The organism is Aeromonas eucrenophila, assembly GCF_000819865.1.
Lineage (GTDB): Bacteria > Pseudomonadota > Gammaproteobacteria > Enterobacterales > Aeromonadaceae > Aeromonas > Aeromonas eucrenophila.
Map to the genome: position 1 here is coordinate 1 of NZ_CDDF01000014.1, position 56954 is coordinate 56954.

52 protein-coding genes (1 of these 52 running past the window's edge) are annotated in these 56954 nt (G+C 62.6%); 36 read left to right on the top strand and 16 right to left on the bottom strand.

What is annotated here, in order from left to right; genetic code table 11:
- Nucleotides 1-1307: 1307 nt before the first annotated feature.
- From BN1124_RS13470 to kefF, 4 genes are all read right to left on the bottom strand, one after another.
- Nucleotides 1308-2294, bottom strand: coding sequence for a helix-turn-helix transcriptional regulator (locus tag BN1124_RS13470; RefSeq protein ID WP_042642737.1), 987 nt, complete (start codon nt 2292-2294; stop codon nt 1308-1310).
- Nucleotides 2295-2627: 333 nt separating this feature from the next.
- Complete coding sequence (locus BN1124_RS13475; RefSeq protein ID WP_042642738.1) at nt 2628-3014, bottom strand: SirB2 family protein; 387 nt, start codon at nt 3012-3014, stop codon at nt 2628-2630.
- The gene (locus tag BN1124_RS13480; RefSeq protein WP_042642739.1) at nt 3011-4867 is read right to left on the bottom strand and encodes a monovalent cation:proton antiporter-2 (CPA2) family protein; all 1857 of its coding nucleotides are present in this window, start codon (nt 4865-4867) and stop codon (nt 3011-3013) included. Before BN1124_RS13480 ends, BN1124_RS13475 begins: the two co-directional genes overlap by 4 nt.
- Before the next feature lie 58 nt (nt 4868-4925).
- Nucleotides 4926-5525 (bottom strand): glutathione-regulated potassium-efflux system oxidoreductase KefF, encoded by a 600-nt coding sequence (gene kefF, locus BN1124_RS13485; RefSeq protein ID WP_033131621.1) that lies wholly within the window; start codon nt 5523-5525, stop codon nt 4926-4928.
- Between the two features lie 269 nt (nt 5526-5794).
- Here kefF and BN1124_RS13490 point away from each other — a divergent pair, with 269 nt between their 5' ends.
- The 5 genes from BN1124_RS13490 to BN1124_RS13510 all read left to right on the top strand — a co-directional run bounded on the left by BN1124_RS13490 (nt 5795) and on the right by BN1124_RS13510 (nt 13376).
- Nucleotides 5795-6118 carry a hypothetical protein gene (locus BN1124_RS13490; protein WP_033131622.1) on the top strand — a complete coding sequence of 108 codons (324 nt, stop codon included), beginning with the start codon at nt 5795-5797 and terminating at the stop codon, nt 6116-6118.
- A gap of 49 nt (nt 6119-6167) precedes the next feature.
- Entirely contained in the window at nt 6168-6599 is a 432-nt protein-coding gene (locus BN1124_RS13495) for a DUF411 domain-containing protein (RefSeq protein WP_042642740.1), read from the top strand.
- 314 nt (nt 6600-6913) lie between these two features.
- Nucleotides 6914-9067 (top strand): S9 family peptidase, encoded by a 2154-nt coding sequence (locus BN1124_RS13500; protein ID WP_042642741.1) that lies wholly within the window; start codon nt 6914-6916, stop codon nt 9065-9067.
- Nucleotides 9068-9747: 680 nt separating this feature from the next.
- The gene (locus BN1124_RS13505) at nt 9748-10719 is read left to right on the top strand and encodes a TAXI family TRAP transporter solute-binding subunit (protein ID WP_042642742.1); all 972 of its coding nucleotides are present in this window, start codon (nt 9748-9750) and stop codon (nt 10717-10719) included.
- 104 nt (nt 10720-10823) lie between these two features.
- A complete protein-coding gene (locus BN1124_RS13510; protein ID WP_042642743.1) occupies nt 10824-13376 on the top strand; it encodes a TRAP transporter permease in 2553 nt (850 codons plus the stop codon).
- A gap of 191 nt (nt 13377-13567) precedes the next feature.
- Here BN1124_RS13510 and BN1124_RS21355 read toward each other — a convergent pair whose 3' ends face one another.
- Nucleotides 13568-13720 carry a hypothetical protein gene (locus BN1124_RS21355; protein WP_156128368.1) on the bottom strand — a complete coding sequence of 51 codons (153 nt, stop codon included), beginning with the start codon at nt 13718-13720 and terminating at the stop codon, nt 13568-13570.
- Nucleotides 13721-13894: 174 nt separating this feature from the next.
- Here BN1124_RS21355 and BN1124_RS13515 point away from each other — a divergent pair, with 174 nt between their 5' ends.
- Nucleotides 13895-14521 (top strand): lysoplasmalogenase, encoded by a 627-nt coding sequence (locus tag BN1124_RS13515; RefSeq protein ID WP_042642744.1) that lies wholly within the window; start codon nt 13895-13897, stop codon nt 14519-14521.
- A 64-nt stretch (nt 14522-14585) separates the two neighbouring features.
- On the opposite strand, the gene BN1124_RS13520 is transcribed toward BN1124_RS13515, so the two are convergent.
- On the bottom strand, nt 14586-16139 hold the full coding sequence (locus BN1124_RS13520; protein WP_042642745.1) for a DHA2 family efflux MFS transporter permease subunit: 1554 nt from the start codon (nt 16137-16139) through the stop codon (nt 14586-14588).
- Nucleotides 16139-17191 carry an HlyD family secretion protein gene (locus tag BN1124_RS13525; protein WP_042642748.1) on the bottom strand — a complete coding sequence of 351 codons (1053 nt, stop codon included), beginning with the start codon at nt 17189-17191 and terminating at the stop codon, nt 16139-16141. The genes BN1124_RS13520 and BN1124_RS13525 overlap by 1 nt, the downstream gene beginning before the upstream one ends.
- Nucleotides 17192-17289: 98 nt before the next feature.
- Here BN1124_RS13525 and BN1124_RS13530 point away from each other — a divergent pair, with 98 nt between their 5' ends.
- Both BN1124_RS13530 and BN1124_RS13535 read left to right on the top strand, forming a co-directional pair.
- Complete coding sequence (locus BN1124_RS13530; RefSeq protein WP_042642750.1) at nt 17290-18192, top strand: LysR family transcriptional regulator; 903 nt, start codon at nt 17290-17292, stop codon at nt 18190-18192.
- A gap of 169 nt (nt 18193-18361) precedes the next feature.
- Entirely contained in the window at nt 18362-18676 is a 315-nt protein-coding gene (locus BN1124_RS13535) for a putative signal transducing protein (protein WP_042642752.1), read from the top strand.
- Between the two features lie 64 nt (nt 18677-18740).
- On the opposite strand, the gene BN1124_RS13540 is transcribed toward BN1124_RS13535, so the two are convergent.
- Nucleotides 18741-20021 (bottom strand): dicarboxylate/amino acid:cation symporter, encoded by a 1281-nt coding sequence (locus tag BN1124_RS13540; protein ID WP_042642754.1) that lies wholly within the window; start codon nt 20019-20021, stop codon nt 18741-18743.
- Nucleotides 20022-20229: 208 nt separating this feature from the next.
- Here BN1124_RS13540 and BN1124_RS13545 point away from each other — a divergent pair, with 208 nt between their 5' ends.
- Both BN1124_RS13545 and BN1124_RS13550 read left to right on the top strand, forming a co-directional pair.
- Entirely contained in the window at nt 20230-20475 is a 246-nt protein-coding gene (locus BN1124_RS13545; RefSeq protein ID WP_042642756.1) for a YecH family metal-binding protein, read from the top strand.
- Nucleotides 20476-20585: 110 nt separating this feature from the next.
- Entirely contained in the window at nt 20586-21185 is a 600-nt protein-coding gene (locus tag BN1124_RS13550) for a YhgN family NAAT transporter (RefSeq protein WP_042642758.1), read from the top strand.
- A 192-nt stretch (nt 21186-21377) separates the two neighbouring features.
- On the opposite strand, the gene BN1124_RS13555 is transcribed toward BN1124_RS13550, so the two are convergent.
- Nucleotides 21378-22322: a LysR substrate-binding domain-containing protein gene (locus BN1124_RS13555; RefSeq protein WP_042642760.1), complete on the bottom strand. Its 945-nt coding sequence runs from the start codon at nt 22320-22322 to the stop codon at nt 21378-21380.
- 272 nt (nt 22323-22594) lie between these two features.
- Here BN1124_RS13555 and tatA point away from each other — a divergent pair, with 272 nt between their 5' ends.
- From tatA to BN1124_RS13570, 3 genes are all read left to right on the top strand, one after another.
- A complete protein-coding gene (gene tatA / locus BN1124_RS13560) occupies nt 22595-22756 on the top strand; it encodes a twin-arginine translocase TatA/TatE family subunit (RefSeq protein WP_042642762.1) in 162 nt (53 codons plus the stop codon).
- Nucleotides 22757-22767: 11 nt separating this feature from the next.
- Nucleotides 22768-23067, top strand: coding sequence for a YfcZ/YiiS family protein (locus BN1124_RS13565; protein ID WP_378052047.1), 300 nt, complete (start codon nt 22768-22770; stop codon nt 23065-23067).
- Between the two features lie 122 nt (nt 23068-23189).
- Entirely contained in the window at nt 23190-24662 is a 1473-nt protein-coding gene (locus BN1124_RS13570) for an MltF family protein (protein WP_042642766.1), read from the top strand.
- 3 nt (nt 24663-24665) lie between these two features.
- Here the strand turns inward: BN1124_RS13570 and BN1124_RS21585 are convergent, their stop codons facing one another.
- The gene (locus BN1124_RS21585) at nt 24666-24827 is read right to left on the bottom strand and encodes a hypothetical protein (protein WP_197066218.1); all 162 of its coding nucleotides are present in this window, start codon (nt 24825-24827) and stop codon (nt 24666-24668) included.
- Between the two features lie 75 nt (nt 24828-24902).
- Between BN1124_RS21585 and BN1124_RS13575 the strand changes: the two genes are divergently transcribed.
- Nucleotides 24903-26159, top strand: coding sequence for a phospholipase D family protein (locus BN1124_RS13575; protein WP_042642768.1), 1257 nt, complete (start codon nt 24903-24905; stop codon nt 26157-26159).
- A 473-nt stretch (nt 26160-26632) separates the two neighbouring features.
- On the opposite strand, the gene BN1124_RS13580 is transcribed toward BN1124_RS13575, so the two are convergent.
- The gene (locus tag BN1124_RS13580; RefSeq protein WP_042642770.1) at nt 26633-27751 is read right to left on the bottom strand and encodes a fatty acid desaturase; all 1119 of its coding nucleotides are present in this window, start codon (nt 27749-27751) and stop codon (nt 26633-26635) included.
- Between the two features lie 150 nt (nt 27752-27901).
- On the opposite strand from BN1124_RS13580, the gene fabR reads away from it, so the two are divergent.
- Nucleotides 27902-28522 (top strand): HTH-type transcriptional repressor FabR, encoded by a 621-nt coding sequence (fabR, locus tag BN1124_RS13585; protein ID WP_033131641.1) that lies wholly within the window; start codon nt 27902-27904, stop codon nt 28520-28522.
- Between the two features lie 19 nt (nt 28523-28541).
- Nucleotides 28542-28907 carry a YijD family membrane protein gene (locus tag BN1124_RS13590; RefSeq protein WP_156128372.1) on the top strand — a complete coding sequence of 122 codons (366 nt, stop codon included), beginning with the start codon at nt 28542-28544 and terminating at the stop codon, nt 28905-28907.
- Between the two features lie 43 nt (nt 28908-28950).
- On the opposite strand, the gene BN1124_RS13595 is transcribed toward BN1124_RS13590, so the two are convergent.
- Complete coding sequence (locus tag BN1124_RS13595; protein WP_042642774.1) at nt 28951-29265, bottom strand: DUF1145 domain-containing protein; 315 nt, start codon at nt 29263-29265, stop codon at nt 28951-28953.
- A gap of 121 nt (nt 29266-29386) precedes the next feature.
- Nucleotides 29387-30016 (bottom strand): 16S rRNA (guanine(966)-N(2))-methyltransferase RsmD, encoded by a 630-nt coding sequence (rsmD, locus tag BN1124_RS13600; RefSeq protein WP_042642776.1) that lies wholly within the window; start codon nt 30014-30016, stop codon nt 29387-29389.
- Nucleotides 30017-30127: 111 nt separating this feature from the next.
- Between rsmD and ftsY the strand changes: the two genes are divergently transcribed.
- From ftsY to hutH, 10 genes are all read left to right on the top strand, one after another.
- A complete protein-coding gene (ftsY, locus tag BN1124_RS13605) occupies nt 30128-31948 on the top strand; it encodes a signal recognition particle-docking protein FtsY (RefSeq protein ID WP_042642778.1) in 1821 nt (606 codons plus the stop codon).
- A 70-nt stretch (nt 31949-32018) separates the two neighbouring features.
- Nucleotides 32019-32693: a cell division ATP-binding protein FtsE gene (ftsE, locus tag BN1124_RS13610; protein ID WP_042642779.1), complete on the top strand. Its 675-nt coding sequence runs from the start codon at nt 32019-32021 to the stop codon at nt 32691-32693.
- A gap of 85 nt (nt 32694-32778) precedes the next feature.
- Entirely contained in the window at nt 32779-33732 is a 954-nt protein-coding gene (gene ftsX, locus BN1124_RS13615; RefSeq protein WP_042642781.1) for a permease-like cell division protein FtsX, read from the top strand.
- A 463-nt stretch (nt 33733-34195) separates the two neighbouring features.
- The gene (gene rpoH, locus BN1124_RS13620) at nt 34196-35050 is read left to right on the top strand and encodes an RNA polymerase sigma factor RpoH (protein WP_033131648.1); all 855 of its coding nucleotides are present in this window, start codon (nt 34196-34198) and stop codon (nt 35048-35050) included.
- A 140-nt stretch (nt 35051-35190) separates the two neighbouring features.
- Nucleotides 35191-35850 carry a carbonate dehydratase gene (can, locus tag BN1124_RS13625; RefSeq protein ID WP_042642783.1) on the top strand — a complete coding sequence of 220 codons (660 nt, stop codon included), beginning with the start codon at nt 35191-35193 and terminating at the stop codon, nt 35848-35850.
- 11 nt (nt 35851-35861) lie between these two features.
- Nucleotides 35862-36566 (top strand): histidine utilization repressor, encoded by a 705-nt coding sequence (gene hutC / locus BN1124_RS13630; protein ID WP_042642785.1) that lies wholly within the window; start codon nt 35862-35864, stop codon nt 36564-36566.
- A gap of 155 nt (nt 36567-36721) precedes the next feature.
- Complete coding sequence (gene hutI, locus BN1124_RS13635; RefSeq protein WP_042642787.1) at nt 36722-37957, top strand: imidazolonepropionase; 1236 nt, start codon at nt 36722-36724, stop codon at nt 37955-37957.
- The gene (gene hutG, locus BN1124_RS13640; RefSeq protein WP_042642789.1) at nt 37950-38888 is read left to right on the top strand and encodes a formimidoylglutamase; all 939 of its coding nucleotides are present in this window, start codon (nt 37950-37952) and stop codon (nt 38886-38888) included. The genes hutI and hutG overlap by 8 nt, the downstream gene beginning before the upstream one ends.
- A 55-nt stretch (nt 38889-38943) precedes the next feature.
- On the top strand, nt 38944-40647 hold the full coding sequence (gene hutU, locus BN1124_RS13645; RefSeq protein ID WP_042642791.1) for a urocanate hydratase: 1704 nt from the start codon (nt 38944-38946) through the stop codon (nt 40645-40647).
- A 1-nt stretch (nt 40648) separates the two neighbouring features.
- The gene (hutH, locus tag BN1124_RS13650; protein WP_042642792.1) at nt 40649-42181 is read left to right on the top strand and encodes a histidine ammonia-lyase; all 1533 of its coding nucleotides are present in this window, start codon (nt 40649-40651) and stop codon (nt 42179-42181) included.
- A gap of 77 nt (nt 42182-42258) precedes the next feature.
- Here the strand turns inward: hutH and BN1124_RS13655 are convergent, their stop codons facing one another.
- The gene (locus BN1124_RS13655; protein ID WP_042642793.1) at nt 42259-43356 is read right to left on the bottom strand and encodes a calcium:cation antiporter; all 1098 of its coding nucleotides are present in this window, start codon (nt 43354-43356) and stop codon (nt 42259-42261) included.
- Between the two features lie 141 nt (nt 43357-43497).
- Nucleotides 43498-45015, bottom strand: a complete 1518-nt coding sequence (locus BN1124_RS13660; protein ID WP_042642794.1) for an EAL domain-containing protein — start codon at nt 45013-45015, stop codon at nt 43498-43500.
- A 502-nt stretch (nt 45016-45517) separates the two neighbouring features.
- Here BN1124_RS13660 and BN1124_RS13665 point away from each other — a divergent pair.
- The gene (locus BN1124_RS13665; RefSeq protein WP_042642796.1) at nt 45518-47446 is read left to right on the top strand and encodes an EAL domain-containing protein; all 1929 of its coding nucleotides are present in this window, start codon (nt 45518-45520) and stop codon (nt 47444-47446) included.
- Between the two features lie 21 nt (nt 47447-47467).
- Here the strand turns inward: BN1124_RS13665 and BN1124_RS13670 are convergent, their stop codons facing one another.
- Nucleotides 47468-48388, bottom strand: a complete 921-nt coding sequence (locus tag BN1124_RS13670) for a 1-aminocyclopropane-1-carboxylate deaminase/D-cysteine desulfhydrase (RefSeq protein WP_231553653.1) — start codon at nt 48386-48388, stop codon at nt 47468-47470.
- 96 nt (nt 48389-48484) lie between these two features.
- Here BN1124_RS13670 and BN1124_RS13675 point away from each other — a divergent pair, with 96 nt between their 5' ends.
- The 9 genes from BN1124_RS13675 to BN1124_RS13715 form a co-directional block, all read left to right on the top strand.
- Entirely contained in the window at nt 48485-49348 is an 864-nt protein-coding gene (locus tag BN1124_RS13675; RefSeq protein ID WP_042642801.1) for a type IV pilus biogenesis protein PilM, read from the top strand.
- Nucleotides 49348-49941, top strand: coding sequence for a PilN domain-containing protein (locus tag BN1124_RS13680; protein WP_042642803.1), 594 nt, complete (start codon nt 49348-49350; stop codon nt 49939-49941). The genes BN1124_RS13675 and BN1124_RS13680 overlap by 1 nt, the downstream gene beginning before the upstream one ends.
- Complete coding sequence (locus BN1124_RS13685; protein ID WP_042642804.1) at nt 49941-50588, top strand: MSHA biogenesis protein MshJ; 648 nt, start codon at nt 49941-49943, stop codon at nt 50586-50588. The genes BN1124_RS13680 and BN1124_RS13685 overlap by 1 nt, the downstream gene beginning before the upstream one ends.
- 49 nt (nt 50589-50637) lie before the next feature.
- Nucleotides 50638-50949, top strand: coding sequence for a SctD/MshK family protein (locus BN1124_RS13690; protein ID WP_042643354.1), 312 nt, complete (start codon nt 50638-50640; stop codon nt 50947-50949).
- A 69-nt stretch (nt 50950-51018) separates the two neighbouring features.
- On the top strand, nt 51019-52701 hold the full coding sequence (gene mshL, locus BN1124_RS13695) for a pilus (MSHA type) biogenesis protein MshL (protein WP_042642806.1): 1683 nt from the start codon (nt 51019-51021) through the stop codon (nt 52699-52701).
- A 53-nt stretch (nt 52702-52754) separates the two neighbouring features.
- Nucleotides 52755-53645, top strand: a complete 891-nt coding sequence (locus tag BN1124_RS13700) for an ExeA family protein (RefSeq protein WP_042642810.1) — start codon at nt 52755-52757, stop codon at nt 53643-53645.
- Nucleotides 53642-54790 (top strand): tetratricopeptide repeat protein, encoded by a 1149-nt coding sequence (locus tag BN1124_RS13705; protein ID WP_042642812.1) that lies wholly within the window; start codon nt 53642-53644, stop codon nt 54788-54790. The genes BN1124_RS13700 and BN1124_RS13705 overlap by 4 nt, the downstream gene beginning before the upstream one ends.
- 93 nt (nt 54791-54883) lie before the next feature.
- Nucleotides 54884-56596: an MSHA fimbrial ATPase MshE gene (mshE, locus tag BN1124_RS13710; RefSeq protein WP_042642814.1), complete on the top strand. Its 1713-nt coding sequence runs from the start codon at nt 54884-54886 to the stop codon at nt 56594-56596.
- Between the two features lie 3 nt (nt 56597-56599).
- On the top strand, nt 56600-56954 hold the beginning of the coding sequence (locus BN1124_RS13715) for a type II secretion system F family protein (protein ID WP_042642816.1). The gene runs 866 nt beyond the window's last position; only the first 355 of its 1221 coding nucleotides appear in the window; it begins with the start codon at nt 56600-56602; the stop codon falls past the right edge of the window.

Consider the following 56954-nt stretch of genomic DNA (forward strand, 5'->3'; position numbering starts at 1 on the left):
CGATAGACTGGGCTTTTTTCGTTTCGGCTATCTGAAAACTCAGAGATCTGTACCCTCTCTAACGACCAGTGGCAAAAAAGTAACGACTTGATCCCTATGGCTTGCTCTCTGTGTTCCACTGAGGCCCTGCAGCCACTCGCACTCGTAAGAGGCTCTGCCCTCTTCGTCTCCGCTTTCCCTTTATCTCTTTAGCCTCACGCTCAGGTATGAGCTGCTACTCGCCCCATGTCTGAGAACAAGCTCAGGATGAGATGGCCACAGCGGCTATTCAACCCGTTGTTTCCCGAGGCAGGGATGCTTCAGGATCCCTGCATACCAGATGCCATTCCAGGCTCCTGGGTAGCTTTGTAGCGACAGCGATCGGATGAAACGCTACCTGATGATGCTTGTATGGTGGATTGATTAGGTATGGCTGGTTATGGGTAGTAGATATGGGGAGTTATTTTTATAAATAGCATATAAAAGAAAAGGGGACGGCGTCTGCCGTCCCCTCAAGTCATCTAGTCCAGTCCCTGAACTGCCATGCTCCCTGCAATCCCTGACTCTTTATCCTGTCCTTTGGAATTTCCCCTTCCCAATCCGTTGGGGTGTCCTGTGGCCATCCTAGCCTGGCAATCGTTCCTGATTGCTTCACCCTCTCCATCCTGGAGGTGTCCATTACCACATCCCGTGGTGTTCCTTGCGTCTTCCTGACAGATAACCATCCAAGTTATCTCGCTTCATCCTGAAGCTGTTCCTGTCGCCTCCGGCGAGGTTCCTTACATCCTGAAGAGCGATAATCCGTACCACTCTGCCTCGTCCTGAGGTGTCCACCACATCCTGTGGCTGTCCTGTCAATCCTTGGTGATAACCATCCGGGTCATCAGCCTCATCCTGAGGTGTCCTGCCACATCCTGTGGCCTTCCCTGTTTATGCGCCGTTTCTGCATCCTGCCGAACCAGCGCCGTCCTTGTGAGACCCATACTAAGGCAACCGGGAACGGGAACAAGGCGTGATTCGCCATTGAAAGCGGTGAGACGGTGAATGAATATTGAACTGTAAGAGTAATTTCCCTTTTATATTAATAGCTTATTTAGTTTCCTGGGAAAGCATAGCGACCATGGGATGGCTTCACGTACGGTTCAACGATGAGGGGTCTTACAGGGGGAATGGCGGATCTCTCACAACCAAAAATTGGCAGGAAAACGATGGTACAGAGGGTTCAATCAGGGGTGTAATAGTTAAAATTTTATTGAATGAATATGCCTGAAAAACAGGCAAAAAGCCGAGACTCATCTCGGCTTTTTGCGCTTTGTCGAAGGATCTGATCAGCTGACCCGGGTGCCAGGAGTCGGATATGCCTTGCGCAGGGATTCTGGCGCCAGCACTTCCAGGTTGCCACTCATGTTGTTCAGCCAGGAGCGGAACTCGGGGGTGTCCTGCACTTCCGTTTCTACCACCACGCTGCGCTTGTCGTAGCGAGTCATGCGCGGGTTGTGGCCAGGGATCTGCCCATCGATCAGGGTCGGGCAGTTGGCATCGATGCGACCAACGAAGCGGATGGGGCCGCTGACGTCCTGATAGCCTTGCTCGCGGATCAGCTTCTGGACATTGAACTCCTTCGGCTGGGTCGCGCTGAAGTTGGTCAGCTCCACGTTTTTGATGTGATCGAACGGGATGCCGTAGACCTTGGGATCCAGCTCGGACAGGGTGCAGAGCAGCACGGGGCCATCCGGCTGGTTCAGAATGCCGAGCGGGTTGATGCGGTCATAGCAGAGCCAAACGGTACGCTCCTTGATGACGCGCTGGATCTCGGCGCTGAACTTGCGACCACGCCACAGGGCATCGCGGATCAGGGTGCTGCGACGGATCTCCGGGTTGCCGGCGAAGGGGCGTGGCGACTGGTGCACGCTCTCGAGCCAGCGCTCAGCCAGTTCGCTCTGGCTGTCGCGGATGACCTGACCGGCCTTGTCGATCAGCGGGTTCAATTCGGTCAGCACGCTGGCCGGCAGCAGTTGGCTCGCCTGATCACTCCAGGTTTTCAGGGCCACTGCCAGGGAGAGCGGCATGATGTTGGCAAAGTCGTTGAGGCCATGGCGCTCGAAACACCAGCCATGGGGTTTGCTGCGCTCATCGGAGGTGAGGTCGAACAGTCCCATACCGGACATCTCTTCCAGGTCCCGTTGCACGGTACGCAGACTGACGTGAATGCCTTCCTCTTCCAGTTTTACCTGAAGTTGGCTGGCGGTCAGCTTGTAAGGGCGGTGCGGGATGCAACGCGCCAAGGTCAGTTGTCGTAACAGCTTCTTACTCATGGTGCATGCCTTCACTGGTTTAGCGTTGAGGTTATCCTAGCTAGCACTTGCGACAGTCTATGTCGCAAGTTTTGCTGCGACAACTGTCGCCATTTTCATACAGGATTCGATAACTCACTGATAGAAATAATAAAATACGCCACGGTAGGGGTTATTTGAAGCCTTTTTTATCTGAAAATAATCATAGGCCCGGAGTGGCTGTTGTCATTATCAGGAAAAAGTGATGGCAAGTGGCGCAATGGCTGGGAGCAGCGAATATGCGAAGCGGGGGTGAAAAGAAGAGGGCGGGAGGGGAAGTGCGGTGAGGGGCTGGTCCTCACCGCAGAGTAGTGATCAGGCCAGCCAGGACCAGGCCGACTTGGTCATGGCGGCACCCACCATGTAGCCAAACACGGCCAGAGCGGCGACGCCTGCGACCAGTTTCTGGCTGCGAGCGGGACGCTTGAGCGCCATGACGCCGAGGCCGATGTAGACCACCAGGGCGATCAGCTTGGCCATCAGCCAGGGTTGCTGGCCCGGGCTCATCTGCAGCGTCACCGCCAGCAGCACGCCAAACACCAGCAGCAGGGTGTCGTTGAGGTGGGGCAGGATCTTGAGCCACTTCTGTTGCAGCCGGTCGCTGCCGCCGAGGGCCAGCAGCCAGCGGTAGAGGAACAGCAGCACGCTGACCAGGGCCAGGGTCATGTGCAGGTGTTTGAGCAGGGGGTAATAGGCAATCATATTGCTTCCTTGTCGTTGTCGGGCAGACCGCTGTTCCAGTTGTGAGCGTGGGTACGCTCCTGTCCTTCCTGATCGTCTTGCAGCAGATCGGAGAGGATGTCTCTGTATTGCAGACTCTTGTTGATATAGGTGTGCTCGTCGTCCAGGTAGTTGACCTGCTCGCGCAGCAGCCGGTTATCGTACTGCTTGAACATCTGGCCGGCGCGCCAGGCCTGGTTGGCCCTGAAGCCCAGCTGGGTCAGGGCCTCGACCCCAAGATCCACCGCAGAGCCCAGGGTTTCCCGGTGCACGCTGTCGACGCCGAGGCGCAGGATCTCGTGGGCCGTGGGTCTGTCCTGGGCACGCGCCAGTATCTTAAGGTGCGGGAAGTGTTTCTTCACCATTTCAATCACCTCGAGTGAGGTGGCGGGATCGTTGATGGAGAGCACCAGCAGCTTGGCCTTGTGAGCGCCGGCGGCGTGCAGCAGATCGAGCCGGCTGGCATCCCCATAAAACACCTGATAACCATACTTGCGCAGCATCTCTATCTGGCTGGCGTCCTGTTCAAGGATGGTGGTGCCAATACCGTGGCCGTGCAGCAGACGACCCACTATCTGCCCGAAGCGGCCGAAGCCGGCGATGATGACCGGATGCTCCACCAGCTCCGGCTGCTCGTGCTGCGGCACGTCGTCCCGGTTGCGATAGTCGAACCAGGGCTGGATCACCTTGTCGTTCAGGATCAGCAGCAGCGGGGTCAGCGCCATGGACAGCGCCACCACCAGGGTCAGCAAGGAGATGGTCGTCCCCGGCAGCACCTTGTTCTGGGCGGCAAAGGAGAACAGCACGAAGGCGAACTCCCCCCCCTGGGCCAAGGCCAGGGCGAAGGTCCAGCGTTGACTGGGGGAGACCCGCAGGATGAGGCCGAGCACCATCAGCACCAGCCACTTGAGCACCATCAAGCCGATCACCAGGGAAGGAATGAGCAGCGGGTGATCGGCAAACAGGCCGAAGTCGATGCCGGCACCCACCGACATGAAGAAGAGGCCGAGCAGCAGCCCCTTGAACGGTTCTATGTCCGCCTCTAGCTCGTGACGATACTCGCTGTCCGCCAGTACCACGCCGGCGAGGAAGGAGCCGAGGGCGGGGGAGAGGCCCACCGAATCCATCAGCACGGCGATGGCGATCACCAGCAGCAGGGCGGCGGCGACGAAGATCTCCCGCATGTGGGACTGGGCGATGGCGCGAAACACCGGGCGCATCAGGTAATGACCGCCGAGCACTATGCCGGCGATGGCGGCGACCACCAGCAGGCCGTGCTGCCAGCCAGCCAGATCCGAATTGCCGTTGCTGACGACGGGGGCTATGGCCAGCAGGGGCAGCACCGCCAGTATGGGGATCACGGCGATGTCCTGGAACAGCAGCACCGCGAAGGCGGAGCGGCCGCTCTCGCTCTGCATCAGCTTGCGCTCCTGCAGGCTCTGCAGAACGATGGCGGTGGAGGAGAGCGCCAGGATGAGACCGATGGCCAGCCCCTGTTGCCAGGGCAGGCCGATGAGATAGCCCACGCCGGTCAGGGCGACGCTGGTGAGCAGCACCTGCAGGCCGCCGGTGCCGAGGATGGGGCCCTTCAACTGCCACAGCAGGGCGGGCCTGAGTTCCAGGCCGACCAGGAACAGCATCAGCACCACCCCGAACTCGGCGAAGTGCATCACGTCCTTCTGCTCCCCCACCAGGCCGAGCAGGAAGGGGCCTATGATGATGCCGGCCAGCAGGTAGCCGAGCACGGAGCCGAGCCCCCAGCGCTTGGCGAGCGGCACGGCGATGACCGCCGCCGACAGATAGATCAGGGCATCAAACAGCAATCCGTGTCCCATCAGCGGGCCCTCCGTTCGAACAGGTTCGGGGTGAGCCGAGGGGATATCCAGGTCAGTGTCATGACAGTCCCTCCAGCAGATCCCGCAGATAAGCGCTCTCATTGAGCTGGGCATGGCTCAGCTGGTCATCGCGCAGGGCGCAGATCAGCTGACGATAATCCTGGCCACAGCGGCGCAGGGCCGCCGGATCCTCCAGCTTGTGGAAGGAGTGCAGCACGAAGGGGGGCAGCCAGCGCATGCCGCACAGCTGGGCGGTCTGCTGGAACGGCAGCAGGAAGTCGAGCAGCGGCCGCTGGTTGTAGCCCGCGCTGCAATAAGACTCGGGCGCCCCGCCGGTGGTGATGGCGCTGAGCCACTGCTTGCCCTTGAGGGAATGGGCCTCGGGGCCATAGGCGTAACCGTACTCCAGCACCAGATCCATCCACTCCTTCATGATGGCCGGGCAGGAGTACCAGTAGAAGGGGTGCTGGAAGACGATGATGTCGTGCGCGGCCAGCAGCGCCTGTTCACGTTTTACGTCGATGAACATGTCCGGGTACTGGTGGTAGAGATCGTGCAGGGTGATGCCCTCCAGGCCGTCGAGCGCCTGCAGCAGCTGCTTGTTGGCCCTGGAGCTCTGCAGCGCCGGGTGTGAGAAGATAACCAGAATGCGTTTCATGGGGTCATAACCTGAGTGGAGACTCGTGTCGACGAAAGAGATATCAGCTGCGACGTTATCAAGAAGTGCGGAGCCTCGCCAGTATGGGGGCTGACGATGCCGCGCTATCTGCACCACCGGATGTGGCTCTTTTGGCGCCGTGAATGAGGGCCAGTGTGGCATGTCCCACCTGCTATCTCACTCTCTTTTGATCTCCCGCAGGTGGCAGGCTTGACCCTCCCCCGGGGCCAAGGGTTACCATAGGCCTCCTTTGATAACCGAGGTCCGTCATGGTTCTGACCCGCCGCCAACTCGCTCGCGCCCGCCGCTGGCTCCCCCTGTGGAGTCTGCTGATGGTGTTGATGTCCTTTGGCAGCCGGGCGGCGACGGATCTCTGTACCCTGACGCCCCATTGCAGCCAGAGCGAGCGCACCCTGGAGAAAGCCATGCCCTGTGGCAGCTTCACCTCGGCCCTTGCCATGACGGTGTTGAGCGGCGACAGCCTGACGGTGGCCGTACTCGAACCCGATGCCCCGGATTTCCTCTCTCCCTCCCTGTTTATGCCGGATGTGCCGCGCGAGCGGCTCGAACGTCCTCCCCGTCATCTCGGTTGAGTCGATTCTTACCCTATCGTTGGGCATTTCTTCTTATCCGAGGTGAGTTATGTACAAGTCCCTGTTACTGGCCGTGCTGGCCGGTACTCTCAGTTTTTCTGCCCTGGCAACGGAGCGGATGACCGTCTACAAGTCCCAGTATTGCGGCTGCTGCAAGACCTGGATCAAGCACATGGAAGATAACGGCTTTGAGGTCAAGGTCGTGGAAACCGAGGAGCTCGATCCCATCAAGCAGCAATATGGCATTACCCCGCAGCTGGCTTCCTGCCACACCGGGGTGGTGAATGGCTATGTGGTTGAGGGGCATGTGCCCGCCGCCGATGTGCAGAAGATGCTCAAGGAAAAACCGGCGATCCGTGGCCTGACCATTCCGGGCATGCCCCAGAGTGCGCCGGGCATGGACATCCCGGGTCAGCCCTACCAGGTGCTGAGCATTAGCGCGGAGGGCGCGACCAAAGTCTGGTCGAGCTACCCCGGCTGACGAACACTGGTCATGAGCCGGCACTATTCCTAATCATGTGAGGCACACCTGAGCGAACCCGTGCCGCTCATGGCCAGAGGAGAGGACCACCATCGCGAGATGGTGGCCTTTTTCATGGATTTGGGGCTAATGTCCGGGGATCACTTGCAACCCGGGGCGACAAGGGGCAGATTGATCGCCATTTATTATCACAGGGTGATGTTCGGGTTTGCCCGCCTTGCTGCCGCCGCGCGGAGTCCTGGGCCGCAGCCTGATCGTCGATGCATGGCGCGGACGCGAGCCCGCCGACCCTGTTACCGCGCAAAGGATGCGACATGTTCATCTTTTCCCGAGGGTTGCTGCTGCTGGCTTGTCTGGCTACGGCGCCCTGTACCCATGCCAATGAAGAGTCCGCCATGCCTACCAGCGATACCATCACACAGCCGGCTATTCTCCCTCCCGTGGCCGCCAAACATCCCCATACCCTGAAGAAGCACGGGGACGTCCGGGTCGACAACTACTACTGGCTGCGGGACGACGAGCGCCAGAAGCCCGAGGTGCTGGATTATCTCAAGGCCGAGAACGCCTACACCGAGGCCATGCTCAAGCCGACCCAGCCCCTGCGCGAGCAGCTCTATCAGGAGATGGTGGCCCGCATTCCCCAGCAGGACGAGTCGGTACCCTATGTGAAGAACGGCTACCGCTACCAGACCCGCTATGAACCGGGCAAGGAGTACGGCATCTACTCCCGCACCAAGCTGGGGGAGAGGGAAGCCAGCCTGATGCTGGACAGCAACCAGCGCGCCGAGGGACACGAGTTCTATGCCCTTGGCGCCCTCGAGGTGAGCCGCAACAACCGCTGGCTGGCGGTGGCGGAAGACTTGCTCTCCCGCCGTCAGTACCAGATCCAGTTCCTGGATCTGGAGAGCGGCAACTGGGCCGGCGACACCCTGGAAAATACCTCCGGCAACCTGGTGTGGGCCAACGACAGCAAGACGGTGTTCTATGTGCGCAAGCATGCCAAGACCCTGCTGCCCTATCAGGTCTATCGCCACGTGCTCGGCACGGATCCCGCCAAGGATCAGCTGGTCTACGAGGAGAAGGACGACAGCTTCTACGTCAGCCTCTACGCCACCACCTCGGAAGACTTCATCGTCATCGCCCTCTCCAGCACCACCAGCGGCGAGGCGCGGCTCATCGATGCCAATGTACCGACCCAGACGCCGCGGCTGTTCCTGCCCCGTCAGGTGGATCACGAATACAGCCTGGATCACTACCGTGGTCGCTTCTACGTGCGATCCAACAAGGACGGCAAGAACTTCGGCCTGTACGAGACCAAGGAGAGCCCGGTGGATCGCTGGAAGGCGGTGATAGCCCCGAACCCGGACGTGCTGCTGGAGAGCTATGCCCTGTTCAAGGAGTGGCTGGTGCTGGAGGAGCGCAGCCAGGGGCTGACCCGACTGCGCCAGGTCAACTGGCAGAGCGGCGAGCAAAAGGAGATCGCCTTCGACGATCCCGCCTATGTCACCTGGCTCGCCTACAACCCCGAGCCTGACACCAGCCAGTTGCGCTACGGCTACTCCTCCATGACCACGCCGTCGTCTACCTATGAGCTGGACATGGACAGCGACAAGCGCACCCTGCTCAAGCAGCAGGCGGTGGCGGGCTTCAAGGCCGATAAGTATGCCAGTGAGCGGCTCTGGGTGACCGCCCGTGACGGCGTCAAGGTGCCGGTCTCCCTGGTCTATCGCAAGGACAAGTTCAAGAAAGACAGTCAGAACCCGTTGCTGGTCTATGGCTACGGCTCCTACGGCGCCAGCATGGATCCCGACTTCAGCACCGCCCGCCTGAGCCTGCTGGACCGCGGCTTCGTCTACGCCATCGCCCACATCCGGGGCGGCGAAGAGCTGGGCCGCGGCTGGTATGAAGACGGCAAACTGCTCAAGAAACAGAACAGCTTCCACGACTTCATCGACGTGACCGAGGCGCTGGTGGCGCAGGGCTACGGCGCCCGGGATCAGGTCTACGCCATGGGCGGCAGCGCCGGCGGCCTGCTGATGGGGGCCGTCATCAATCAGGCGCCCCAGCTCTACCGCGGGGTGGTCGCTCAGGTGCCATTCGTGGACGTGGTCACCACCATGTTGGACGAGTCCATTCCCCTCACCACAGGGGAGTACGACGAGTGGGGCAACCCGAACCAGAAGCGCTACTACGACTACATGAAGGCCTACAGTCCCTACGACCAGATCAAGGCCCAGGCCTACCCCAATCTGCTGGTCACCACCGGCCTGCACGACTCCCAGGTGCAGTACTGGGAGCCTGCCAAGTGGGTCGCCAAGCTGCGGGAGCTGAAGACCGACGACAACCTGCTGCTGCTCAGCACCGACATGGATGCTGGCCACGGTGGCAAGTCGGGTCGCTTCAAGGCCTATGAGGACATCGCGCTGGAGTTTGCGTTTATCCTGGACTTGGCCAAACCCAAGGCATAAATCGCTGGGGCTTTATCCCGGCAACAGAAAGGCCCGGCCTCCTCCGATCATGGGGCGCCGGGCCTTCTGCTATCCGGGCATGCCTGCCCAAACCCTTGTCGCTATGCCAGCCCTGACGGCGTCCCAGGCCCGGCGCCATGATGCGCAGTTGTTAAAAAATACTGGCTCAATGACCACTGGCGACACCTCGCCCGGAGGTATCAGGTTCTGCTGTTACAGGGCGATCTGACTTTCACTTATTCCGTATAGTTAACGTTTTTAAGCATAACCAACTGCCACGCAAACCCTTGTCAGACAAGGTCCGCAATAGAATCTCGCCTTCCCGCCGCCAGGTCTCGCCTGATGACTCGCTCAATTAATCCTTGATCAGACAATTGATGATCCGCTTCAAATTTCTCGCTATTTAAATCCGTCATTTTGCCGTTTTGTTTGATTTATGTTGGCGGTATGTGCCTAATCAAGTGGTTGCAACTTTGATCTGACCCTCTTCTGGTCAAATCACCCCGAGTCGGCATGAGGCTGACTGTCTCACCACAGGATGATGGTGACTTTGGGCAGGGCCTGCGGTGCCCGACCCTTTCCTCACACGAGGTCATATCGTCAGGCCCGGTCTTGATGCGGGCCTGGCTCATATTCACCCGGGAATCGGGTGAGATAAAACAATGAAAAGGATGGAAAGCATGAAAGGATTAACCCTGGCGTGTGCCTTGTCAGCTGCCCTGGTTGGCGTCTCGTTTGGTGGTCAGGTCCAGGCGCAGGAGCGCTTCGTGACGATCGGCACAGGCGGCCAGACCGGTGTCTACTATGTGGCGGGCCAGTCTATCTGCCGTTTCCTCAACCGCGGCGCCGCCGATCACCAGATCAAATGCAACGCCCCGGCCAGTGGCGGCGGTGTGGCCAACGTCAACGGCATCCGCAGCGGTGAATTCAACTTCGGCATCATGCAGTCCGACCACCAGTACAAGGCGATGAAGGGGCTGGCACCCTTCCAGGCCGAGGGAGCCATGGACGACATGCGCGCCGTCTTCTCCCTGCAGAGCGAGGTGTTCACCATACTGGCCCGCCGTGACGCCAAGATCGCCAGTTTCGACGATCTCAAGGGCAAGCGCGTCAACATCGGCAACCCGGGCTCGGGCCAGCGCGACACCATGGAAGAGATCATGGCGGTCAAGGGCTGGAAGAAGAGCGACTTCGGCTTGGTCTCCGAGCTGAAGCCGGCGGAGCAGGCCTCGGCGCTTGGCGACAACAACATCGACGCCATGAGCTACTTCGTCGGCCACCCGAACGGTGCCATCCAGGAAGCCTCCACCACCACGGATGCGGTGCTGGTACCGGTGACCGGGGCCGACATCGACAAGCTGCTGGCCGAGAAGAGCTACTACAGCAAGGCCGAGATCCCCGGCGGCATCTACAAGGGCAGCGACCAGCCGACCCCGTCCATCGGCGGCAAGGCGGTGCTCTCCACCAGCGCCAAGGCCGATCCGGAAGTGGTCTATCAGCTGGTCAAGTCGGTGTTCGACAACCTGGATCGCTTCAAGCGCCTGCACCCGGCCTTCGCCGATCTGAAAGAGGCTGACATGATCAAGGTGGGTCTCTCCGCCCCGCTGCATGAAGGCGCCGCCCGCTACTACAAAGAGCGCGGCTGGCTCTGATCCCCGGCCCACGGGCCCTTGTGATGCCATTCAACACCCGTCTGCCGCCTCCTCTGTCGCAGCGGGTGTTGTTCTTGTTGTACTCGTAGGCAGATGTAAATCCTATGCAAGATAAAGAACTCTCCACCGAGGAGCTGATCGCCCAGGACGTGGGCGCCCGGCTGCCCCTCGGCCTCATGGGCTGGCTCATTACCGGGCTGGCGCTGGCCTGGTCCCTGTTCCAGCTCTGGATCGCCTCACCGCTGCCCTTCATGTTGGGGGTGGGCGTCCTCAACGACACCGAGACCCGTGCCATTCACCTCGGCTTCGCCCTGTTGCTGGCCTACCTGGTGTTTCCGGCGTTCCGCCGTTCCCCCCGGGATAGAGTCCCGCTCGGGGACATCGCCCTCGGCCTCATCGCCGCCGGCGCCGCCATCTACCTGTTCGTGATGTACGAAGCCCTGGCCCAGCGTCCGGGCAACCTCACCACCGCCGACCTGGTGACTGCCTGCATCGGCATCCCGCTGCTGCTGGAGGCCACCCGTCGCGCCCTGGGCCCGGCCCTGGCGGTGATCGCCCTGGTGTTCCTCGCCTACAGCCTGGCCGGCCCCTGGATGCCGGGGCTGCTGGCCCACCGCGGGGTGAGCTTCACCGCCTTGGCCAATCACCAGTGGATCACCACAGAGGGGGTGTTCGGCATCGCCCTCGGGGTCTCCACCAGCTTCGTATTCCTGTTCGTGCTGTTCGGGGCTCTGCTGGAGCGGGCCGGTGCCGGTCACTACTTCATCCAGCTCGCTTTCAGCCTGCTCGGCCACCTGCGCGGCGGCCCGGCCAAGGCGGCTGTGGTGGCCTCGGCCCTGACCGGGGTCATCTCCGGCTCCTCCATCGCCAACGTGGTCACCACGGGCACCTTCACCATCCCCATGATGAAGCGGGTCGGTTTCTCCAAGGAGAAGGCGGGGGCGGTCGAGGTGGCCTCCTCGGTCAACGGCCAGATCATGCCGCCGGTGATGGGGGCCGCCGCCTTCCTGATGGTGGAGTACGTGGGCATTCCCTACGTCGAGATCATCAAGCACGCCTTCCTGCCGGCGGCCATCTCCTACATAGCGCTGCTCTACATAGTGCATCTGGAGGCGCTCAAGCTGGGCATGGAGCCCATCGGCAATCGCCAGCCCAAGCCCTGGCTGCGCCGCCTGACCGGCTTCGCCTTCGGCGCGGCCCTCATCAGCGGTCTGTCGATGGCGGTCTATTACGGTCTGGGTTGGCTCAAGCCGGCGCTCGGTGACTATGCCCTGCCGGGAGTTGCCCTGCTGCTGGCCGCCGCCTACCTGGGGCTGCTGAAGATAGCCGCCAGCAACGAGCCGCTGCCCGCCGAGGATCCGGACCAGCCGCTGACCGAGCTGCCCGACACCCGCGCCGTGCTGCTGTCCGGCCTGCACTTCCTGCTGCCGGTGGTGGTGCTGGTGTGGTGCCTGATGGTGGAGCGCCTCTCGCCGGGGCTGTCCGCCTTCTGGGGCACCGTCATGCTGACCATCATCTTGCTGACCCAGCGGCCGCTGCTCAACTGGCTGCGCACCGACGGCAAGCACCACTACGGCTCGGCCCGCGATGGCCTGATCGATCTGCGGGAAGGGCTGGTGGCCGGTGCCCGCAACATGATCGGCATCGGCATCGCCACCGCCACCGCCGGCATCATAGTCGGCGCCGTCTCCCAGACCGGGGTCGGCCTGGTGCTGGCGGATCTGGTGGAGTTCCTCTCCATGGGCAACCTGCTGCTGATGCTGTTGTTGACCGCCCTGCTGAGCCTGATCCTCGGCATGGGGCTGCCCACCACGGCGAACTACATAGTGGTGTCCAGCCTGCTGGCCCCGGTGGTGGTGACCCTGGGCCAGCAGAACGGCCTGATAGTGCCGCTCATCGCGGTGCACCTGTTCGTGTTCTACTTCGGCATCATGGCGGATGTGACCCCGCCGGTGGGGCTGGCGTCGTTCGCGGCGGCGGCGGTCTCCAAGGGGGATCCCATCAAGACCGGGATCACCGCCTTCTACTACAGCCTGCGCACCGCGGCGCTGCCCTTCCTGTTCATCTTCAACACGGATCTGCTGCTGATCGACGTGGACTTCGCCCACGGGGTGCTGATCTTCATCGTGGCCACAGTCGCCATGCTGATCTTCGCCGCCGCGACCCAGGGCTGGTTCCTGGCGCGCAGCCGCTGGTACGAGAGCCTGCTGTTGCTGCTGGTGGCCTTCACCCTGTTCCGCCCCGGTTTCTGGATGGACATGGTGCAGGATCCCTACCGCGACACGGCGCCGGCCGAGTTTGCCCAGACCCTGGGTGAGGCTCCGGCGGACAGTACGCTGAGGCTGCTGATACAGGGGGAAGATGCGGTAGGCAAGTTGCGTCAATCCACGGTGCTGCTGGCGGTGCCGGCCGGAGCGGATGGGGAGGCCCGTCTCGCGAACCTGGGGCTGGCCCTGTATGAGCAGGATGGCAAGACGCTGATCGACAGCGTCACCTTCGGCAGCCCGGCAGCCGCGGCCGGGATGGAGTTCGATCAGCAGATCCTCTCCGTCAAGGCCCCCACCGAGCGCTGGCACAAGGAGCTGATGTGGTTGCCCGGCTTGCTGCTGTTCGCGCTGGTGGTCTGGCTGCAGCGGCGACGGATCCCGCGTGCGTGACGCGCGGCCAATAAAAACGGCGCCCTCGAGGCGCCGTTTTCAATATCGGGGCGGAGCTTATTCCGCCAGCTCCTGCGCCTGTATCTGGCTCAGAGTCTGCTGCTCCAGCGGGCTCAGGCCGAGCTGTTCACAGGCCTGTTCGAAGCTGATTCCCACATATGACACATCCTGATGTCGATACCGGGACTGAGCTATTCCGACAGCTCCTGCGCCTGTATCTGGCTCAGAGTCTGCTGTTCCAGCGGGCTCAGGCCGAGTTGTTCACAGGCCTGTTCGAAGCTGATCCCCAGATGGCACATCATGATGTCGATGGCGGGCAGATAGTTGGTCATTGCGTCTTCCATGGTGATCTTCCTGAGCTGATTCTTATGCCCGAGCCGCGGGGGCGGGGCAATTAGACTTTAGGCGTAGAGTGCCATCTGCTGCATTCCCCCTGCCACTGGTCGGGGGAATTTGTTAATCTGGCAGTCATTAAAGAGGTTGCCATCCGAGCGCGAGCAACCGATGAGGAGCAGGGCATGTTATTGAGTTTCTTGATCATCGCATCGGGCTGGTGGCATATCCGCACCGCCTACGGCTCAGACTCCCGTCAGTTCTATATCAGCAAGCCGCTGACCATGCTGTTCATCATAGCGCTGGCCTTTGGCTACCAGAGTGACGACCACAATGGCTCCCACGCCTGGATCCTGCTCGGCCTCTGCCTGTCGCTGGCGGGGGACGTGTTGCTGATGCTGCCAAAGGATCGCTTCATCCAGGGACTGGCGGCATTCTTTGTCGCACATGTCTGCTATATCGTCGGCTTCGCCCAGGGGCCGCTGGTGCTCAAGCTGGTGGATGGCCTGATGCTGCTGCTGGTGGCGGGCCTGGTGTTCGGCCTGCTGTGGGGCAAGCTCGGGGAGATGAAGATCCCGGTGTTCTGCTACATGCTGGTGATCATCGGCATGGCCTGGGTGGCCGCCGGTGCCTGGCATGCCTCGCTCACGGCGGGCTGCTCCGCCGCTCTGGTGGGGGCATTGATGTTCCTCTTCTCCGACAGCATGCTGGCGCTGGACCGATTCCGCCGCCCCTTCCCCCATGCCAAGGCATGGATCATGAGCAGCTACTTCGCCGCCCAGTTCCTGATTGCCGCCTCCCTGGCGGGCTGAGCCACGCCACGAGTGCCAAACCGATCATAAAAAACGGGCCTGTGGCCCGTTTTTCGTTGCTGCGTCATGCCTCCATCGGCTCGGCGTCGGCGGCCCTGGGGGGCGGCTGCTTGAGCAGCAGCATCATGGCGCTGGCGATGCACAGGAAGACGCCCATCACGAAGAACACCTGGTTGTACGCCATGATGGTGGCCTCCCGGTTGATGGTGTTCGACAGCATGGCCTGGGCCTGCAACTGCGCCTGCTCCGGTCCCGCCCCTTGCGCCATCATGCTCTGGGCCAGCTGCAGCAGGTAGCTCTGCCCCTCTATGCTGCTGGCGGCGAGCGTGCTGCTGATGTTGCTGAACTGGATGCGGGTATCGTTGTCCAGCATGGTGGCGATCATGGCGATGCCGAAGGCGCCGCCGAGGTTGCGCAGCACGTTGAGCAGGGTGGAGGAGGAGGGGATCTCGTCCGGGGTCAGGCTGGCGGTCGCCACCAGGGAGAGCGGCACCATGACGAAGGGCTGGCCCAGCGCCCGCACGATCAGCGACTGGATCAGCTGGGGCCCGGCGTAGTCGGCGCTCATGTTCATGTTCATGAAGCAGCTTACCCCGAAGATCAGGAAGCCGAAGCTCACCAGATAGCGCGGATCTATCTTGGTCACCAGCCTGGGTACCAGCGGCAGCACCAGCAACTGGGGCAGCCCCATCCACATCAGCACCTCGCCGATTTCCAGCGCGTTGTAGTTGTGGATCTGGGTCATGTAGAGCGGCAGCACATAGATGGAGCCCATCAAGCCCATGCCGAGCACCAGGTAGGCAAAGCAGGCCATGGCGAAGCGCGGGCTGTGCAGTAGCCGCAGGTTGACCAGGGGGTGGCGACGCAGCAGCTGGCTGATGACGAAGAAGATCAGCGCCACCACGGAGATGACGGTGAGCCGCACTATGAAGCTGGAACCGAACCAGTCCTCCCGGTTGCCCTCTTCCAGTACCACCTCCAGCAGGCCAAGCCCCACCGCCATGGTGAGGATCCCGACCAGATCCACCCGTTTGATCACCTCCCAGTCCACCGCCTTCTTGTCCAGGCCGTGGGCCAGCATGGCCATCACCAGCAGGCCGGGGGGCACGTTCAGATAGAAGATGTAGTGCCAGGAGAACTGCTCCGTCAGCCAGCCCCCCAGGGTCGGCCCTATGGTGGGGGCGAAGGTGGCACAGAGGCCGAACAGCGCCATGCCGGTAGCCCGCTTGTGCAGCGGCAACAGGCTGATGATGAGGGAGAAGGCCATGGGGATCAGGGCGCCGCCGGTGAAGCCTTGCAGGGCCCGGAAGACGATCATGCTGGTGAGGTTCCAGCTGAACGAGCAGAGCACGGAGGCGACGATGAAGGCGCCCGTGCTCCACAGCATGTAGCGGCGGGCGCTCAGGCCCCGGCTGAGCCAGCCGCTCAGGGGGATGGCGATCATCTCCGCCACCAGATAGGAGGTGGAGATCCAGGAGCTTTCGCTCAGGGTGGCCGACAGGGCTCCCTGAATGTCCTTCAGGGAGGCGTTGGTGATCTGGATGTCGAGTATGGCCATGAAGGCGCCGATGAGGCCCCCCATGACCGCGATCCAGTTGCGACGCGGGATGGCTTCCATCAGTGGGCCGCGACCACGGGCTCGGGATCACGGGTATCGACGATCACCTCGGTGGAGAGGCCGGGTCTCAGCTTGCCAGCCAGCACGCCGGGCTCGGGGATACGGATCTTGACCGGCACCCGCTGCACGATTTTGGTGAAGTTGCCGGTGGCGTTCTCCGGCGGCAGCAGGGCGAACTTGGCACCGGTAGCGGGGGCCAGGCTGTCGATGATGCCCTCGACCGGTTGATCCGGGTAGGCATCCAGAATCACCTCGACCTTCTGACCCGGTTGCATCTTCTGCAGCTGGGTCTCCTTGAAGTTCGCCTCGACCCAGACCTGCTGCAGCGGCACCAGGCTGGCGACCTGCATGCCGGACTGCACGTAGAGGCCTTCCCGCAGGCTGCGCTTGCCGATGATGCCGTCGGCCGGGGCCCGCAGCTCGGTATAACCGAGCTCAAGCTTGGCCTGCTCGAGTTGAGCCTCGCTCAGGGCCAGTCTGGCCAGATTCTGCTTGGCCTCCGCATCCAGCACCAGCAGGCGCTCGCGAGCGGCCTGCAGGGCGGCCTTGGCCTCCTGCATCAGGGCCTGGTTGACGCGCAAACCCGCCTTCACCTCGTCCAGATTGTCCTGGGAGCTGTAGTTGCGCTGCTTGAGCTGGCCGATACGATCGACCTGTTGGCGGGAGCGGACCTGCTCGGCATCGGCCGAGGCGACCTTGGCGTCGGCCTGGCGGATCAGACTGAGCTGCTGGATACGGGTGGCGGCGAGGTTCTCGGCGGTCGCCTGATTGAGGTGCAAGTCAGCCTCGGCCTCGATCACCTTGGCCTTGTATTCCCGGTCGTCCAGGCGAGCGATCAGCTGCCCGGCCTTCACCTCCTGGTTGTCGGTCACCAGCACCTCGCTGATATAACCGGGCAGCTTGGAGCCGATGCCGGTCACCTCGCTCTGCAGATAGGCGTTGTCGGTGCTTTCGAAGTAACGGCCGTGCAGATACCAGTAAGCGGCGAACAGCACGCCGAGCAGGGCCAGCAGCAGCGCGGCCAGCAGGGGGATCTTCTTGTGTTGACTCATGATTTTGGTTTTTCCTGAACTGTGGGGGGCAGGCTAACATCGGCTGACTGTTTCGATTAGTATCCATTCATGAGATATACAGTTTCACTGGTGAGACAATGGACCTGAATGCCGCCTTGATTCTAGTGCGCATCGTCGACAAGGGCTCCTTCACCGCCGCCGCCCAGGAGCTGGGAATGACCAAGGCGACGGTCAGCCGCCGTATCGCCGAGCTGGAGCAGCGACTCGGTGCGCGGTTGCTCTACCGCTCTACCCGCCAGCTCACCCTGACCGAGGCCGGTGAGCAATATTATCTGCGCTGCAGCAAGGCGGTGGAGGAGTTGGCCCAGGCCGAGCTGATGCTGAGTGCCAGCCAGCAGGAGGTGACCGGCACCCTCAAGCTGGCGGTACCCATCGAAACGGGCCAGCTGGTGGTCGGCCGGCTGGTGGCGAACTTCCTGCAGGCCTATCCTGGCCTGCGAGTCGATCTGGAGCTGACCAATCGCATCGTGGATCCCATCAGCGAGGGGCTGGATGCCATAGTGCGGATCGGTGACATGAGCGACTCCAACCTGGCGGCGCGGCGGCTGTGGAGCACCGAACGACGGCTCTGCGCCAGCCCGGAATACCTGGCTCGGAATCCGGCGATCACCAGACCCGAGGATCTGGTGCAGCACCAGCGGGTGGCGGTCAGCAGCGGCTTTCTGGCCTCCCACTGGTGTTTCGAACTGGACGGGCGCGAGGTGCTGGTGGATCCTCCTGCCAGATTCAAGGTCAACAACATCACCTGTGCCCGAGAGGCGGCCAAGGCCGGGTTGGGGCTCGCCTCCCTGCCCGCCATGTTGTGCCATGATGAGCTGGCCGAAGGCTCCCTGGTGGCCCTGTTGCCGGACTGGCAGCAGCCCAAGGTGCCGATCTACCTGCTGTTCCCCGAGCGGCGGCTGATGCCGCGCAAGTTGCGGGTGTTTATCGATTTTCTGATAGCCAACGGGCCAGAGTACGGCATCGACAACTTGCTGTGATTAAGGTCGGGACATGGCATGGTCATGAATATGAGCGCAGGCGCGAGGACAAGGCATGGAACCGTGGATTAACTTGCATCGGGCCTCCCACCCCCAGGAAGCTTATGCCGGAGAGGGTGATAGCGCTGGCACCGATGACCCTATCGACAAGCAGTATTGAGGACAAGACATGGAGCCATGGATCAATTTGTATCGGGCCTCTCACTCGCTGGAGGCTTATGCCCTGAAGGGGGCGCTGGAGGTCGAAGGGGTGCTGGTGCGGCTCAGCGGAGAAGGGCTGTCGGGGGCGCTGGGGGAGTTGCCGGTGGATCTGCTGCAGGTCACCCTGCTGGTGCGCGAGCAGGATCGCAGCCGGGCGGGGCGGATCATCGAGCGCTACCAGCAGCGTCAGGGCAATGGCTGGCTATGCGGCCAGTGCGGGGAGGAGAACGGCGCCAACTTCGACATCTGCTGGCGCTGTCACCACGATCCCCACGATCACTGATTATCCCCACCCCTGCTCCCGCAAGGGGGAGTCCAAGGTAGCGACAGATGCCTGAGACCACACCTCAACGCGGGAAGTCGATGTCCTCGCCCGCGTTGGCATCGTGATAGGTTTCCAGATCCAGCTCTCCCTCGCTGCGGGCGATCAACACGGACACCAGAATATCCCCAGATACGTTGACCGTGGTGCGCGCCATGTCCAGCAGGCGATCGATGCCGGCGATCAGCGCCACCCCTTCCAGCGGCAAGCCTACCGCGGTGAGCGTCAGGGTCAGCAGCATCAGCCCGGTGCCCGGGGTGCCGGCGGTGCCGATGCTGGCCAGGGTCGCGATGCTGATGATGGTCAGGTAATCCACCAGGTGCAGATCCACCCCGAAGGCCTGAGCCACGAACAGGGCCGTTACCCCCTGATAGAGAGCCGTGCCATCCATGTTGATGGTGGCGCCTATGGGCAGCACCTTGGCGGTGATGGCGGGGGAGACCCCGAGCCTGCGCTCGGCGCAGGCCAGGCTGATGGGCAGGGTACTGCTGCTGGAGCTGCTGGTGAAGGCGATCGCCTGGGCATCCAGGATGCTCTTGAAGTAGTGCAGCGGGTTGAGGCGTGCCAGCAGGATCAGCAGGCTGCTGTAGACGCCGAGCACGTGCAGCAGGCAACCGAGGTAGACGGCCCCTATCACCTTGAGCAGGGGCAGCAGCAGATCCAGCCCGTACTTGCCCGTCATCCAGGCCATCAGGGCGCAGACGCCGTAGGGCGCCAGCGTCATCACCATCTGGGTCAGCTTGAACATGCCCTCCGCCAATGAGGTGAAGAACAGGATCGCGGGCCGGCCGCGACGGCCGCTGGCGTTGAGGGCGAGGGCGAGGGCCACCGCGAACACGATCACCTGCAGTATCTTGCCGTCCACCATGGCCTGGATCGGGTTGCGCGGCACCAGATGGCTGAGCACGCTGGCCAGGGTCGGCTGTGCCAGCACCCCGGTGCGCTCGTAGGGGCCCATGTTGGCCCCCATGCCGGGTTCCAGCAGCCAGCCCATCATCAGGCCGATGCAGATGGCGATGGCGGTGGAGAACAGATAGAGGGCGATGGCCTTGCCGCCAATCCGGTCCAGGGTCTTGCCCTTGAGCAGGGAGGTGAGGCCGGCGATGACGGAGCAGAAGATGAGCGGCACCATCAGCATCTGTATGGTGTTGACGAACAGGACGCCGATGGGTTTGAGCAGCAGCGCCTGCTCACTGAAGCCGAGCCCGAGCCCTATCCCGGTCAGCATGCCGAGCAGGGTCTTCAACCAGAGTGGGCGGCGGGTCCAGATCCGCCAGGGCTTGAAGGCCAATCCATGGAACAGCATGACGCCAATGTCCTTATTTTCTGTCTGCGATGGCAAAAAGGGGCGCTAGTGTAGCCATCCCCTGCCCAGGTTGCCACATTATCGACAAAGCGGTGCTCACGGCCAGCCCGCGGTTGTTAAAAACGCCAATTTATTGGTTTACATCAAGATCGGATTTGGCCATTCCGGCTTTAATGAACATCTGACATGATAATTAACGAGGTTTGAGATGTCCCAGTCGATACATGGTCACGAAGTGATGGAGATGATGCTGACCCAGGATGGCCAGTTTACCCGCGCCAGCCTCAAGCAGGCGATCGACGCGCATTTCGGTGCCGAGGCCCGTTTTCACACCTGCAGCGCCAGCGAGATGGATGCAGAGGCCCTGATCGAACTGCTGGCCAAGCGCGGCAAGTTCATCGAGTCGGAGCAAGGTTTCCAGACCCGCGCCGACAAGATCTGCAATCACGGCTGAGGCCGGCGGCGAGCCGTGTCCTGCGGCTCGCGCAATCTTCCTCCCTTTGTTAGTATTTCCCCCTCTTTTCCTCTGTCGAAGGCTTGGCCCGGGCATAGCCCGTCAATCGTATGGATACTTTCTCCGCTGCCGTCATGTTGTTTCTGATCATGGATCCGCTGGGCAACCTGCCGGTCTTCCTCTCCATTTTGCGTCATGTCGATCCCAAGCGGCGACGCAAGGTGATGATCCGTGAGCTGTTGTTCTCCCTGGCCATCATGCTGGCCTTCCTGTTTGCCGGTCAGCAGATCCTGAGCTTCCTCAATCTGCGCCAGGAGGCGGTGAGCATCGCCGGGGGCATCATCCTGTTCCTCATCGCCATCAAGATGATCTTCCCGACACCCGGTGGCGTGACCGGGTTGGCCGCCGGTGAGGAACCCTTCCTGGTGCCCATGGCCATCCCCATGATCGCGGGTCCTTCCATCCTGGCCTCATTGCTGCTGCTGGCGAATCAGGAGCCGACCCGGATGGCGGACTGGTCCCTGGCCCTGCTGCTGGCCTGGGGTGCCAGCGCCGTGATCCTGATGTTCTACGAGCTGTTCAACAAGCTGCTGGGTGAGCGAGGACTCACCGCCGTGGAGCGGCTGATGGGGATGCTGCTGGTGATGATCTCGGTGCAGATGTTGCTCGACGGCGTGCACCACTATCTGGCGGTGACCGGTCAGGGCTGACCGGCCAGCATGATGGCGTGAATGAACGGGGCTGCACGGAGCCCCGTTTTTTTGCCTGTGCTACGGCGCACCGGCAGTCAGTGCCGACGCTCAGGATCCCTCGGTCGCCGAGGTCTAGAGCTTGCTCATGATGAGGGCGAGCAGGTTTTCCGCAGCCAGTGCCGAGGCTCAGGATCCTTCGATTGCCGAGGTCTAGAGCTTGCTCATGATAAGGGCGAGCAGGGTTTCCCGCAGCCAACGGTGGCCCGGATCCTCCTCGTGACTCTGATGCCAGATCAGCAGGTGGGAGATGCTGTCCAGCGCGATGGGTAGCGGCAGCGGCACCAGCGGGTAGACCTGGGTCGCGTGACGGGCATAGAGCTTGGAGAGGGTGACTATCATGTCCGAGTGCATGCCCATCCGCAGCGCCGCCTCGAACGAGGGCACGGTCGCCTCTATCCGGCGATAGAGATCCTGCTCCGCCAGCTTGTGATCCAGCATCCAGCGATCCCGCCCCTCGCAGTAGGTCTGCACGTGGGGATAGGCGAGATAGCGGGCGAGATCCCAGTCCGTCTCCTGCAGCGCCGGGTGATCCTGCTGCACCAGGCAGGTGAGGTCATCGATGGCGAGCAGGCGCTGGCAGATGGCGTTGGGCAGGGTATCGAGTCGGAAATCCGAGGTGATGCAGTTCTCCCGCACCGTGAAGGCGATGTCCACCTGGCCCTGGCTCATCTCGGTCAGGCTGTGCTCCGTCCACTCCTCGTAGCGCAGCCGGATCCCCGGTGCCTGGCGCTTGAGTTCGCTCAGGTAGAGGGGGGCGAACAGGGTGAAGGCGCTGTCCATGCTGGCGATGACGAACTCACGCTCGGTATGGGCAGGATCGAAATCCGGCGGCTGGATCAGGTTGTCCAGCGACAACAGTATGGGTTGCAACTGCTGCTGCAGACCGAGGGCACGGGGGGTGGGTTCCAGCCCATAGGCGGAGCGCACGAACAGGGGATCGTCGAAGGTGTCCCGCAGGCGACCCAGGGCCTTGCTGACGGCCGATTGGCTCAGGTGCAGGCGGCGGGCGGCCCGGCTGCCATTGCGCTCTTCCAGCAAGACTTGCAGGATAATCAATAAATTAAGGTCTATGCGCCCGAGCTGTTCCAGCAACATGATATGAATCTCCTTCAATTCTTAGATGAATTTATACCATTTGTTTTCATATCTTGGCGACCCTATGCTCGAAACGTCTCACGCCGTTATGGTACTGCTACAGGATGTAGTAGTTGAGGGAGACAAGTAGCACCGACTCGTACGGCGGCCATGGGTCGCCGTATTTTTTTGCTGATTGATTCGCAAACTTGCACCTGCCTTGATTTCGCCCAACAATCGCTATGCATTCTTTTGATACAAACTATCGATATCTATCAGTCAGGAGCATCCCCATGGGACTCGGTGGAATTCATATCTGGCATTTGTTGATCCTGCTCGTGGTCGTCGTTCTGGTGTTTGGCAGCAAACGCCTGGCCAGCGCCGGAGAGGATCTGGGCACCGCCATCAAGGATTTTCGCAAGGCCTTGCGTGACGATGATACGCAGCCGAAATAAGTAGGAGTTGAATGATGTCTGTAAACGAGAGAGTGCAGGAAACCTGCGACAGCTGTGGCAGCATGGCCGAGATCGGCACCATCATAGGTGAGGGCGACGAGCTGATGGAGCTGGTGATCGAGGCCGCGACAGAAGCCGATGCCCGCGCCAAGCTGGCGGTCTATGAGGCTCTGGCCAAGCAGGTGACCGCCGAAGCCAGCGTCAGCAGCGAGCTGAGCCAGGTGGCCGAGGGCGTGATCCTCAAGGCTCGCCTGCAATTCACCTGCACCGCCGAGAAGCTGATCTTCGAGTTGCGTGCCCGCTCAGTCTGAGCATTGTGATGATACGGCAGGCCTGCCTGCCGTATTGACCCTGCAGCCGCAGCTCCCCGTTCTATAGTGAGTTATCCCACGGACGACTCGCCGATGTGAATCGGTCAACAGAAGGAGAGAGGATGCGGCGATGGATCTGGGGCCTGTTGGCCCTCTGGTGCCTTCCTCTGCTGGCGGCGGATCCCAAGCCCCTGCCAGACGATTCCCCCACACGCGCAGTGGACGTCAGACCGAAACTCTTGCCCCAACCCGGGGACCTCGAACACATTCTGCAAAAAAAAGAACTCAGGGCCCTGGTGGTCTATGAGCGGGGTTTCTTCTTCTTCGACAAGGGCGCCCAGTACGGCATCCTGGTCAATCAGCTGCAAGGCTTCGAGCGATGGCTAAACAAGACCTATCTCGCCAAAGAGAAGCTCAAGCTCAAGATCATCTACATCCCGGTACGTCAGGACAAGTTGCTGGACTACCTCACCGAGGGGCGCGGCGATCTGGTGGCAGCCACCATGACGGTGACGCCGACCCGGCGTGAGCAGGTCACCTTCTCCGCTCCCATCATTTCGCCCATTGAGGAGTGGGTGGTGAGCCAGCATGCCTTGCCCGGCTTCAACCGCATCACTCAGCTATCGGGCCGGCGGATCTGGGTGCGGGCCAGCTCCAGCTACTATGAGAGCCTGCACCAGCTGAACTGGCTGTTTCGCGAGCTGGGGCTGCCGCCGGTGTACATAGAGACGGTGCCCGAGTATCTGCAGGACGGGGATCTGATGGAGATGGTGGCCGCCGGCATCATACCGCTGACCGTGACCGACAGCTTCAAGGGGCGGATCTGGCTCGACATGATAGGGGGCCTCAAGGCCCACAAGCTGATCCCGCTGCGGGACAAGGGGCGCAGTGCCTGGGCCCTGCGCAACAACAGCCCCGAGCTGCTCAAGGCGGTAAACGCCTATATCTCGGAGTCCAGCAAGCGCACCCTCTACAGCGACATGACCCTGCGCCGCCTGCTGGCCCAGAGCGAGCAGATGAGCAACATACTGGCGCCAGACCCGCTGGGGCGGCTGTCGACCATCCGCCAGGTACTCGAGACCCAGGCCGCCAAATACAAGCTGGACTGGCTGATGCTGGCGGCACTTGGCTACAAGGAGTCGGGGCTCAATCCCAATGTCGGCTCCCACGGCGGGGCGGTCGGCATCATGCAGTTGCTGCCGAGCACCGGCGGCGCCGTGGGGATCCGCGGCGCCAGGTTCAGCAGCCTGGAAGGCAATGTGGAGGCCGCCTGCCGCTACCTGAGGCTCATTCTCGACACCTATTTCAACGATCCCGAGATGGACAACATCAACCGCCATCTGTTTGCCCTGGCGGCCTACAACGCGGGCCCGAACCGGGTGCAGGCGTTGCAGGCCAAGGCCAGGGAGAGGGGGCTGGATCCGAACGTCTGGTTCGGCAACGTGGAGCAGCTGGTGGCCAACGAGGTGGGCCAGGGACCCATCAACTACGTGGGCACCATCTACAAGTACTACGTGGCTTATCGCTTCAGCCTGCCTCAGGTGGAGGGCAAGACCGAGGCCATCTCTGACGCCAAGGAGGCGGTTCAGCCCTGAGCCTCATCCCAGGCTGGGGTGCTGCATCTGAAGTGTGGTGCCCGGGGCCTCCCACCCCTGATCTCTGTGTTGCAGATACCAGGGGGCAAGTTGCCTGGCCGGGGTGGGATCCGGTTGGCTGGCCTGGGGCCTATGGCACAGAGAGGGGCGGTCACAGAGTTCCATGGTCGACTCCTTGGCTCGTTGCGATCAGGGGGGCTGCTCGGGTTATGCCATGGCCCCATGACAAGGAGATGACGCTTGATCCCCGCCGAATTTGCCCTGCTCGACGATCCTGCCGCCGCTCTGAAGCTGCGTTGCCAGCTGATCCGCACCGCCCGCCACCGGATCCAGGCCCAGTACTACAGCTGGGAGGAAGACGGCAGCGGCAAACTGCTGCTGTCCGAATTGCTGCATGCGGCCAGGCGCGGGGTGCGGGTGCAACTGCTCATCGACGATCTCTATGCCGGTGACAACCGCTTCCTGGAGATGGTGGCCCATCAGCCCGGCATAGAGGTGCGCCTGTTCAATCCGTTCTGGTTCAGGGGCTGGCGACCGCTGGCCCTGCTGCTCGAAGGCCTGCTCAGCTTCAGGCGCATCAACCACCGCATGCACAACAAGCTGTTGCTGGTGGATGGCTGCCAGGGGGTGATCGGGGGTCGCAACATCGGCGATCGCTACTTCGGTCTGGGAGAGGCACCTCACTTCGTCGATCTGGATATCGTCTGTCGGGGTGGCCTCTGCCAGCAGGCAGAGCAGGGCTTCAGTCTCTATTGGCAGAGCCGCTGGAGCCACCCCATCCGGCGCCTGTGGCGACGCGCCCTGCAGTCCGCCGAGGTCGCCACCGTGAACGACTTCCTGCTCACCCTGACCGAGCCGGCGGTGGCCGCCGTCTACGATCTGCCCGCCAGCCTGTTCGACGATGAGCCTGTGCCCCTGCACTGGCATCCGGGTCAGGGCACCTTCTGGTTCGATCGTCCCGGCAAGGGGCTGATCTCCCGACCGACCATGGCATTTGAGCTGGGGCGCAAGCTGGCCGGCAACCGGGGGGCGCTGCGGTTGGTGAGCCCTTACCTGATACTGACGCGCGGGCTGCGCCGTCGTCTCAAGGAGCAGCGGCAGGCGGGGGTGAGCATAGGGATCCTGACCAACTCCCTGGCCAGCACCGACGTGCCCCTGGTGTACGGTGCCTATCGCCGTCATCGCCCCTGGCTGGTGCGGCAGGGGATAACGTTGTTCGAGCTGGAAGGGGATGCGCAGAGCCTGCATGCCAAGCTGATCCTGATGGGAGAGGAGGAGGCGCTGCTCGGCAGTTTCAATCTGGATCCCCGCTCCCTGATGCTCAACACCGAGCTGATGCTGCACCTGCGTTGCCCCGCGCTCTGCGCCGAGTTGCAGCAGTGGCTGACGGGCTGGCAGCAGGCCGCCGTGCGGCGGGATGCACCTCTTGCCTCGGCACTGCGACGGCTGCTGGCCCGGTTGAGCAAGGGGTTGTCGTCACTGCATCCCTGGTTGTGAGGGCCAAGCTTGTGCGAGATCTCGCAAAGCCTTGTGCGCCATAGAAGATAACTTCTGCCATTCAATGTCGCAATAATGCCGTATCGCATTGTTTTTAATCATTTTATGTCAAAGCGTGAATCGAGGTGAGCCCATAAGGATTGCATACAAGTCCGCAAAAAATGGTTTTTTATTTTATTTATCTGCGTAGTATTTCAACTGCAAGGACAAACACGGCGGCTGGTCTGCCGTGTGGGTGAAGGTGGTGAGGGTACTTGGTCGGTCGGATTGCTCCGGCAGACGCCCGGATCGGGAGCGGAAACCCGTGAAGCGGCATCGGTACCTCTTATGGCCGGATCCCAATATGGAACATGCTATTTGCGAGGGGGTGACATGCGAATGTCGCCCCACTTTTTTATCGCGCCCTGTCGCCCTTTGCCCATAAAAAGACCGCCAACAGGCGGTCTCGAATATGAGTCATCACATGGACGGTATCAGGCGATGCCGGCCAGCAATCGGCTCCAGTTGCGCTTGCTGGCAACGAAACCATCGCGCAGATTGCGATACTCCAGCTGCAGCTTCAGCCTGTCGTAGCGCGCCAGCGCCTTGCGCTTGCGCTGCTCCAGCAGCAGCTTGCGGCTGCGGTAGTAGTGCTGGATCTGCTGGCTCAGCTTGTCGTATTCCTCTTGCAGCAGTGCCTGCCATAGCTCCCGATCGTCCTCTTCATGCAGTCTGGCCTGGGCCCGTTTCAGCTGCATCTCCAGCTTGGCCTGCTCGATGCGCTCCTCCGGGCAGGAGCGCAGATCCCTGGCCAGCCCGCACCAGGCAGCGCTTCGGATCAGCCACTTGGTAGGATCGTACTGCCACCAGCGGATGCCGTTGCGGTAGTCGTTCTCGAACAGGTGGTGGAAGTTGTGATACCCCTCGCCGAAGGTGAAGAAGGCCAGGATGCCGTTGTCCCGCGCGCTGTTGCGATCGGTGAAGGGCTGGCTGCCCCAGATATGGGCGAGGGAGTTGATGAAGAAGGTGGTGTGGTGAGTCATCACCATGCGCAGCACCCCGGCCAGCAACAGCATGCCGAGCAGATCCCCGTGGATCAGTCCGAGCAGCAGCGGAATGCCGATGTTGGTGCCGAGCATCAGCGCCAGGTAGTGCTTGTGCTGGAAGGCGACGATGGGGTTGTTCTGCAGATCCCGCACGTTGCTGTAGTCGTGGTAAGTCTCGCGCTGATATTCCCGCAGCATCCAGCCGATGTGGGAGTACCAGAAGCCGCGGCCCGCGCTGTAGGGATCCCGCTGGTTGTCATCCACGTGGCGATGATGGCGGCGGTGATCGGACGACCAGTGCAGGGCCGAGTTTTGCAGGGCGAGGGCGCCGCCGATGGCGAAGATCCACTGCAGGATCGGGTGCGCCTTGTAGGTCTTGTGTGACCAGAGCCGATGGTAGCCGGCGGTGATGGAGATGCCGCAGTAGCAGAACAGCATCAGGAAACAGAGCCACTGCCAGAGATCGTAGCCCTGGGTCATGCCGTACCAGGGCACGGCGATCAGTGCCGCCAGTCCGGAGAGGGCAAACAGCAGGGTGTTGCTCATGATGATCGGGGGGCGGTCCATTTTACTCGGCTCCTTTCAGCGAACAGTTGTTCACTATTCTCCATTGAGCCGGAATGCGGGTCAATGGTAAAAAAGTCGGAGACAAACCTGATCCCGGCCCCCCCTTCGGGTTATCATTTGGCCTCGCTAACCTCAAGGTGACTGTATTTCGTGGGTATTCGCGCGCAACAAAAAGAAAAAACCCGGCGTACGCTGATCGACGCGGCGTTCAGTCAACTCTGTGCCAACCGCAGCTTCTCCAACCTCAGCCTGCGGGAAGTGGCGCGGGAGGCGGGCATAGCGCCGACCTCCTTCTACCGCCATTTCCGCGACATGGAAGAGCTGGGGCTGACCCTGGTGGATGAGGGTGGGCTGACCCTGCGTCAGCTGATGCGTCAGGCACGCCAGCGCATCGCCGGCGGCGGCAGCGTCATCAGCACCTCGGTGCAGACCTTCATGGAATTCGTCGAAAACAACCCGAACATCTTCCGTTTGCTGCTGCGCGAGCGCTCCGGTACTTCGGCCGCCTTCCGCCAGGCGGTGGCGCGCGAGATCCAGCACTTCATCGCCGAGCTGACCGACTATCTGGAGGCGACCACGGAGGCGCCGCGGGAAGAGGCCTACATCCAGGCCGAAGCCATGGTCACCATCGTCTTCAGCGCCGGTGCCGACGCCCTCGACATGACCAGCGAGGAGTGCAAGGCGCTCTCCGATCGCACCATCAGTCAGCTGCGCATCATCGCCATGGGCGCCGAGGTCCAGAACCGCAAGCGCCGTGAACCTCTCTCTTAAGCCAAGGATGGACAGTCCCATGCATGAACCGAACGCTATCCCCAAGAAACCCTTGTTGTTGGCCCTGCTGATCGGGATCTGTGGGGATGCCTTCCTGTCGGTGTTGACCGAATCGGCCGTGCCCTTCTCCTTCTTCCCCCTGATAGCCCTGCTGCTGGCGGCCTATCAGCTCTACCAGCACTATCGCCACGAGCCCATGGTGGGGAATACCCCTATCTGCATGATCCTTAGCTTTTTCATCGGCGTTTTTGGCCACTCGGCGCTGATCAAGGTGCAATATCCGGAACTTGGCAGCAACTTCTTCTCCCTGATCGCCATGCTGCTGCTGCTCGCCGTGCTCTCCATCAAGCTCGGCATCAGCGTGGGGAAAAAAGTGAAGGAGTGACGAGTCACTCCTTCAGACAGGGTCAGGATGTAAGGCACCTGCCTCAGTCGGCTTGAGGGGGCGTCCCGCCCTTCTGCTTGGCATCTATGATGGCCTGCAGCTTGGCGCGGATATCCATCATGCCGAACACCCCGAAGACCAGTACCTGGGTGAATTCGAGGCGAGTCACCGGGAAGTAGGGCTTGCAGGCGGCCTTGATCAGGCTGGCCTGTACCCAGTGCATCAGGGCCACGATCAGGCCACAGACCGGCAGAAAACCGTTCAACTTGCCCGGCAGGGTGCCAAACAGGGCGAGCACTACCCCCAGCCAGAAGAACAGCAAGACGCCCATCGCCAACAGATTAAACACGCGCTTCATCGTTTACCTCCCTTACATAGAGCTGATAGCAGGCCTGATCTGATCGACCTGCTTGTCCTTGAGTCGTTGTCCACATTGACCGGGGAGGGCCAGTCGCCCATGTTCCTCTCCCAACCGGTATTTAAATCGCAGTGTCGTTCTGGGTATTCCGCAGATAGAGCTGATAGCAGACCTGACCGGCTTGCTTGTCCTTGAGTAATTGCCAGCTGGCGGGCAGGGCCAGATCGGCCATCTCCTTTTCCCGCTCCAGATAGATGAGCGCGTCCGGCGCCAGCCAGCCACGTTGCTCCAGCAGTTCGCACACCTGGGGCAGCAACTCGCGGCGAAAGGGCGGATCGAGGAACACCAGATCAAACGGCGTCGCCGGGCCTTGCAGCCAGTTCACCGCATCGGCCTGGATCACGCTCCCCTGCTGACTGCCCAGGGCGACCAGATTCTTCTTGAGCTGATCGGCGGCGCCCTTGTCCATCTCGACCAGAGTCACCTGCTCGGCATAGCGTGACAGTGCCTCCAGCCCCAGGCCGCCGCTGCCGGCAAACAGGTCGAGGCAGCGGGTGCCGCGCACATGGGGCGCCAGCCAGTTGAAGATGGTCTCCTTGACGCGATCCGTGGTCGGCCTGAGGCCATCCAGATCCCTGACCGGCAATTTGCGACCCTTCCACTGACCGCTGATGATTCTTACAACTCCCGCTTTTCCCTGCGGAATTGGGCTTTTATTGGGGCTGTTACGGCTGGATTTCACTCTGGGCATCGCGTTTCGTCGTCAGAAAATAAAGTGTTAGTATAAGGCGGTTCATTTTTATGCCGACCCACCGAGGGACGGCTATCTTAGCAGTCAGCCAACGAAGTGAGTATTTTTTAGATGGCAAAAGGTTTGTTTTCCTGGCTGGGTTTCGGCCGCAAGAAAGAAGAGGCCGAGGCCGTCCAATCTCAGGTCCCCGCCACCACGCCAGCGATCCCTGAGCCCGAGGCCCCCGTTGCCCCCGCTCCCGCTGCCGATCTCCCCCTGACCGAAGCACAGCCGGGTGCCTTCCCGACGACGCCGGACGAAGGTCCCCTGGTGGTGGAAGAGTGTGAGTCCGAGCTCGAGCCCGTCATCGTCAATGAGGCGCTGATCGCCGACGAGGTGGCCGAAGCCGCGCGTCTCGCGGCCGACATCAAGGCCATCGAAGAGGCGCACAGGGCCGCCGAGGCCGATGCGGCGCAAGTCGCCCGCATTATCGCCGAAGCAGAGGCCGTGGAAGCTACTCGCGTTGCCGCCGAGGCAGAGGCTTTGGAAGCCGCTCGCGTTACCGCCGAAGCTCAGGCTGCGGAAGCTGCCCGCGTTGCCGCCGAGGCTGAGGCTCTGGAAGCCGCTCGTGTTGCCGCCGAAGCTCAGGCTGTGGAAGCCGCTCGCGTTGCCGCCGAGGCAGAGGCTGCGGAAGCCGCTCGCGTTGCTGCTGAAGCCGCCCGTGTTGCCGCCGAGGCAGAGGCTGTGGAAGCCGCTCGTGTTGCCGCCGAGGCGCAGGCTGTGGAAGCCGCCCGTGTTGCCGCCGAAGCTCAGGCTGCGGAAGCCGCCCGCGTTGCCGCCGAAGCAGAGGCTGCGGAAGCCGCCCGTGTTGCTGCCGAGGCTCAGGCCGCGGAAGAAGCTCGCATCGCCAAAGAGGCCCAGCGAGCGGAAGACCTTCGTCTGGTCGCCGAGATGGAGGCCAACGCCGCCGCCCTGGCTGCTCTGCCGCTGGCCGCCCAGGTGGACGACGACACCCAGGACAAGCCGCAGCGGGAGGGTTTCTTCGCCCGCCTCAAGCGCAGCCTGGTGCGCACCAAGGAAAATATCGGTTCCGGCTTCTTCGGCCTGTTCAGTGGCAAGAAGATCGACGACGAGCTGTTCGAGGAGCTGGAGACCCAGCTGCTGACCGCGGATCTCGGGGTCGACACCACCAGTCGCATCATCGACGGCCTGATCAAACATGCGGATCGCAAGCAGCTCAAGGATGCCGAGGCGCTCTACGGCCTGCTCAAGCAGGACATGGGCGAGATACTGGCTCAGGTCGAGAAGCCGCTGGTCATCGATACCAGCAAGAAGCCCTATGTGATCCTGATGGTCGGCGTCAACGGGGTGGGCAAGACCACCACCATCGGCAAGTTGGCCAAGCAGTTCCAGGCCGAAGGCAAGAGCGTCATGCTGGCCGCCGGCGATACCTTCCGTGCCGCCGCGGTCGAGCAGCTGCAGGTCTGGGGCCAGCGCAACAACATTCCGGTCATCGCCCAGCACACCGGCGCCGACTCCGCCTCCGTCATCTATGATGCCATCGAAGCCGCCCGCTCCCGCGGGGCTGATGTGCTGATCGCCGACACCGCCGGCCGCCTGCAGAACAAGAGCAACCTGATGGAAGAGCTCAAGAAGGTGGTGCGGGTGATGAAGAAGCTGGACGAGGAAGCGCCCCACGAGATCATGCTGACTCTGGATGCGGGCACCGGCCAGAATGCCCTGAGCCAGGCCAAGCTGTTCAGCGAGGCGGTGGGCCTGACCGGCATCACCCTCACCAAGCTGGACGGTACCGCCAAGGGCGGGATCATCTTCGCGATGGCGGACAAGTTCCAGATCCCGATCCGTTACATCGGGGTGGGCGAGGGGATAGATGACTTGCGTCCCTTCGTTGCCAACGACTTTATCGAGGCACTGTTCAGTCGCGATGAGTAAGCTCAGGCATGATCAGTAAACGCCACACGCCCCGACTCTGGTCGGGGTTTGTCAATGTCAGGGATCCGTTATGATTCGTTTCGATAAGGTCAGCAAGGTATACAGCGGCGGCCACCAGGCGCTGCAGAAGGTCAGCTTTCACCTGCGCAAGGGGGAGATGGCCTTCCTGACCGGCCACTCGGGGGCGGGCAAGAGTACCCTGCTCAAGCTCATCAGCGTGATGGAGCGGCCGACCGATGGCCGGGTCTTCTTCCACGGCGATGATGTCAGCCAGATCAAGCGCGGCCAGATCCCCTATGTACGCCGCCAGATCGGGATGATCTTCCAGGATCACCGGCTGCTGATGGACCGCACCGTGTTCGACAACGTGGCCCTGCCCCTGGTGATCGATGGCTATAGCCATGCGGACATCAACAAGCGGGTGGCGGCGGCCCTGGACAAGGTCGGTCTGCTCGGCAAGGAACGCTACCAGCCGCGTATGCTCTCCGGTGGTGAACAGCAACGGGTCGGCATCGCCCGCGCCATCGTCAACAAGCCGCCGCTGCTGCTGGCGGATGAGCCGACCGGCAACCTGGATCCCCAGCTTTCCATGGATATCATGCGACTGTTCGAAGAGTTCAACCGCTTCGGGGTCTCGGTGCTGATCGCGACCCACGATCTGGGGCTCATCGCCCGCATGCGCTACCGCACCCTGACCCTCAAGGTGGGCCGGATGTATTCACAGCAAGCAGAGGAGGAGATCTGATGGCCATCGTTCGTCACAAGCAGCCTCTGCTGCGGCGGATCGCAATGTATCATGTCGCCGATATTCGTCATGGGGAGGGGATCTGATGGCTATCGTTCGTCACAAGCAGCCTCTGCTGCGGCGGATCGCAATGTACTGGGTTGATCACGCTCGCCAGGCCTTCGCCAGCATGGGCGAGCTGTGGCGCAATCCGCTCGCCTCCCTGATGACGCTGGCGGTGCTCGGCGTCAGTCTGGCGCTGCCGTCCTGCTTCCACGTGTTGCTGAAGAACGCCGAGATAGTGGAGGGCAGCTGGCAGACCAGCTCCCAGATCTCCCTCTACCTGCGCAAAGACTTACCGGAGCAGAGCATCCTCGACATGAAGCAGCGGATCCTGCTCTATCCCGAGGTGGAATCAGTCACTTATATGAACAGAGACGAGGCGCTGAAGGAGTTTCGCGAGATCTCCGGCTTCGGTGATGCCCTCGATTACCTCGACAGCAACCCGCTGCCGCCGGTGCTGAGCGTGATCCCGGATCCGCGCTGGCAGAACCCTGACGGCGCCGCCGAACTGCTCGCCAAGCTGGAGAACGAACCCGGCGTCGAGCAGGGCAAGCTGGATCTGCAATGGCTGACCCGGCTGCAAGGCATCATGAACCTGCTGCGTCACACCATCACCGGCATCGCCGTGTTGCTGCTCTCCGCCGTGCTGCTGATCGTCGGCAACACCCTGCGCCTGAATATTCTCAACCAGCGCTCCGAGATCGAGGTGCTCAAGCTGGTGGGGGCGACCGATGCCTTCATTCATCGTCCCTTCCTCTATACCGGCATCTGGTTCGGGGTCATCGGCGGCATGCTGGCCTGGTGGCTGACCGAGGTGATGGTGATCTGGAGTGAGGGAGTGGTGAAGGAGCTGGCCGGGCTCTACAACAGCAACTTCCGGCTGGTGGGGATGGGGGCGTTTGATGGCTTCAATCTGATACTGCTCGGTGCTATTTTGGGGCTGATTGCGTCCTGGTTTTCGGTACACAGGCACATTCGCGACATCGAACCCTCTTGATTGATTTTTCATCGCAGCAAAGCACTGGATTTTGAGAACTGGATCAAGTAAAAGAGTTGCCCGTTTCTGGCACGGGCCACTTTCTCAGAGTAATCTGAATGATGCCTGCGTTCGGGATCTTATTTGGATCCTGTGAACCTTTTGATTTTTAAGCAGTCTATCTAGTGCGACAGAATGTATACGGGTGTGGCCCTCTGCCTTGCTCGTCTGACTTGGCAAGCATGTGAAGGTTGCGAGCTCCGCAACAATGGACTTAGCATGCTACTTTTCGGGGGTCCTTCACTGTGACCCCCTTTTTTTGACTGTTCATTTATGATTCATCCCGTCGGCATAAGATAAGCCGGGTTCACGCTGGGGCTGATGTTTGACTTATGTTTGACGTGAGCCGCAGAATGGCCCCCGGTCGGTAGACAGACCCTCTCAGGGTGTTAGACTGGTTCGATTGAAAAGTAAGAGGTAGAACATGGGAACTTCATTGCAGCGCACTATGGCTCTGATTCCGCAAGGTAGTCTGGAAGGCTATATCCAGGCAGTTAACTCTATTCCTGTGCTGAGCGCAGAGGAAGAGCGTGAACTGGCGACGCGCTTGCAGCAGGGTGGCGATCTCGAGGCTGCCCGTCAGCTGGTCATGTCACACCTGCGTTTTGTCGTTCACGTGGCCAAAAGCTACGCCGGTTATGGCCTGCCTCAGGCCGATCTAGTGCAGGAAGGCAACATCGGCCTGATGAAGGCGGTCAAGCGCTTCGACCCGAGTGTCGGTGTGCGTCTGGTCTCCTTCGCCGTGCACTGGATCAAGGCCGAAATCCACGAATATGTCCTGCGCAACTGGCGCATGGTCAAGGTCGCGACCACCAAGGCGCAGCGCAAGCTGTTCTTCAACCTGCGTAAATCCAAGAAGCGTCTGGGCTGGTTCAGTCACGACGAGGTGCAGGCCGTCGCCGCCGAGCTCGGGGTCTCCCCGACCGATGTGACCGAGATGGAAGCCCGGATGAGCAACTACGATCAGGCCTTCGATCTGGTCGGCGATGATGAAGACGAAGGCGGCTTCGCTCCGGTTCATTATCTGGAAGACAAGTCCTCGGATCTCGCTGCCACCATAGAGAGCGACAACTGGGACAACCACGCCACCCGTCGTCTGAGTGCGGCCCTGGCCACCCTGGACGAGCGCAGTCAGCACATCATCCGCGCCCGCTGGCTGGACGAAGAGAGCAAGACTACCTTGCAGGAGCTGGCCGATACCTACGGTGTCTCCGCCGAGCGCGTGCGTCAGCTTGAGAAGAACGCACTCAAGAAGCTGAAAGACGCCATGGATGCCTGAGGGCATTCTCCAATACAAAGCAGGGCCTGATGGCCCTGTTTTTGTATCTGCCTTATCAGATCGGATCTGTTGTTGCACCTTGCCCCCAATCCCGCCGAATATGGTATGTTGCCGCCATTAACACTCTAGGGAGAGCAGAAGTGAAACTTTTAAACGACCTGTTTACCAATAACCGCGAGTGGGCGGAACGGATCAAGGCCGAGGATCCCGAGTTCTTCGCTACCCTCTCCGCCCAGCAGGCGCCCGAGTACCTCTGGATCGGTTGCTCCGACAGCCGGGTACCCGCCAACCAGCTGATGGGCCTGCTGCCGGGGGATGTCTTCGTCCACCGCAACGTCGCCAACCTGGTGGTGCACACCGACTTCAACTGCCTCTCGGTGCTGCAATACGCGGTCGAGGTGCTCAAGGTGAAACACATCATCATCTGCGGCCACTACGGCTGTGGTGGCGTGCTGGCGGCCATGCGCAACGAAGAGCTTGGGCTCATCGACAACTGGCTGCGCAACATCAAGGACGTCTACTTCAAGTATCGTGAGCAGCTGGATGCCATCGAAGATGAGCACGAGCGCCACGACTACCTGTGCGAGCTGAACGTGGCCGAGCAGGTGGCCAACGTCTGCCACACCACCATCATCCAGAACGCCTGGCGCAAGGGCCAAGAGCTGGCGGTGCATGGCTGGATCTACGGTATCAAGGACGGCCTGCTGCACGATCTGGATCTCTGCATCAGCGGCCCGGATCAGATCGCGGATGTCTACCGCGCCTGGCCGGACATGCGTCCGCCCCATCGCCGCCGCTGAGGATACTGCCGTTGGCCCCCGCCCTCTACCTGCAGATCAAGCAGCACATCCTCGACGGGATCCGTGAGCGCCATTATCAGGCGGGGGATCGGATCCCGACCGAGGCGGCCCTGTGCGAGCAGTTCGCGGTGAGCCGGATGACGGTCAACAAGGCGCTGCGCGAGCTGGTGAGCGAGGGCTGGCTGGTGCGCACCGCAGGCTCCGGCAGCTTTGTGGCGGACCGGCGTGCCGAGTCCCCCCTGCTGGCCATTCGCAACATCGCCGAGGAGATCGCCGAGCGGGGCAGCCAGTACAGTGCCAGGGTGATCCGCCTGCAACGGCAGGCCGCCGACGAGAAGGTGGCGGTGCGGCTCGGGCTGCGGGTGGGGGCGCCCACCTTCCACAGCCTCATCGTCCATCAGGCCGATGGAGAGCCGCTGCAGCTGGAGGAGCGCTTCGTCGATGCGGAGCGGCTGCCGGGTTATGGCGAGCAGGATTTTACCTGCCAGACGCCGAACAGCTACCTCATGGAAGTCTGCCCGCTCTCCGAGATGGAGCACGTGGTGGAGGCCGTGTTGCCGAGCGCCGGTGAGGCGGGATTGTTGCAGGTACGAGTCGATACCCCCTGCCTATTGTTGCACCGCCGCACCTGGTCGGACGGTTATCTGGTCTCCTATGCCAGGCTGCTCTCACCGGGATCCCGCTACAAGCTGACTTCCAAGACCCGCCTCGCCTGATTGTATATACATATTGATGCTTCAAAGGCCCACCGCTCGGTGGGCTTTTTTGTGCTTAAACTCTAACGAAGACGCTGTTATCAAGATGTGAATTCGATCCTATCTTTCTCTTTGGAGATCGGCTATAAATTATTGTATATACATTTGAGGTTGCTATGAACAAGGAACTGTTGAACTGCGAGCGGGTCTGGCTCAACGTGATGCCCGCCACCCTGCGCCCCGATCTGGCGGACTACGGCCTGCTGGAACCCCATGCCCTCGGCGTCCATGACGGCAAGATCCAGGCCCTGGTGCCCATGCAGGATCTCAAGGGGCCCTTCCCCGCCAACTGGCGTGACATGAGGGGCAAGCTGGTGACCCCCGGCCTCATCGATTGCCACACCCACCTCATCTTCGCCGGCAGCCGTGCCGAAGAGTTCGAACAACGCCAGCAGGGCGTGCCCTATGCCGAGATTGCCCGCAAGGGCGGCGGCATCCTCAGCACTGTGCGGGCCACCCGCGCCGCCAGCGAGGATCAGCTCTATGAGCTGGCGCTGCCGAGGATCAAGTCACTGATCCGGGAGGGCGTCACTACTGTCGAGATCAAGTCCGGCTACGGCCTCACGCTGCACGACGAGCTCAAGATGTTGCGGGTCGCCCGTCGCCTCGGGGAAGCGCTGCCGATCCGGGTCAAGACCACCCTGCTGGCGGCCCATGCGGTGCCGCTCGAGTTTCGCGACGATCCCGACTCCTGGGTCGAGACCATCTGCCAGGAGATCATCCCGGCTGCCGCCGAGGCGGGGCTGGCGGATGCGGTAGACGTCTTCTGCGAACACATCGGCTTCTCCCTGGCCCAGACCGAACAGGTCTATCTGGCGGCGGATCAATACGGTCTGGCGGTGAAGGGGCACATGGATCAACTCTCCAACCTCGGCGGCAGCACGCTCGCCGCCCACTTTGGCGCTCTCTCGGTGGATCACCTGGAATATCTGGATTCTGCCGGGATCCAGGCCCTGGCACACCGTGGCGTGGTCGCCACCCTGCTGCCCACCGCCTTCTACTTCCTCAAAGAGACCAAGTTGCCACCGGTCGAGGGGCTGCGCCGGGCCGGGGTGCCCATGGCGGTCTCCTCCGACATCAACCCGGGCACGGCCCCCATCGTCTCCCTGCGCATGGCCATGAACATGGCCTGCACCCTGTTTGGCCTGACGCCGGTCGAAGCCATGGCCGGGGTGACCCGCCACGCCGCTCAGGCGTTGGGGGAGCAGGAGCGACTGGGGCAGCTGAGAGTGGGGATGCAGGCGGACTTCCTTATCTGGAGCTGCGCCCATCCGGCCGAGCTCAGCTACCTGGTCGGCGTCGATCAGCTGGTGAGCCGGGTGTTCAACGGAGAGGAGACGCACCATGGTTGAGTTGCACAACCTGGACATGGCCGTCTGGCAGGGGCGCCAGGATCCGGAGGATGGCGAGCTGGCCCTGCGCTGGCACGACAGGGTACGACCCTGGCAAGAGGATGTGGCTCCCGGTGTGGCCCTGGTGGGCTTCGCCTGCGATGAAGGGGTGCGCCGTAACAAGGGGCGGGTGGGCGCCGCAAGTGCTCCTCAGGCTATCCGCAAGATGCTGGCCAACAGCGCCTGGCATCTGAGCCAGCCGGTTTACGACAGTGGCGATCTGGCTTGTGAAGACGGTGATCTCGATGCCGCTCACGACCGACTGGCGGAGCGAGTCGCGCGCCTGCTGGGCGAGGGACATTTCCCGCTGGTGCTTGGCGGGGGTCACGAGGCGGCCTTCGGCAGCTGGAGCGGCCTCAACCGTCATCTTAAACAGCAGGGTAAGGTAGGCATCATCAACCTGGATGCCCACTTCGATCTGCGCATGAAGCTGGAGCAGGCCAGCTCCGGTACCCCCTTCTTCCAGATTGCCGAGCAGTGCGCCGCCCAGGGCACGGCGTTCCACTACGCCTGCCTCGGGGTGGCCGAGACTGCCAACACGGCGGCCCTGTTCGCCCGGGCCGAGTCGCTGGGGGTCTGGCACGTGCTGGATGAGGCCATGACCCAGGCCGATCTGCCCGAGCTGCTGAACGGGCTGGATGCCTTTATCGCCCGCTGTGACCATCTCTATCTCACCATCGATCTGGACGTGCTGCCCGGCGCCGTCATGCCGGGGGTTAGCGCCCCCGCCGCCCGCGGCGTCGAGCTGGCGGTCATCGAACCCCTGATCGCCCATATCCGGGCCAGCGGCAAGCTCAGGCTCGCCGATCTGGCCGAGTACAACCCGAGTCTGGATCAGGACAACCGCAGCGCCCGCGTGGCCGCGCGACTGGTCCACCAATTAACCAAATAAGGCCGAGGCCCGTTTGTGCAGCCATGGCTGCCGCATCGATAAACAAGGAGTGTCTATGTCCCTGCAACACCCGGATCCCCGCCACGATCCAAACCGTGTGATCCGCGCCCCGCGCGGCACCGAGCTGACAGCGAAGAGCTGGCTCACCGAGGCCCCTCTGCGGATGCTGATGAACAACCTGGATCCCGAAGTGGCCGAGCACCCGCAATCTCTGGTGGTGTATGGCGGCATAGGCCGCGCCGCCCGCAACTGGGCCTGTTACGACAAGATCGTCGAGGTGCTGACCCGGCTGGAGGAGGACGAGACCCTGCTGGTGCAATCCGGCAAGCCGGTCGGGGTGTTCCAGACCCATAAGGATGCACCGCGAGTGCTGATCGCCAACTCCAACCTGGTGCCCCACTGGGCGAACTGGGAACACTTCAACGAGCTCGATAAGAAGGGCTTGATGATGTACGGCCAGATGACTGCCGGCTCCTGGATCTACATCGGCACTCAGGGCATTGTGCAGGGCACCTACGAGACCTTCTTCTCGGTGGCAAACCAGCACTTCGACGGCAAGCCTGCGGGCCGCTGGATCCTGACCGGTGGCCTGGGTGGTATGGGCGGTGCCCAGCCGCTGGCCGCTACCATGGCGGGCTTCTCCATGATCGCCGTCGAATGCGACGAGACCCGCATCGATTTCCGCCTCAAGACCCGCTACGTGGACAAGAAGGCCCATAGCCTGGACGAGGCCCTGGCCATGGTCGAGGATGCCAAGCAGAGCGGCCGCGCCGTCTCCGTCGGCCTGCTCGGCAACGCCGCCGATGTGTTCACCGAGCTGGTGGCCCGTGGCATCACCCCGGACGTGGTGACCGACCAGACCTCGGCCCATGACCCCATCCACGGCTACTTGCCCCAGGGCTGGAGCGTCCCCCAGTGGCGCGAACTGCAAAAGAGCGCGCCCCAGGAAGTGAATCAGGCCGCCCGTCGCTCCATGGCCCGTCAGGTCGAAGCCATGCTGACCCTGCAATCCCGCGGCGCCGCGACCCTCGATTACGGCAACAACATCCGCCAGATGGCGCTGGAGGAGGGGGTGAAAAACGCCTTCGACTTCCCGGGCTTCGTGCCCGCCTACATACGCCCGCTGTTCTGCGAGGGCATAGGCCCCTTCCGCTGGGTGGCCCTGTCCGGGGATCCGGAAGACATCTACAAGACGGATCAGAAGGTCAAGGAGTTGATCCCGGACGACCCTCACCTGCACAACTGGCTCGACATGGCCCGCGAGCGCATCGCCTTCCAGGGCCTGCCGGCGCGGATCTGCTGGGTTGGCGTCAAGGATCGGGTGCGGCTCGGCCTTGCCTTCAACGAGATGGTGAAAAATGGCGAGCTGAAGGCCCCCGTGGTCATCGGCCGCGATCACCTGGACTCCGGCTCGGTGGCGAGCCCGAACCGCGAGACCGAATCCATGCTGGACGGATCCGATGCCGTCTCCGACTGGCCGTTGCTCAACGCCCTGCTCAACACCGCGGGCGGCGCGACCTGGGTCTCCCTGCACCACGGTGGCGGGGTCGGCATGGGCTTCTCCCAGCACTCCGGGGTGGTCATCGTCTGTGACGGCACGGATGACGCTGCCAGACGGGTCGGCCGCGTGCTGCGCAACGATCCGGCCACCGGGGTGATGCGTCACGCTGATGCGGGTTACGAGATTGCCATCGACTGCGCCCATGAGGCGAAACTGGACTTGCCCATGCTGGCTGCTGCCGGCAAAGGAGTGAAATAAGATGTTTGAAATCAAGCTATTACCTGGCCAACTCGATCTCAATGTGCTGCGCCGCGTGAGCCGTGAGCCGGTTCATCTCAGCCTGGACTCTTCTGCCCTGCCGGGGATCCACGCCTCCGCCGCCGTAGTTACCAAGGTGATAGAGCAGAACCGGGTGGTGTACGGCATCAACACCGGCTTTGGCCTCTTGGCCAACACCCGCATCCCGGTGGAGCAGCTCGACGAGCTGCAACGCTCCATAGTGCTGTCTCATGCCGCGGGGATTGGCGAGTACATGGATGACGCCACTGTGCGGCTGATGATGGTGCTCAAGGTCAACTCCCTGGCGCGCGGCTTCTCCGGCATCCGGCTGGAGGTGCTGGAAGCCCTGATGCGGCTCATCAACACCGAAGTCTATCCTGTGGTGCCGAAGAAGGGCTCCGTCGGTGCCTCCGGCGATCTGGCGCCCCTGGCCCACATGAGCTGTCTGCTGATCGGGGAGGGCAAGGCCCGGCACAAGGGCGAGCTGATGGACGCCGCCGCTGCGCTCAGGATCGCCGGTCTGGAGCCCATCTCCCTGGCGCCGAAGGAGGGGCTGGCGCTGCTCAACGGCACCCAGGCCAGCACGGCCTTCGCGCTGGAGGGGCTGTTCCACGCCGAGGATCTGTTTGCCGGTGCCATCACCATAGGCGCCATGAGCGTGGAGGCGGCGCTCGGCAGCCGCCGCCCCTTCGATGCCCGCATCCACGAAGTACGGGGCCAGCGCGGCCAGATAGACGCGGCCACCTGCTACCGCCAGCTGCTGGTGGACGGCAGCGAGATCGGCATGTCCCATCACAACTGCGAGAAGGTGCAGGATCCCTACTCCCTGCGCTGCCAGCCCCAGGTGATGGGGGCCTGCCTGACCCAGATCCGCCAGGCCGCCGAGGTGCTGGTGTGCGAGGCCAATGCGGTCTCCGACAACCCGCTGGTGTTCGCCGAGGATGAGGAGATCCTGTCCGGCGGCAACTTCCACGCCGAGCCGGTGGCCTTCGCCGCCGACAACCTGGCGCTGGCCATCGCCGAGATAGGATCTCTGTCTGAGCGCCGTATGGCGCTGCTGATCGACTCGCGCATGTCGGGTCTGCCCGCCTTCCTGGTCAACAACGGCGGCGTCAACTCCGGCTTCATGATCGCCCAGGTCACCTCGGCGGCGCTCGCCTCCGAGAACAAGAGCCTGGCTCACCCGGCTTCGGTGGACAGCCTGCCCACCTCGGCCAACCAGGAGGATCACGTCTCCATGGCCACCTTCGCCGCACGCCGGCTGGCGGACATGGCGGAGAATACCCGCGGCATCCTGGCGGTGGAGCTGCTGGCCGCGGCCCAGGGCCTGGATTTCCGTGCCCCCCTGCGCAGCACCGAGCTCATCGAGCTCGCCAAGGGACGACTGCGCAGCCAGGTCAGCTTCTACGACAAGGACAGGTACTTCTCGCCGGACATCGAGGCTGCCGCCGCCCTGCTGGGGGCAGCCAGCTACAACGATCTGATCCCGGCCGGGGTCTTGCCTAGCCTCTGAGCCAGAGCATGAAGCGTCCATAGCAAAAGACCGCCCCGAGGGGCGGTCTTTTCATATCTGGCCTGAGCTGGATCTGGCTATGCGTGTTCGAACATCAGGAACAAATAGACCACGAACAGCACCAGGTGGGTGGCACCGTGCAGCACATTGGTACGGCCGCTGCTGAAGGTCACCTTGCACACCATGAGGGTGGTGAACAGCAGTACCATGTCGGCAGGGTCGAGGCCGAGGCGCACCTCCTGATCCAGCATGGAGCCGATGAGCAGCACGGCAGGCACCGTCAGGGCTATGGTGGCCAGCACAGAGCCGAAGTAGAGGTTCATGGCGCGCTGCAGCTGGTTGTTGAAGGCCGCCTTGATGGCGCCAACCGCCTCGGGTGCCAGCACGATACAGGCCACGATGAAGCCGCCGAGTGCCGCCGGGGCCTCCATCACATGGACCCCGAAGTTGATGGGAATGGCGAGGGTCTTGGCCAGCAGGATGACCACCACCAGATAGGCGAGCAGCAGCAGGGTGTGATAGACGTTGCTGTGCAGTATGCCGTGGTGCTCCTCGTGATCCTCGTTATCGCTGTCAACGAAGAAGTGGCTGTGGCTGCGGGTCTGGATCAGCAGGAAGACGCCGTAGAGCAGCACCGAGATGATTATCAGCATCCAGGACATGGCGCGGGACATGCTGCCAAGATTGCCCCCTTCGGTGAAGTTAGGCAGCACCAGGCAGAGCAGGGCCAGGGGGATGATGGCCACCAGATAGGATTTCACCCCGTCCAGATTGAAGCTCTGGGTGTGGTAGCGCCAGCCGCCAAACAACAGGGTGAAGCCCACCAGGCCGTTGGTGACCAGCATCACCACCGCGAACATGGTGTCCCGCGCCATCACCGGATTGGGGTCGCCGGTCAGCATGACGGAGGAGATCATCACCACCTCGAGGGAGATGACAGACAGGGTCAGGATCAGGGTGCCGAAGGGTTCGCCCAGCTTGATGGCCAGGGCATCGGAATGGCGCACGACGGAGAAGATGGCCCAGGTGACGACGGCGAGCAGGGCCAGGGATACCGGCAGGTAAACAGCAAGGGGAGTTGCCTCCGTCAGCAGGTTGCTGCCCAGCGTCTTGAAGAACAGCAGGGTCAGCAGGCCAACGGGCAGGGCAATCTCTTGCCGGATAAATGACTTCATAGGCATTGGTTCTCATCTCAGGGCGGCTAGGGCCGACGGGGACAGGGACAAGTCCGGCTGGACCATGGCGAATCCTGCACATGATAAAGGCAGTTGCCCCGTTCGGGGAAAATCATTTTCAGGGGCTAGACCAGCGCCGCGTCAGTGTCCGCCTCTGGTCTGCTGCCAGTGCAGCAGATCGGGCAACGGCATGGGGCGGGCGTACAGATAGCCCTGGATGAGGTGGACGCCGTGCTGGGCGAGGTAGTCGACCTGAGCCCGGGTTTCGACGCCTTCGGCGATCATCTCCATGTCGGATTCCAGGCCGAAGGCGATGATGGCGTCCAGCAGGCTGCGTTTGGGATCGTCGGTGCCTATGGTGTCGACAAACATCTTGTCGATCTTGATCTGGCGAATGCCGAGCCGCTGCAGATAGGCGAAGCCACCGTAGCCGGTACCGAAATCGTCCAGCTTGAAGTGATATCCCCTCTCCTGCAGCGCCGAGATCTCGCTGGTGGCAGTCTCTATGTCCATGATGGGTTCGCGCTCGGTGAGCTCGAAGGTGAGCCGGGCCGGGGAGGGCCAGTCGTGGTGCTCCAGCAGGTTGCGCAGATAGGGTTGCTCGATGTGGGCGGCGACCAGGTTGACGCTGACCCACTGTTCAGGTGCCAGCTGCGGCAGATCTGCTATCACCTTGCCCAGCAACTGTTCCGTCATCGGCAGGATCAGCCCCTGCTGCTCCGCATAGGCGATAAAGGCGCCCGGCGCCGTGACGTCGTCGTCACGCTGCCAGCGCAGCAGTGCCTCGAAGCCGACGACACGCTGGCTGCGGCTGTCGACGACGGGCTGGTAGAAGGGCACGAACTCCTGGCGTGCCAGCCCGGTGTGCAGCAATCCCTTGAGGGAGCGCCGGTAGTTGCGCAGCAGCCAGTAGCCGGTGAGCAGCAGGGCACCCAGCACCCCGCCCATCCAGAGCGCGTATCGATAGGCAAGTGCCTGGGCATGCTGCTGCAGAGCCTGACCGGCCCACAGGGTCTGGTGGACACTGCCGCTGGGCAGTACGAAGTCGAGGTGATAGCTACCCGGCTCATCCTTGATGGTCTGATCACCGCGCGGGAAGAGCTGGTGGTTCAGCGAGACGGCGGTTCGCGGCGCCAGCTCGAGATAGAAGCAGTTGGCGCAGGGGCGTTTGAGGATGGTGTGGCTCCAGCTGTTGCTCAATATCCAGTAGGCAAGGGCTCCCCGTTGCCTGGCAAACACCACCAGCTCCTGCTCGGTGTCGAACTCGGGCTGGGTGGCCGTCAACCCGAAGCTGCCGGCGGCGGGCTCGGGGAGGCTGCTGGCATCGACGATCGGCAGATCCGGCCCCAGGCTGGAGCAGCCCTTGCCCGAGGCCAGCTTCAGCCCCTGCAGCCGTATATGGCGGCTGTAGAGCTTGGGATCCCGCAGCAGCCTCATGTCCCGTTCCCCGCAGTCCAGGGCGAAGTGGGCCAGCTGATAATCTATGCTCGCCTCCAGCTCCTGCTGCCGCTCCACCATGGCGGCCTCGATCTCGGCGCGTTTCTCCTTCAGCAGGTAGTGGGCCAGGGCGCTGCTCACCAGCTGGCTCAGCAACAGGCAGATCAAGATGGGGAGGGTGAACAGCAACGGGCTGATCCAGAGGGGTGACAATCGTTTCAAATCAGACCTGCTCGATGAAAGGGGCTGCGCCGAGGGTATGTCATCATAGTCCATTAGCTGGTTCGATTTGAGACTCTGGTTGGAACATTAGTGAATCAGCCTGCTAACTCATTGATAATTATGGATTGGTGATGAGGTAGTGGTGAAGATTCAATCGCTGACCTGTCATAAGTGACAATTGTCCAGCTTATCTGAACTGGTTTAGAGTAGCGGTGCGGTTTGACTCACCGTGTGTTCAATACTCCTGTATCTATTTTTGTCAGTAGCACAGAGTGTTAGTTTTGATATTGAGTGTTTCTTTTGGTCCCCACAGTGGGACCATTTTTCTGCCCGCGAGCCAGCCTCCTCCCCGTTTTCTACCTCTCTCCCGACGATACCCTCCCTCCGTGCGACCAACATGATGGGCCGCTTAATTGCAGAAGCGGGCGCTTCACCCATAGGCGGGCTTTAGCCAAGGCTGATACCATGAGGCCATATGGATGCTGTCGCTACGGAAAGGCACATGAAACTGACCACTCAACTCGTCTCCTTTATTACGCTGTGCGTGATAGCGGCCATGACCATGGTGATGCTCGGCGGGGTCTTCAGCTTCCGCCAGATGGGAATGGAGATGCAGCAGAACCGGGTCGACTCCCTGGTGGAGATCATCGACAAGCAGCTGGGTGCGGCTGACGACGAGCAGGATCTGGCCCGCTGGTTGCCCTCCTTACTGCGTGCCACCCATGTGGTCGAGCTGGAGATCCGTCAGGGCAAGCAACGGGTCTACTGGTTTCGCGATGTGCAGCAACAGACGGATGAGAGTCTGCTGATCCCCTACAGCAAGGCCATCCCCCACCAGACGGGCATGCGGGCCGAGTTCAAGCTGGATAGGCCGTTCAAGGAGTTCGAGTACTCCATGCAGGCCATGTCCGGCATCTCCTTCGGCGTCTTCATCGTGGTGTTCGGGCTCTGGTACTCCATTCGCTGGTTGCGGCTGCAACTGCGCGGCGCCGAGCTGCTGGCCGAACGGGCCCAACTGATCCTGGATGGCAAACTCACCAAACTGGCCCATGATCCTGCCGACGAGTGGCCCGTCTCCGCCAGTCAGGCGCTCAATCACCTGCTGGCCGATCTGGCGGATGCTCGCAAGGAGCGCAGCCGGTTTGACAACTTCATCCGCAGCAACGCCTTCGTCGACAAGGCCACCGGCATCGGCAACCGCCTGTTCTTCGATAACCGGCTGGAGAGCGCCATCATGGAGGCGAGCGTGATCAGCGGAGGTGTCATGCTGATCGAGCTGGCCGGACTGGAAGAGCTGGATCCCGAGCTGAGCGGGCGCCCGAGCCAGGAGTTGCTGATGGAGGCGAGCGCCTCCATCGGTACCTTCGTGCGCAAGCACAACGGCGCCCTGCAGGCCCGTTACGGCGCCCAGGTATTTGCCGTGCTGCTGCCCAACATGTCCGAGAGCGAGATGGTGGATGGGGCCAACCAACTGCTCAAGAGCCTGCTGCGGTTGCATTGGCCGGACGCGGTCAATGCCGAGACCGCCGTCTACCTCGGCGCCGTCTGTTATCAGGCGCAGGACAGCCTGCTCAAGGTGCAGGAAGAGGCCGAGCTGGCACTCAAGAGCGCACGGCTGCAGGGCCACAGCGGTTGGTTCCTGTACGAGAAGGCGCTGGGGGAAGAGCCGAGCAGCAAGGGGACCGTGCGCTGGCGGACCCTGATCAGTCGCCGCATCGAGGAGCATGGGATCCATTTCTATCTGCAGCCGGTGCAGCAAGAGCCGGGTCAAGCGGTACTGCAGCAGGAGCTGCTGATCCGCATCCATGACGAGCAGGGTCGGGAGCTGCAGGCCGGCGTCTTCATGCCGATGGCGGAGAAGGCGGGCCTGCTGTTGCCGCTGGACCGGCTGGTGATCGCCCGGACCCTGCGCCTGCTGCGCCAGCATCCGGAACCGGGTTGCCCCGTCAGCCTGTCGCTTTGCGCCCAGAATCTGCTCAATCGGGAGTTCCAGCGCGAACTCTTCTTCGATCTGTTCCAGCTGCCGCGCAGCATCAATGAGAAGCTGGTGCTGCAGCTGTCGGAGGCCCAGGTGACGCGCCACTACGAGGCCCTCAAGCGGCCACTGCGGGCGCTGCGCATGCTGGGCTGCCAGCTGGCCATCGATCATGCCGGTCAGGATGTGGTGAGCACCCAATACATCAAGGAGTTCGAGATCAACTTCCTCAAGCTTCACCCCAGCCTGGTGCGGGAGATCCACCGTCGTCAGGTCAATCAGATGGCGGTGCGCAGCCTGGTCGGCGGTTGCGCCAACACCCAGACCAGGGTGATCGCGGTCGGGGTGGAGAGCGGCGACGAGTGGAAGATGTTGCGCCACCTCGGGGTGCATGCGGGGCAGGGTCCCTGGTTCGCCGAGCCACAGCAACTGGTGATGGCCAACTACGAAGCCTGAGTGCCCTGTCGGGCCGCCGCCTCAGAGGCGGCCCTGTTCTCTCAGACCTGCGAGCCCCTGCAGGCCGCCGGTGTGGATGAAGACAATCTCGCTGCCACGGGGGATATGGCCCGCGGCCAGCTCCCGAAACAGCCCCCACATCGCCTTGCCGCTGTAGATGGGTTCGAGCGGCAGACCGGTCTGGGCGCTAAAGTCCTGCACCCACTGCCACAGAGCCGGGCTGAACTTGGCATAGCCGCCGTCGTGGTGCTCCAGCGCGATGCGCCAACCAGCAGTGTTGGCGGCGACGGGATGGAGTCGGCACACCTCGTCATGGATGAAGGCGCCGCCCTTGAGCACGGCGATGGCGAGCACCTGCTCCCGTTCCCGTTTGCCCGCGATGAGCCCCGCCAGGGTGCCGCCGCTGGCACAGGGCAGCACCCAGAGATCCGGCGAGAAGGGGACTTCGGCCACCAGTTCGGCCACCCCGGGGATGGCGAGCGGGCTGCTGCCCCCCTCTGGGACTATCAGGGTGTCCGGTGCCATGAACCTGGCCAGCCACTCGGGATCCTGGCGTCGTCGGTAGCTCTGGCGATCCACGAAGATGAGGTCCATGCCCCAGCCTTTGGCCGCGCTCAGGGTTGCGTTGCTGACGGCCTCGGGTTCACCGCGTATGATGCCCGTGGTGCGCAGCCCCGCCCGCAGGCCTGCCGCCGCCAGCGCATGAATATGGTTGGAGTAGGCGCCGCCGAACGACAGCAGGTGGGTCTTCCCCAGGGCATCGGCCTGTTTCAGGTGGTATTTGAGCTTGCGCCACTTGTTGCCCGAGAGGGTCGGATGGATCAGGTCATCCCGTTTGCACCAGAGCTTGACCCCATGGGCATCCAGCAAGGGATGCTGGATCTGGTGTAGTGGCGAGGGGAGCAGGCCGGGTGCCAGAAGCGCCTCATTCTGGCTTGGCATAGTGGTCATCGATGCATCGTCTGTCATAAGTCTGGAGGCTAATATTCTGTTTATGTTAAGGTTTAACCCGTTTCACGCAGCCAGGTGCAGGTCTCGATGAAATCACTTTTCCGACGTTCAGCCCCCGGCCATCGGGTTGGGCTGCTGCTGGCCAGCGATCGCATCCTGCTGGCCTGTGTGGAGCCGCGCCCCTTATTTACCAGCCGCGCCGTCAATGGGCCCCACGAGTGGCCACAGGCCATGAGCGAGCTGTTTGGCCAGCATGGCCTGGCCAAGTCTAAGGTGCGGGTCGCCTTGGCCGCCACTCTTTATCAGCAGATCCAGATCGACAAGCCCGCCGTGCCCGATGCTGAGATGGCCGGCGCCCTGCCCTGGGCCATCAAGGATTTCGTCAACGAGCCGGTATTGCAGCTCGCCATGGACTATGTGGATCTGCCAACGCCCCCGGCGGGGCGGCCCCGTATCAACGTGATCTGCGTCCCCAAGAACCGGGTCAAGCAGCTGGCGGATGCGGTCAACGGCTTGGCAACCCTGGAGGCCATCGTCAGCGACGAGCTGGCCATGACGGCGCTCTACGAGGCGGATCAGGCGGTGCGCATGTTGCTATGGCAGCCCAAGGGTCAGGAGTTGCAGCTGTTGGTGTTCCATCGGGGTGGGCTCTGCTTCTCGCGCCAGCTGCGCGGCTTTGGCAGCCTCACTGGCGCCCATGAGCCGGACGGCGACCTGCTCGACGGTCTGGCGCTGGAGATCCAGCGCTCCCTCGACTACCTCGCCGGCCAGCTCAAGCTGCCGGAGCCTGGCCAGCTGCAACTCGCCATCGGCTCCTCCTTCATCGGTGTACTGGTGCGCCATCTGGAGCAGGCATTCGGCTTTCCGGTGTCCGCCATGGCCAACAAAGCCGTGCTGGCCGGGGTGGAGTATCTCTCCGCTTACGGCGCCGCCCTCGGCAGGAGTGAATGATGAAGCATCATATCAATCTCTACGGCGCCGAGTTCAGGCCCAGGCGTCAGTGGGCCAGTCTCAACCAGATGGCCCTGATCTGGGGAGGCTGCCTGTTGTTGCTGGCCGGCATCGGCCTCTTCTACGCCTGGCAGCAGCAGGGGGTCAGCCGCGAGCTGTCCCAGCTGCAGGCGCTGCTGGAGATCAAGCGCGGCGAGGCCCAGCGCCTGGACGCCGAGCTGGCTCGCCACCTGGCCGACGGCCAGTTGCAGCAGCAGCTCCTCAATAAGCAGGAAGAACTAAGTGCCAAGCAGGGGCTGATGCAACAGCTGGGCAGCCTCTCCTTGCAAAAATCCCAGGGCTACGCCGGGGTGATGGCCGATCTGGCCCGTTTGCGCGATCCCCACCTCTCCTTGCAGCGGATCGAGATAAACGACGGACACATCAACCTCTCCGGTCTGGCGGATCGCAGCCAGGATGTCCCCGCTTGGGTAAATCGCTTCAAGCAGACGCCGTCCCTGGCGGGCAAGCAGTTTGGCGAGCTGACGTTGAGTCGGGACAAAGGGGGCCAGCTGGCCTTCCAGCTCAGTGGCATCGAGCGGGAGAAACCCTGATGGAATTGAAAACACAGTGGCAGGAATGGGCGCAGAGAGTCGCCGCCCTCAGCCTGCGGGAGCGGCTGCTGATCCTGCTGACTGGCGTGATCCTGCTCGGCGCCGGCGCCGTCTACGGTTGGCTGGATGCCGCCGGCGCCCGCCTCGATCAGGATCGCCAGGCCCTGACGGCGGCCCAGCGGGATCTGGAGATCCTGGATCTGGAGAACCAGGGCAAGCAGGCTCGACTGGCGCGGGACCCCAATGCACAGGTGCGTGAGCAACTCGGCAGCACCGAACAGAGCCTCGCCAGGCTGGATGCGGAGCTCAGGGCCCAGACGGTGGATCTGATCCCGGCTCACGAGATGCCCGCCGTGCTGGAGGCGCTGTTGTCTCGCTCCACCAACCTGCATATGCTGGCGCTCACCTCCCAGAAGCCAGAGCCATTGATGGCAGGGGAGCAGAAGGTCAACCTGTTCAAGCACGGCATCCGGCTCCAGCTGGAGGGCGGCTATTTCGACGTCTATCAGTACCTGAAGGCACTGGAAGCGCTGCCGCGCCACTTCTACTGGAAAGGCTTCGACTACCGGGTGATCGAGCACCCCAAGGCGACGGTGGAGATGGAGATCTACACCCTCAGCACCAGCAAGGAGTTTATCCGTGGCTAAGTGGCCCACCAGATTTATTACCCTGCCGCGCCCCGGCAGCCGGTCCGGCCTGGTCTGGCTGGCATTGTGGGGCTGTCTGCTGAGCCCGCAGGCCCTGGCCGAGGTGCTGCAGGATCCTACCGCGCCCCTGGCCGGTACCAGCACGGGAGCGGGCCCCGCCAAGGCGGCCGGCCTGCCCAGGCTGCAGAGCATCATCCTCGGCAACGGTCCGGCGCTGGCGGTGCTCAATGGCCAGAGTTATCGGATTGGCCAGCGGGTCGACGGCTATCAGCTGGTGGCGATCAGCGGCGATTCCGTGGTGCTGGAGAAGGGGGGGAAGCGCCAGACGTTGACCCTGTTTGGCAGCAAGATCAGAAGTTGAAGCCGGTTTCACGCAGCTGCTGCGGGCCAGAGTCATCGAGTTTAATTGCGAGTCAGGTGCATAAAAAATATGAAGAAACACCATTTCTGTCTGCTTCCCCTCGCCCTGGCGATGGCGGGTTGTACTACCTACAAGCATCCGGAGCCGGTGCAGGCCAAGGATGCCCTCAAGCAGGCCATGACCGAGCAGAACCAGAGCGCCCCCCTGACCACCTTGCCCCCCTCGGTGCAAAGCGAACTGCTGCAGCTCAATCGTCCCCAGCAGCCGGTGGCGGTGCCGGAGAAGCGGTTGCGCATCGCGGCCCATGACGTCGACGCCGTCGAGTTCTTCGGCTCCCTGTTCAAGGGATCCCGCTACAGCGTGGCGGTACACCCCGGGGTGGCAGGTTCCATCTCGGTCGAGCTGAAAGATGTGACCCTGCAGGAAGCCCTGGCGGTGGTGGGAGACATGTACGGCTTCGATGTGCAGCGCAAGGGCAACGTGTTCCACGTCTATCCGGCCGGCCTGCGCACCGAGACCATACCGGTCAACTACCTGATGATGGCCCGCCGCGGCCTCTCCCGCACCTCGGTCAGCACCGGCGGCGTCACCGCGAACGACAATAACAACAACGGCAATAACAACAGCTTCGACGGCAGCAACAACAGCAATAACGGCAACAACAACCAGGGCTCCTCCTCCAACGGTGACAGCAGTAACAGCAACAACAGCAATGGCACCCGGATCGAGACGGACAGCAACAACGACTACTGGACCGATCTACGCGACTCCTTGCAGACGCTGATCGGCACCGGCGAGGGCCGGGCCGTCATCACCAGCCCACAGGCGGGCCTGGTCACGGTACGGGCCTATCCGAAGGAGCTCAAGGCGGTGCGCGATTTTCTGGATCAGTCCGGCGAGCACCTCAAGCGTCAGGTGGTGCTGGAGGCGCGGATCCTGGAAGTTTCCCTCAACGAGGGCTACGAGCAGGGCGTGGACTGGAGCGGTCTCTCCGCCAGCTGGGATGGTAACAAGGGGATCATCGGAGGTGGCTCCCTTGGCAAAAACCAGGTCGGCGCCAGCAACCCCATCTTCAACGCCATCGGGGGTGGCGTCGGTTTCAAGATCTCCGATGGCAACTTCGTGGTGGCGGTCGACCTGCTCAAGACCCAGGGCGACGTGAACACTCTCTCCAGCCCTCGGGTCACCGCGACCAACAACCAGAAGGCGGTGATCAAGGTGGGCACGGACGAATACTTCGTCACCAACGCCTCCACCACCACCACCACCTCGGGCAACTCGGCCCCCATCGTCACCCCCAATGTGGAGCTGACCCCCTTCTTCTCCGGCATCGCGCTGGACGTGACGCCGCAGATCGACGAACAGGGCCGGGTGCTGCTGCACATCCACCCCTCCGTCATCGACACCGAGGAGCAGAAAAAGACCATCGACGTCGGCACCGCCGCTCCGCTGGTGCTGCCGCTCGCCAAGAGCTCGATCCGTGAGTCCGATACCGTGGTGCAGGCCAACAACGGCGACATCATCGTCATCGGCGGCCTGATGAAGACCGACAAGAAAGAGGTCGTCAGCAAGGTACCGCTGCTCGGCGACATTCCCTGGGTCGGCGAGGCGTTCACCAACCGCAGCGAGAGCACCCAGAAGGTCGAGCTGGTGATCCTGCTCAAGCCGACCGTGGTGGATAACGACACCTGGCAGAAGGAGCTGCAGCGCTCCTCCGAACTGCTCGACAAATGGTACCCGTCCAAGGGCTAAGCCATGACAGCGCATTCGTTGGTCATGCACCGCCCTGGGCCACAGGAGGCCTCATGTACCTGAGTCACTTTGGATTGCAGGAGGCCCCCTTTGGCCTGACGCCGAACACCGGTTTCTACTATGGGCTGCCGCCCCATGAGGAGGCCCTGCAGGTGCTGAACTGGGCGCTGGCACAGGGAGAGGGTTTCATCAAGGTGACCGGTGAGGTGGGCACCGGCAAGACCCTGCTGTGTCGCAAGCTGCTGACCGAGCTCGGCTCCGAGCAGAGGCCGGTGCGCCTCGCCTGGCTGCCCAATCCTCACCTCAGCCCCGCGGAGCTGCGTACCGCCCTGGCGCTCGATCTGGGCTTGTCGGTGCGGGATGGCAGCGAGCTGGATCTGACGGATCGCATCCATCGCCACCTGATCGCCCTGCATCAGCAGGGCCAACGGGTGGTGGTGCTGATCGACGAGGCGCAGGCGCTGCCGGACGAGACCCTGGAGGCGATCCGGCTGTTCGGCAATCTGGAGACGGAGTCGAGCAAGCTGCTGCAGATAGTGCTGTTCGGCCAGCCCGAGCTGGATGCCAGGCTGGCCAAACCCCATTTGCGCCAGCTGCGCCAGCGCATCGGTTTTTCTTACTGCCTGCGCGCCCTGCGCTTTGACGAGGCCCGCGCTTATGTGGAGCATCGGCTGCATGTCTCCGGCTATCGCGGCGCGGCCCTGTTCGATGGCCGCGCCCTGCGCCTGTTGTGGCGGGCGTCGCGCGGGGTGCCCCGGCTCATCAACGTGCTGGCCCAGAAGTGCCTGATGCTGGCCTATGGCCGCGGTGAGCGCCGGATCGGCAGCCGACTGGTGCGCCTCGCCATCCGCGACACCGACGATGCCAGTCGTCCTTCTTTCATCCGCTGGTGGCCGCTGCTGTTGTTATTGGGCGGTGCCCTGGCCTACGGAGTCTGGTCATGAGCGTGATCAATCAGATGCTCAGGGATCTGGAGCAGCGTCAGGGCGGCGGCGAGTCCGCCGTCTATGTGGCACCGGTACACCGGCAAGGTTGGTGGATGCTGGCGTTGACCCTGCTGTGCGGGCTGGCCATCGGCATCCTCGGCTGGCGCACCTGGATCTACTCGCAACAGAGCCCGCGGGTGCAGGTTCCCACTGCCATGACCGAGGTTTCGCAGTCATCTGGCGCTGTCAGCCACACAAAATCAGCACCTTCCTCTGTAGCGGCTCCTGCCGTGATGCCGGTGTCGGCGGCGTTGGCCCTGTCGACCCCGGAGGCCGCGACAGTCGCGGACACGCACGCGGCCGAGACGAGCGAACCCGAGGCCTTGGAGGCTCTGCCAGCCGCTGACGATGAATCGTTGACGCCTCAGGGTGAGCCCGAGGAGATGGCGGACGACGAGGTCGTGCCGAGCGATGAGGAGCTGCAACCGGATCTGCAGGCCGAGCTGGCCGCCGAGCAGGAGGCGATCGCCGCCGCACCGCCGCGCAAGCCGGGGGTGCTGAAGATAGAAACCGTGGATCTCTCCGAGCCCGAGCTGGCGGCACTGGCCGAGCGCAAGGCGAGCACCGCCATGGCCAAGGGCCAGATGCGGGAGGCCCAGGACAACTATTACCAGGTGCTGGCCCATGATCCCCACAATCAGGGGGCGCGCGAGCAGTTGGCGGGCCTGCTCTACGGCGAAGGTCGCCTGACCGAGGCCGGCCAGGTGCTGGAAGAGGGGCTCAGACTGGCGCCGCAGCAGGCCGATTTCCGCCTGCTGCTGGCCCGGGTGGCCATCGGCGAGGGGGATCGCCAGAAGGCGCTCGGCTGGCTGACCGGCTATCAACCGGAGCTCGCCAGCAACATGGATTATTACGCGACCTGGGCCGGGCTGACCCAGGAGCTGGGCCAGAATGCCCAGGCGGCGGAGCTCTATGTCAAACTGCTGCGCCAGCAACCGGATCAGGGCCGCTGGTGGCTCGGGCTCGGCGTGGCCGAGGATGGTCAGGGCCACAGCCAGCGGGCGCTGGATGCCTATCGCAACGCCCAGCTGCACGGCAATCTCGGTGCGGCCTCCAGCAGCTGGCTGGAACAACGTATCGCCCAGTTGGCGCCCTCGTCCTGAGCCTCTGCTTGGGGATAGGGAATGGAACGAGGTGGTGCTGGCTCTTATGAATAATCGCAATCGGCGTAGTCAGAATCAGGAATCGGAGTATCAATGGCACAACCCAGACTGAAAATGCGGCTCGGCGACCTGCTGGTGCAAGAGCAGATCATCTCCGATGATCAGCTCCAGCTCGCCCTGCAGCAGCAGCGCCAGACCGGTCGCAAGCTGGGGACCACCCTGATCGATCTCGGCTTCATCAGCGAGGTGCAGTTGCTGCAGTTCCTCGCCCGTCAGCTGGATGTGCCCTTCTTCGATCTCAACAACCTCACCATAGATGGGGCGGCGGTGGCGCTGTTGCCCGAGGTACAGGCCCGCCGTTATCGCGCCCTGGCGGTTCACCTCAGCGACGACCAGGTGACGGTGGCCATGTCGGATCCTGCGGACTTGAGCGCCCTCGATGCCATCGCCGCCCTGCTGCGCCCGCGCGAGCTGGTGCTGGCGGTGGCGCGGGAAGGCCAGCTGCTGGAGTATTTCGACCGCCTCTATCGCCGCACCCGCGAGATCGAGAACTTCGCCGTGCAGCTGCACGAGGAGCATCAGGATTCGGGGTTCGAGCTGGGAGCCAGCAATCTCAACGGCGGGGCCGACGAGGGGGAGGCGACGGTGGCCAAGCTGCTGCGCTCCCTGTTCGAAGACGCGGTGCAGGTCGGCGCCTCGGACATCCACATAGAGCCGGACGAGAAGGTGCTGCGCATCCGCCAGCGGATCGACGGCATACTGCACGAGAACATCCTCAGCGAGGTGCGCATCGCCCAGGCGCTGGTGCTGCGCCTGAAACTGGTGGCCGGGCTCGACATCTCCGAGAAGCGGTTGCCCCAGGACGGCCGCTTCGCCATGAAGGTGCGCGGTCGCGACGTGGATGTGCGGATGTCGACCATGCCGGTGCAGCACGGGGAATCCGTGGTGATGCGTCTGCTGGATCAATCCTCCGGCATATTGTCGCTGGCCGAGACCGGCATGCCGCCGGAAATTCTGACGCGTTTTCGCCGCCAGCTCAAACGCCCCCACGGCATGATCCTGGTGACGGGGCCCACCGGCAGCGGCAAGACCACCACCCTCTATGGCGCTCTCTCAGAGCTCAATCAGGCCAGCCACAAGATCATCACGGTGGAAGACCCGGTGGAGTACCGACTACCCCGGGTCAACCAGGTGCAGGTCAACGCCAAGATCGGCCTCACCTTCTCCCAGGTGCTGCGCTCCACCCTGCGTCAGGATCCGGACATCCTGCTGGTAGGGGAGATGCGGGACAACGAGACGGTGGAGATAGGCCTGCGCGGGGCCATCACAGGTCATTTGGTGCTGACCACCCTGCACACCAACGATGCGGTCACCAGCGCCCTGCGGCTCATCGACATGGGGGCCCCCGGCTATCTGGTGGCGAGCGCGCTGCGGGCCGTTGTGGCTCAGCGTCTGGTGCGGCGGGTCTGCGAGCACTGCGTCGAGGAGAAGGCCCCCGATGCGGGCCAGGCCACCTGGCTCGGGGTGCTCTCAGGCGAGGCACCTGGCCAGCATGCCTATCACAAGGGGCGCGGTTGCCAGAGCTGCAACTTCACCGGTTATTCCGGCCGGATCGGGGTCTACGAGCTGCTGGAGCTGGATCAGGCCATGATGGATGCCCTGCGTCGCAACGACGCTGAAGGCTTCGCCAGGGCGGCGCGGGAGCATGAACACTACAGACCGCTGGCCCTGACCGCGCTCGATTACGCCCGTCAGGGCATCACCTCGGTGGACGAGGTGCTCAGGCTGGCCGAGGATCTGGGCTAAGTCATGGGATCATTTGCGTATAAAGGCCGCGACAGCCAGGGCAATGCCGTCAACGGTGTGCTGGAGGCCGCCAGCGAGATGGCCGCCGCCGAGCAGCTGATGCGGCGCGGCGTGATGCCGACCGAGCTCAAACCGGGCAAGGCCAAGTCTGCCAGTATCGACTGGTCCTTGCTGCTGGAGGGGGGCGTCAAGCTCGAGGAGCTGGTGGTGTTCAGTCGCCAGATGTATGCCCTGACCCGGGCCGGCATCCCGATCCTGCGCGCCATCGCCGGGCTGGAGGAAAGCTCCCACAGCAAGCCGCTGAAGCGGGCGCTGCATGCGCTGGGGGAAGATCTCGGCAACGGTCGCCCGCTGTCGA

Excerpts from the sequence above, each read along its gene's own strand:
- tatA (WP_042642762.1), top strand. The coding sequence starts at position 22,595 with ATGGGACTCGGTGGAATTCATATCTGGCATTTGTTGATCCTGCTCGTG.
- BN1124_RS13555 (WP_042642760.1), bottom strand. The coding sequence starts at position 22,322 with ATGTTGCTGGAACAGCTCGGGCGCATAGACCTTAATTTATTGATTATC.
- BN1124_RS13505 (WP_042642742.1), top strand. The coding sequence starts at position 9,748 with ATGAAAGGATTAACCCTGGCGTGTGCCTTGTCAGCTGCCCTGGTTGGC.
- ftsY (WP_042642778.1), top strand. The coding sequence starts at position 30,128 with ATGGCAAAAGGTTTGTTTTCCTGGCTGGGTTTCGGCCGCAAGAAAGAA.
- BN1124_RS21585 (WP_197066218.1), bottom strand. The coding sequence starts at position 24,827 with ATGGAACTCTGTGACCGCCCCTCTCTGTGCCATAGGCCCCAGGCCAGC.
- ftsE (WP_042642779.1), top strand. The coding sequence starts at position 32,019 with ATGATTCGTTTCGATAAGGTCAGCAAGGTATACAGCGGCGGCCACCAG.
- BN1124_RS21355 (WP_156128368.1), bottom strand. The coding sequence starts at position 13,720 with ATGGAAGACGCAATGACCAACTATCTGCCCGCCATCGACATCATGATG.
- BN1124_RS13535 (WP_042642752.1), top strand. The coding sequence starts at position 18,362 with ATGGAGCCATGGATCAATTTGTATCGGGCCTCTCACTCGCTGGAGGCT.
- hutU (WP_042642791.1), top strand. The coding sequence starts at position 38,944 with ATGTCCCTGCAACACCCGGATCCCCGCCACGATCCAAACCGTGTGATC.
- BN1124_RS13500 (WP_042642741.1), top strand. The coding sequence starts at position 6,914 with ATGTTCATCTTTTCCCGAGGGTTGCTGCTGCTGGCTTGTCTGGCTACG.
- BN1124_RS13545 (WP_042642756.1), top strand. The coding sequence starts at position 20,230 with ATGTCCCAGTCGATACATGGTCACGAAGTGATGGAGATGATGCTGACC.
- BN1124_RS13705 (WP_042642812.1), top strand. The coding sequence starts at position 53,642 with ATGAGCGTGATCAATCAGATGCTCAGGGATCTGGAGCAGCGTCAGGGC.
- BN1124_RS13700 (WP_042642810.1), top strand. The coding sequence starts at position 52,755 with ATGTACCTGAGTCACTTTGGATTGCAGGAGGCCCCCTTTGGCCTGACG.
- BN1124_RS13470 (WP_042642737.1), bottom strand. The coding sequence starts at position 2,294 with ATGAGTAAGAAGCTGTTACGACAACTGACCTTGGCGCGTTGCATCCCG.
- hutG (WP_042642789.1), top strand. The coding sequence starts at position 37,950 with ATGGTTGAGTTGCACAACCTGGACATGGCCGTCTGGCAGGGGCGCCAG.
- BN1124_RS13565 (WP_378052047.1), top strand. The coding sequence starts at position 22,768 with ATGATGTCTGTAAACGAGAGAGTGCAGGAAACCTGCGACAGCTGTGGC.
- hutH (WP_042642792.1), top strand. The coding sequence starts at position 40,649 with ATGTTTGAAATCAAGCTATTACCTGGCCAACTCGATCTCAATGTGCTG.
- BN1124_RS13570 (WP_042642766.1), top strand. The coding sequence starts at position 23,190 with ATGCGGCGATGGATCTGGGGCCTGTTGGCCCTCTGGTGCCTTCCTCTG.
- rsmD (WP_042642776.1), bottom strand. The coding sequence starts at position 30,016 with ATGCCCAGAGTGAAATCCAGCCGTAACAGCCCCAATAAAAGCCCAATT.
- mshL (WP_042642806.1), top strand. The coding sequence starts at position 51,019 with ATGAAGAAACACCATTTCTGTCTGCTTCCCCTCGCCCTGGCGATGGCG.
- kefF (WP_033131621.1), bottom strand. The coding sequence starts at position 5,525 with ATGAAACGCATTCTGGTTATCTTCTCACACCCGGCGCTGCAGAGCTCC.
- BN1124_RS13530 (WP_042642750.1), top strand. The coding sequence starts at position 17,290 with ATGGACCTGAATGCCGCCTTGATTCTAGTGCGCATCGTCGACAAGGGC.
- BN1124_RS13495 (WP_042642740.1), top strand. The coding sequence starts at position 6,168 with ATGTACAAGTCCCTGTTACTGGCCGTGCTGGCCGGTACTCTCAGTTTT.
- hutI (WP_042642787.1), top strand. The coding sequence starts at position 36,722 with ATGAACAAGGAACTGTTGAACTGCGAGCGGGTCTGGCTCAACGTGATG.
- BN1124_RS13550 (WP_042642758.1), top strand. The coding sequence starts at position 20,586 with ATGGATACTTTCTCCGCTGCCGTCATGTTGTTTCTGATCATGGATCCG.
- BN1124_RS13580 (WP_042642770.1), bottom strand. The coding sequence starts at position 27,751 with ATGGACCGCCCCCCGATCATCATGAGCAACACCCTGCTGTTTGCCCTC.
- mshE (WP_042642814.1), top strand. The coding sequence starts at position 54,884 with ATGGCACAACCCAGACTGAAAATGCGGCTCGGCGACCTGCTGGTGCAA.
- BN1124_RS13540 (WP_042642754.1), bottom strand. The coding sequence starts at position 20,021 with ATGCTGTTCCATGGATTGGCCTTCAAGCCCTGGCGGATCTGGACCCGC.
- BN1124_RS13520 (WP_042642745.1), bottom strand. The coding sequence starts at position 16,139 with ATGGAAGCCATCCCGCGTCGCAACTGGATCGCGGTCATGGGGGGCCTC.
- BN1124_RS13595 (WP_042642774.1), bottom strand. The coding sequence starts at position 29,265 with ATGAAGCGCGTGTTTAATCTGTTGGCGATGGGCGTCTTGCTGTTCTTC.
- BN1124_RS13490 (WP_033131622.1), top strand. The coding sequence starts at position 5,795 with ATGGTTCTGACCCGCCGCCAACTCGCTCGCGCCCGCCGCTGGCTCCCC.
- ftsX (WP_042642781.1), top strand. The coding sequence starts at position 32,779 with ATGGCTATCGTTCGTCACAAGCAGCCTCTGCTGCGGCGGATCGCAATG.
- BN1124_RS13590 (WP_156128372.1), top strand. The coding sequence starts at position 28,542 with ATGCATGAACCGAACGCTATCCCCAAGAAACCCTTGTTGTTGGCCCTG.
- BN1124_RS13670 (WP_231553653.1), bottom strand. The coding sequence starts at position 48,388 with ATGCCAAGCCAGAATGAGGCGCTTCTGGCACCCGGCCTGCTCCCCTCG.
- BN1124_RS13515 (WP_042642744.1), top strand. The coding sequence starts at position 13,895 with ATGTTATTGAGTTTCTTGATCATCGCATCGGGCTGGTGGCATATCCGC.
- rpoH (WP_033131648.1), top strand. The coding sequence starts at position 34,196 with ATGGGAACTTCATTGCAGCGCACTATGGCTCTGATTCCGCAAGGTAGT.
- BN1124_RS13510 (WP_042642743.1), top strand. The coding sequence starts at position 10,824 with ATGCAAGATAAAGAACTCTCCACCGAGGAGCTGATCGCCCAGGACGTG.
- BN1124_RS13665 (WP_042642796.1), top strand. The coding sequence starts at position 45,518 with ATGAAACTGACCACTCAACTCGTCTCCTTTATTACGCTGTGCGTGATA.
- BN1124_RS13675 (WP_042642801.1), top strand. The coding sequence starts at position 48,485 with ATGAAATCACTTTTCCGACGTTCAGCCCCCGGCCATCGGGTTGGGCTG.
- BN1124_RS13480 (WP_042642739.1), bottom strand. The coding sequence starts at position 4,867 with ATGGGACACGGATTGCTGTTTGATGCCCTGATCTATCTGTCGGCGGCG.
- BN1124_RS13525 (WP_042642748.1), bottom strand. The coding sequence starts at position 17,191 with ATGAGTCAACACAAGAAGATCCCCCTGCTGGCCGCGCTGCTGCTGGCC.
- BN1124_RS13475 (WP_042642738.1), bottom strand. The coding sequence starts at position 3,014 with ATGATTGCCTATTACCCCCTGCTCAAACACCTGCACATGACCCTGGCC.
- BN1124_RS13680 (WP_042642803.1), top strand. The coding sequence starts at position 49,348 with ATGAAGCATCATATCAATCTCTACGGCGCCGAGTTCAGGCCCAGGCGT.
- BN1124_RS13655 (WP_042642793.1), bottom strand. The coding sequence starts at position 43,356 with ATGAAGTCATTTATCCGGCAAGAGATTGCCCTGCCCGTTGGCCTGCTG.
- BN1124_RS13685 (WP_042642804.1), top strand. The coding sequence starts at position 49,941 with ATGGAATTGAAAACACAGTGGCAGGAATGGGCGCAGAGAGTCGCCGCC.